This window comes from Streptomyces sp. NRRL F-4489, from assembly GCF_001509485.1.
Classification (GTDB): Bacteria; Actinomycetota; Actinomycetes; order Streptomycetales; family Streptomycetaceae; genus Streptomyces.
Window position 1 is genome coordinate 56,580 of sequence record NZ_LLZI01000254.1, and the last position, 55,885, is coordinate 112,464.

General features: G+C 74.8%; 49 protein-coding genes and 1 riboswitch (1 of these 50 running past the window's edge). Of the genes, 26 read left to right on the plus strand and 23 right to left on the minus strand.

Features of this window, described 5'->3' with window-relative positions; all coding sequences use genetic code 11:
- Positions 1 to 47 precede the first annotated feature (47 nt).
- Complete coding sequence (gene metG, locus ADL22_RS25915) at positions 48 to 1,763, minus strand: methionine--tRNA ligase (protein WP_066984590.1); 1,716 nt, start codon at positions 1,761 to 1,763, stop codon at positions 48 to 50.
- A gap of 313 nt (positions 1,764 to 2,076) precedes the next feature.
- Positions 2,077 to 3,288: a vWA domain-containing protein gene (locus ADL22_RS25920; protein WP_324615612.1), complete on the minus strand. Its 1,212-nt coding sequence runs from the start codon at positions 3,286 to 3,288 to the stop codon at positions 2,077 to 2,079.
- A gap of 1,042 nt (positions 3,289 to 4,330) precedes the next feature.
- On the opposite strand from ADL22_RS25920, the gene ADL22_RS25925 reads away from it, so the two are divergent.
- A complete protein-coding gene (locus ADL22_RS25925; RefSeq protein WP_066984593.1) occupies positions 4,331 to 5,608 on the plus strand; it encodes an alpha/beta hydrolase in 1,278 nt (425 codons plus the stop codon).
- A gap of 52 nt (positions 5,609 to 5,660) precedes the next feature.
- Here ADL22_RS25925 and ADL22_RS25930 read toward each other — a convergent pair whose 3' ends face one another.
- Positions 5,661 to 6,461, minus strand: coding sequence for a polysaccharide deacetylase family protein (locus tag ADL22_RS25930; protein ID WP_066984596.1), 801 nt, complete (start codon positions 6,459 to 6,461; stop codon positions 5,661 to 5,663).
- A 175-nt stretch (positions 6,462 to 6,636) separates the two neighbouring features.
- On the opposite strand from ADL22_RS25930, the gene ADL22_RS25935 reads away from it, so the two are divergent.
- From ADL22_RS25935 to ADL22_RS25945, 3 genes are read left to right on the plus strand one after another with little or no spacing between them, the layout of a single operon-like run.
- Entirely contained in the window at positions 6,637 to 7,368 is a 732-nt protein-coding gene (locus ADL22_RS25935) for an ABC transporter permease (RefSeq protein WP_066984599.1), read from the plus strand.
- On the plus strand, positions 7,365 to 8,039 hold the full coding sequence (locus tag ADL22_RS25940) for an ABC transporter permease (protein WP_066984602.1): 675 nt from the start codon (positions 7,365 to 7,367) through the stop codon (positions 8,037 to 8,039). Before ADL22_RS25935 ends, ADL22_RS25940 begins: the two co-directional genes overlap by 4 nt.
- Positions 8,036 to 9,022 carry an ABC transporter substrate-binding protein gene (locus ADL22_RS25945; protein ID WP_066984605.1) on the plus strand — a complete coding sequence of 329 codons (987 nt, stop codon included), beginning with the start codon at positions 8,036 to 8,038 and terminating at the stop codon, positions 9,020 to 9,022. Before ADL22_RS25940 ends, ADL22_RS25945 begins: the two co-directional genes overlap by 4 nt.
- Positions 9,023 to 9,113: 91 nt before the next feature.
- Here the strand turns inward: ADL22_RS25945 and ADL22_RS25950 are convergent, their stop codons facing one another.
- Positions 9,114 to 10,271: an ABC transporter ATP-binding protein gene (locus ADL22_RS25950; protein WP_066984608.1), complete on the minus strand. Its 1,158-nt coding sequence runs from the start codon at positions 10,269 to 10,271 to the stop codon at positions 9,114 to 9,116.
- A 189-nt stretch (positions 10,272 to 10,460) separates the two neighbouring features.
- On the opposite strand from ADL22_RS25950, the gene ADL22_RS25955 reads away from it, so the two are divergent.
- Complete coding sequence (locus ADL22_RS25955) at positions 10,461 to 11,402, plus strand: NADP-dependent oxidoreductase (protein WP_066984614.1); 942 nt, start codon at positions 10,461 to 10,463, stop codon at positions 11,400 to 11,402.
- 27 nt (positions 11,403 to 11,429) lie between these two features.
- Here ADL22_RS25955 and ADL22_RS25960 read toward each other — a convergent pair whose 3' ends face one another.
- The 3 genes from ADL22_RS25960 to ADL22_RS25970 form a co-directional block, all read right to left on the minus strand.
- Positions 11,430 to 12,440, minus strand: a complete 1,011-nt coding sequence (locus ADL22_RS25960; RefSeq protein WP_066984617.1) for a hypothetical protein — start codon at positions 12,438 to 12,440, stop codon at positions 11,430 to 11,432.
- A gap of 162 nt (positions 12,441 to 12,602) precedes the next feature.
- Positions 12,603 to 13,208 carry a hypothetical protein gene (locus ADL22_RS34975; protein ID WP_066984620.1) on the minus strand — a complete coding sequence of 202 codons (606 nt, stop codon included), beginning with the start codon at positions 13,206 to 13,208 and terminating at the stop codon, positions 12,603 to 12,605.
- Positions 13,209 to 13,318: 110 nt separating this feature from the next.
- Positions 13,319 to 14,335, minus strand: a complete 1,017-nt coding sequence (locus ADL22_RS25970) for a cation diffusion facilitator family transporter (protein ID WP_066984623.1) — start codon at positions 14,333 to 14,335, stop codon at positions 13,319 to 13,321.
- A 607-nt stretch (positions 14,336 to 14,942) separates the two neighbouring features.
- On the opposite strand from ADL22_RS25970, the gene ADL22_RS25975 reads away from it, so the two are divergent.
- From ADL22_RS25975 to ADL22_RS25985, 3 genes are all read left to right on the plus strand, one after another.
- On the plus strand, positions 14,943 to 16,205 hold the full coding sequence (locus ADL22_RS25975) for a bifunctional cobalt-precorrin-7 (C(5))-methyltransferase/cobalt-precorrin-6B (C(15))-methyltransferase (RefSeq protein WP_066984626.1): 1,263 nt from the start codon (positions 14,943 to 14,945) through the stop codon (positions 16,203 to 16,205).
- A 22-nt stretch (positions 16,206 to 16,227) separates the two neighbouring features.
- The gene (gene cobM / locus ADL22_RS25980) at positions 16,228 to 16,995 is read left to right on the plus strand and encodes a precorrin-4 C(11)-methyltransferase (RefSeq protein ID WP_066984629.1); all 768 of its coding nucleotides are present in this window, start codon (positions 16,228 to 16,230) and stop codon (positions 16,993 to 16,995) included.
- 142 nt (positions 16,996 to 17,137) lie between these two features.
- Entirely contained in the window at positions 17,138 to 17,548 is a 411-nt protein-coding gene (locus ADL22_RS25985) for a hypothetical protein (protein ID WP_234430854.1), read from the plus strand.
- Between the two features lie 50 nt (positions 17,549 to 17,598).
- On the opposite strand, the gene ADL22_RS25990 is transcribed toward ADL22_RS25985, so the two are convergent.
- Complete coding sequence (locus ADL22_RS25990) at positions 17,599 to 18,789, minus strand: cobalt-precorrin-5B (C(1))-methyltransferase (RefSeq protein ID WP_066984635.1); 1,191 nt, start codon at positions 18,787 to 18,789, stop codon at positions 17,599 to 17,601.
- A 17-nt stretch (positions 18,790 to 18,806) separates the two neighbouring features.
- Between ADL22_RS25990 and ADL22_RS25995 the strand changes: the two genes are divergently transcribed.
- On the plus strand, positions 18,807 to 19,577 hold the full coding sequence (locus ADL22_RS25995; protein ID WP_066984638.1) for a cobalt-precorrin-6A reductase: 771 nt from the start codon (positions 18,807 to 18,809) through the stop codon (positions 19,575 to 19,577).
- A 25-nt stretch (positions 19,578 to 19,602) separates the two neighbouring features.
- Here the strand turns inward: ADL22_RS25995 and ADL22_RS26000 are convergent, their stop codons facing one another.
- The 3 genes from ADL22_RS26000 to cobG are packed head-to-tail and all read right to left on the minus strand — an operon-like array spanning position 19,603 to position 23,323.
- Complete coding sequence (locus tag ADL22_RS26000) at positions 19,603 to 21,168, minus strand: precorrin-2 C(20)-methyltransferase (RefSeq protein ID WP_066984641.1); 1,566 nt, start codon at positions 21,166 to 21,168, stop codon at positions 19,603 to 19,605.
- Positions 21,165 to 21,797, minus strand: a complete 633-nt coding sequence (locus tag ADL22_RS26005) for a precorrin-8X methylmutase (protein ID WP_066984644.1) — start codon at positions 21,795 to 21,797, stop codon at positions 21,165 to 21,167. The genes ADL22_RS26000 and ADL22_RS26005 overlap by 4 nt, the downstream gene beginning before the upstream one ends.
- Complete coding sequence (cobG, locus tag ADL22_RS26010) at positions 21,794 to 23,323, minus strand: precorrin-3B synthase (protein ID WP_234430855.1); 1,530 nt, start codon at positions 23,321 to 23,323, stop codon at positions 21,794 to 21,796. The genes ADL22_RS26005 and cobG overlap by 4 nt, the downstream gene beginning before the upstream one ends.
- Before the next feature lie 154 nt (positions 23,324 to 23,477).
- A riboswitch (cobalamin riboswitch) is annotated at positions 23,478 to 23,549 on the plus strand.
- Positions 23,550 to 23,601: 52 nt separating this feature from the next.
- Here cobG and cobN point away from each other — a divergent pair.
- On the plus strand, positions 23,602 to 27,204 hold the full coding sequence (cobN, locus tag ADL22_RS26015; RefSeq protein WP_066984649.1) for a cobaltochelatase subunit CobN: 3,603 nt from the start codon (positions 23,602 to 23,604) through the stop codon (positions 27,202 to 27,204).
- A 74-nt stretch (positions 27,205 to 27,278) separates the two neighbouring features.
- On the opposite strand, the gene ADL22_RS26020 is transcribed toward cobN, so the two are convergent.
- Complete coding sequence (locus tag ADL22_RS26020) at positions 27,279 to 28,562, minus strand: MFS transporter (protein WP_079064423.1); 1,284 nt, start codon at positions 28,560 to 28,562, stop codon at positions 27,279 to 27,281.
- Between the two features lie 304 nt (positions 28,563 to 28,866).
- Here ADL22_RS26020 and ADL22_RS26025 point away from each other — a divergent pair, with 304 nt between their 5' ends.
- The gene (locus ADL22_RS26025) at positions 28,867 to 29,172 is read left to right on the plus strand and encodes a DUF1876 domain-containing protein (protein ID WP_066984652.1); all 306 of its coding nucleotides are present in this window, start codon (positions 28,867 to 28,869) and stop codon (positions 29,170 to 29,172) included.
- Positions 29,173 to 29,233: 61 nt separating this feature from the next.
- Here ADL22_RS26025 and ADL22_RS26030 read toward each other — a convergent pair whose 3' ends face one another.
- The 4 genes from ADL22_RS26030 to ADL22_RS26045 form a co-directional block, all read right to left on the minus strand.
- Entirely contained in the window at positions 29,234 to 30,568 is a 1,335-nt protein-coding gene (locus ADL22_RS26030; protein WP_066984763.1) for an LCP family protein, read from the minus strand.
- Between the two features lie 276 nt (positions 30,569 to 30,844).
- Positions 30,845 to 31,039: a hypothetical protein gene (locus ADL22_RS26035; protein WP_066984655.1), complete on the minus strand. Its 195-nt coding sequence runs from the start codon at positions 31,037 to 31,039 to the stop codon at positions 30,845 to 30,847.
- Positions 31,040 to 31,240: 201 nt separating this feature from the next.
- Positions 31,241 to 32,206 (minus strand): M56 family metallopeptidase, encoded by a 966-nt coding sequence (locus ADL22_RS26040; protein WP_066984658.1) that lies wholly within the window; start codon positions 32,204 to 32,206, stop codon positions 31,241 to 31,243.
- A 3-nt stretch (positions 32,207 to 32,209) separates the two neighbouring features.
- Complete coding sequence (locus tag ADL22_RS26045; RefSeq protein WP_066984661.1) at positions 32,210 to 32,680, minus strand: BlaI/MecI/CopY family transcriptional regulator; 471 nt, start codon at positions 32,678 to 32,680, stop codon at positions 32,210 to 32,212.
- A 231-nt stretch (positions 32,681 to 32,911) separates the two neighbouring features.
- Here ADL22_RS26045 and ADL22_RS26050 point away from each other — a divergent pair, with 231 nt between their 5' ends.
- The 4 genes from ADL22_RS26050 to ADL22_RS26065 all read left to right on the plus strand — a co-directional run bounded on the left by ADL22_RS26050 (position 32,912) and on the right by ADL22_RS26065 (position 35,387).
- A complete protein-coding gene (locus ADL22_RS26050; protein WP_066984664.1) occupies positions 32,912 to 33,487 on the plus strand; it encodes a TerD family protein in 576 nt (191 codons plus the stop codon).
- Positions 33,488 to 33,752: 265 nt separating this feature from the next.
- Positions 33,753 to 33,983: a hypothetical protein gene (locus tag ADL22_RS26055; RefSeq protein WP_234430856.1), complete on the plus strand. Its 231-nt coding sequence runs from the start codon at positions 33,753 to 33,755 to the stop codon at positions 33,981 to 33,983.
- A 73-nt stretch (positions 33,984 to 34,056) separates the two neighbouring features.
- Positions 34,057 to 34,494 (plus strand): DUF5994 family protein, encoded by a 438-nt coding sequence (locus ADL22_RS26060; RefSeq protein ID WP_066984670.1) that lies wholly within the window; start codon positions 34,057 to 34,059, stop codon positions 34,492 to 34,494.
- A gap of 341 nt (positions 34,495 to 34,835) precedes the next feature.
- On the plus strand, positions 34,836 to 35,387 hold the full coding sequence (locus ADL22_RS26065; protein WP_066984673.1) for a DUF6344 domain-containing protein: 552 nt from the start codon (positions 34,836 to 34,838) through the stop codon (positions 35,385 to 35,387).
- 203 nt (positions 35,388 to 35,590) lie between these two features.
- Here ADL22_RS26065 and ADL22_RS26070 read toward each other — a convergent pair whose 3' ends face one another.
- From ADL22_RS26070 to fabI, 3 genes are read right to left on the minus strand one after another with little or no spacing between them, the layout of a single operon-like run.
- Positions 35,591 to 37,084, minus strand: coding sequence for a class I adenylate-forming enzyme family protein (locus tag ADL22_RS26070; protein ID WP_066984678.1), 1,494 nt, complete (start codon positions 37,082 to 37,084; stop codon positions 35,591 to 35,593).
- Positions 37,081 to 37,569: a MaoC family dehydratase gene (locus ADL22_RS26075; RefSeq protein ID WP_066984680.1), complete on the minus strand. Its 489-nt coding sequence runs from the start codon at positions 37,567 to 37,569 to the stop codon at positions 37,081 to 37,083. The genes ADL22_RS26070 and ADL22_RS26075 overlap by 4 nt, the downstream gene beginning before the upstream one ends.
- Before the next feature lie 38 nt (positions 37,570 to 37,607).
- On the minus strand, positions 37,608 to 38,378 hold the full coding sequence (gene fabI / locus ADL22_RS26080) for an enoyl-ACP reductase FabI (RefSeq protein WP_066984683.1): 771 nt from the start codon (positions 38,376 to 38,378) through the stop codon (positions 37,608 to 37,610).
- A 279-nt stretch (positions 38,379 to 38,657) separates the two neighbouring features.
- On the opposite strand from fabI, the gene ADL22_RS26085 reads away from it, so the two are divergent.
- Positions 38,658 to 38,903 (plus strand): acyl carrier protein, encoded by a 246-nt coding sequence (locus ADL22_RS26085; RefSeq protein WP_066984686.1) that lies wholly within the window; start codon positions 38,658 to 38,660, stop codon positions 38,901 to 38,903.
- A 372-nt stretch (positions 38,904 to 39,275) separates the two neighbouring features.
- Complete coding sequence (locus ADL22_RS26090; protein ID WP_066984689.1) at positions 39,276 to 39,914, plus strand: 4'-phosphopantetheinyl transferase superfamily protein; 639 nt, start codon at positions 39,276 to 39,278, stop codon at positions 39,912 to 39,914.
- Between the two features lie 166 nt (positions 39,915 to 40,080).
- On the opposite strand, the gene ADL22_RS26095 is transcribed toward ADL22_RS26090, so the two are convergent.
- Positions 40,081 to 41,370, minus strand: coding sequence for a helix-turn-helix domain-containing protein (locus ADL22_RS26095; protein WP_066984692.1), 1,290 nt, complete (start codon positions 41,368 to 41,370; stop codon positions 40,081 to 40,083).
- A 353-nt stretch (positions 41,371 to 41,723) separates the two neighbouring features.
- Here ADL22_RS26095 and ADL22_RS26100 point away from each other — a divergent pair, with 353 nt between their 5' ends.
- The gene (locus tag ADL22_RS26100; protein WP_079064424.1) at positions 41,724 to 42,980 is read left to right on the plus strand and encodes an aldehyde dehydrogenase family protein; all 1,257 of its coding nucleotides are present in this window, start codon (positions 41,724 to 41,726) and stop codon (positions 42,978 to 42,980) included.
- Positions 42,977 to 44,701 (plus strand): thiamine pyrophosphate-binding protein, encoded by a 1,725-nt coding sequence (locus ADL22_RS26105; protein WP_066984695.1) that lies wholly within the window; start codon positions 42,977 to 42,979, stop codon positions 44,699 to 44,701. Before ADL22_RS26100 ends, ADL22_RS26105 begins: the two co-directional genes overlap by 4 nt.
- 179 nt (positions 44,702 to 44,880) lie before the next feature.
- Here the strand turns inward: ADL22_RS26105 and ADL22_RS26110 are convergent, their stop codons facing one another.
- Positions 44,881 to 45,714: an ABC transporter permease gene (locus tag ADL22_RS26110; protein ID WP_066984698.1), complete on the minus strand. Its 834-nt coding sequence runs from the start codon at positions 45,712 to 45,714 to the stop codon at positions 44,881 to 44,883.
- Between the two features lie 113 nt (positions 45,715 to 45,827).
- Complete coding sequence (locus tag ADL22_RS26115; protein ID WP_079064425.1) at positions 45,828 to 46,493, minus strand: DUF1707 SHOCT-like domain-containing protein; 666 nt, start codon at positions 46,491 to 46,493, stop codon at positions 45,828 to 45,830.
- 388 nt (positions 46,494 to 46,881) lie between these two features.
- On the opposite strand from ADL22_RS26115, the gene ADL22_RS26120 reads away from it, so the two are divergent.
- The gene (locus ADL22_RS26120) at positions 46,882 to 48,132 is read left to right on the plus strand and encodes a helix-turn-helix domain-containing protein (protein WP_079064426.1); all 1,251 of its coding nucleotides are present in this window, start codon (positions 46,882 to 46,884) and stop codon (positions 48,130 to 48,132) included.
- Positions 48,133 to 48,235: 103 nt separating this feature from the next.
- Here the strand turns inward: ADL22_RS26120 and ADL22_RS26125 are convergent, their stop codons facing one another.
- On the minus strand, positions 48,236 to 48,415 hold the full coding sequence (locus tag ADL22_RS26125; RefSeq protein ID WP_066984706.1) for a DUF5708 family protein: 180 nt from the start codon (positions 48,413 to 48,415) through the stop codon (positions 48,236 to 48,238).
- Between the two features lie 428 nt (positions 48,416 to 48,843).
- Between ADL22_RS26125 and ADL22_RS26130 the strand changes: the two genes are divergently transcribed.
- From ADL22_RS26130 to ADL22_RS26145, 6 genes are all read left to right on the plus strand, one after another.
- On the plus strand, positions 48,844 to 50,112 hold the full coding sequence (locus tag ADL22_RS26130; RefSeq protein WP_066984708.1) for a beta-ketoacyl-[acyl-carrier-protein] synthase family protein: 1,269 nt from the start codon (positions 48,844 to 48,846) through the stop codon (positions 50,110 to 50,112).
- Positions 50,113 to 50,178: 66 nt separating this feature from the next.
- On the plus strand, positions 50,179 to 50,916 hold the full coding sequence (locus ADL22_RS26135; protein ID WP_079064427.1) for a GNAT family N-acetyltransferase: 738 nt from the start codon (positions 50,179 to 50,181) through the stop codon (positions 50,914 to 50,916).
- Positions 50,913 to 53,597 carry a class III lanthionine synthetase LanKC gene (lanKC, locus tag ADL22_RS26140; protein ID WP_066984714.1) on the plus strand — a complete coding sequence of 895 codons (2,685 nt, stop codon included), beginning with the start codon at positions 50,913 to 50,915 and terminating at the stop codon, positions 53,595 to 53,597. The genes ADL22_RS26135 and lanKC overlap by 4 nt, the downstream gene beginning before the upstream one ends.
- A gap of 209 nt (positions 53,598 to 53,806) precedes the next feature.
- Positions 53,807 to 53,893 (plus strand): class III lanthipeptide, encoded by an 87-nt coding sequence (locus ADL22_RS35830; protein WP_234430859.1) that lies wholly within the window; start codon positions 53,807 to 53,809, stop codon positions 53,891 to 53,893.
- A 79-nt stretch (positions 53,894 to 53,972) separates the two neighbouring features.
- Positions 53,973 to 54,059 carry a class III lanthipeptide gene (locus tag ADL22_RS35835; RefSeq protein ID WP_234430859.1) on the plus strand — a complete coding sequence of 29 codons (87 nt, stop codon included), beginning with the start codon at positions 53,973 to 53,975 and terminating at the stop codon, positions 54,057 to 54,059.
- Positions 54,060 to 54,148: 89 nt separating this feature from the next.
- Positions 54,149 to 55,885, plus strand: partial view of an FAD/NAD(P)-binding protein gene (locus ADL22_RS26145; protein WP_066984716.1) — the 5' portion only. It continues 60 nt past the right edge of the window; the window shows 1,737 of its 1,797 coding nt (coding positions 1-1,737); it begins with the start codon at positions 54,149 to 54,151; its stop codon lies off the right edge, out of view.

Genomic DNA, 55,885 nt, shown 5'->3' on the forward strand with positions numbered 1-55,885 from the left:
TTCGGTCCGGGGGCGTCCTCGGTATGTCAGCGCGGCGCGCCGGGCGCTCAGTCCTCGCCGCCGCCGAACCGCTCGCGGTACGCCACCAGGTCATCCTCGGTGATCTTCGCGAAGAGCACCGGCGGCACGGTGAACGGCGTCCCGGCGGGCACCGACGCCAGCGCCTTGGCCTCCTCCTGGGTGACCCAGGCGGCGGTGTCGTTCTCCAGCGCGAACGCGCCCCGCATCGCCCGCGCCGACGCCGGGATGAACGGCTCGGAGACCACCGCGTAGAGGTGGATGAGGTTCATCGCGGTGCGCAGGGTCAGCGCCGCGCCCTCCTGGTCGGTCTTGATCTCCAGCCACGGGGCCTTCTCCTCCAGGTAGGAGTTGCCCGCGCTCCACAGGGCCCGCAGCGAGGCCGCCGCCTTGCGGAACTGGAGCGCCTCCATGTGGCCCTCGTACTCCGCGAGCAGCCGGGCGATCTCCTCGCCCAGCTTCTGCTCGGCGGCCCCGGCCTCGGCGCCGGCCGGCACCTCGTCGCCGAACCGCTTGCGCGAGAACGACAGGACGCGGTTGACGAAGTTGCCGAGGGTGTCGGCCAGGTCCTTGTTCACCGAGGAGGAGAACAGCTCCCAGGTGAAGGACGTGTCGTCCGACTCCGGGGCGTTGGCGATCAGGAAGTAGCGCCAGTAGTCGGCCGGCAGCAGCTCCAGCGCCGCGTCGGTGAAGATGCCGCGCTGCTGCGACGTGGAGAACTTCCCACCGTAGTAGTTGAGCCAGTTGAACGCCTTGAGGAAGTCGACCCTCTTCCACGGCTCGCGGGTCCCGAGCTGGGTGGCCGGGAACATCACGCTGTGGAACGGCACATTGTCCTTGGCCATGAACTGCGTGTAGCGGACGTCAGCGGCCTCGTACCACCAGGACTTCCAGTCGCGCTCCTCCGGCGCCTGGTCGGCCCACTCCTTGGTCGAGGCGATGTACTCGATCGGGGCGTCGAACCAGACGTAGAAGACCTTGCCCTCGGCGGCCAGCTCGGGCCACACATCGGCCGGCACCGGCACGCCCCAGTCCAGGTCGCGGGTGATCGCCCGGTCCTGGAGGCCCTCGGTCAGCCACTTGTGGGCGATGGACGACGCCAGGGTCGGCCACTCCTTGCTGCCGTTGCCCTCCAGCCAGCCCTCGACCTCGTGCTGGAGCTTCGACTGGAGCAGGAAGAGGTGCTTGGTCTCGCGCACCTCCAGGTCACCGCTGCCGCTGATCGCCGAGCGGGCGTCGATCAGGTCCGTCGGGTCCAGGACGCGGGTGCAGTTCTCGCACTGGTCGCCGCGCGCCTTGTCGTAGCCGCAGTGCGGGCAGGTGCCGACGATGTAGCGGTCGGGGAGGAAGCGGCCGTCGGCGTTCGAGTAGACCTGGCGGATCGCCCGCTCCTCGATGAAGCCGTTCTCGTGCAGCTTGCGCGCGAAGTGCTGGGTCAGCTCGACGTTCTCCGGGGACGAGCTGCGGCCGAAGTGGTCGAACCGCAGCCCGAAGCCGTCGTAGATCGCCTTCTGCTTGTCGTGCTGCTCACCGCAGAACGCGTCGACGGACTGCCCGGCGTCCTTCGCGGCGAGCTCGGCGGGGGTGCCGTGCTCGTCGGTCGCGCAGATGTAGAGGACATCGTGCCCGCGCTGCCGGAGGTACCGGGCGTACACATCGGCCGGGAGCATGGACCCCACCATGTTGCCCAGGTGCTTGATCCCGTTGATATACGGAAGGGCGCTGGTGATGAGGTGTCGAGCCATTGCCGGCTGCTCCCAAGTCGCTACGGTGAGTGATGATTTGCTTTACGCAACGTCAATATCGTACTGGACGGGGTCCGCGTCCCCGCTCGTGCTTTTCCGGGCCCGGAGGGGGCGGTGCGACGGCGGCCCGTCCTGCGGCGGTTTCACGTGAAACATCTCCGCCGCCTCCCCCATCATCACGCACCCGCTGCCCGCCCCTGCCGTGATGTTTCACGTGAAACCGGCCATGTTTCACGTGAAACGGTCCCGAGAACGGCCGTGGCCGGACCCGATCGGGTCCGGCCACGGCCTGGGAAGTGCGGGGGTGGACGGCTCAGCTGTCCTTGACGACCTTGGCCGCGCGGGCCTCGGCGAGCCACTCGGGGAACTCCACCATCAGCTGCTGGAAGAACTCCTCGTGCGAGAGGGCGCGCGGGTCGCGGCCAGCGTGGAAGAAGCCGGCGTTGTCGACCACGCGCTTCTCCGGGACAGTCAGGTCATCGAGCTTCCGGAGGAAGTCGAAGCCCTTGGCCTCGGGGTCGCCGAAGCCGATGAACTGCCAGAAGACGGGGAGGCCGGCCGCCTCGCAGAGCGCCCGCTCGGCTGCGGGCTTGGACGTCGGCGCGCCGTCGGTCTGGAAGATGACGAAGGCCGGGTCGGTCGAGCCGGACTTCTTGTAGTGCGCGACCACGGCCTCGATCGCCCAGTGGTAGTTGGTGCGGCCCATGTGGCCGAGGCCGGAGTGCAGCTCCTCGATGCGGCCTTCGTAGGTGGTGAGGTCCAGTTCGGCGGTGCCGTCGACGTCGGTGGAGAAGAAGACGACCGGGACGGTGGCCTTTTCATCGAGGTGCGCGGAGAGGGCGAGCGCCTGCTCGGCGAGGTGCTGGACCGTGCCGTCCTTGTAGTAGTTGCGCATCGACCCGGAGCGGTCGAGGACCAGGTAGACGGTGGCGCGCTGGGTGGTGAGCTGGTGCTTCTCCAGCGTGGCGCGCGCCGCGTCGTAGAGGGGCAGCAGGCCGGGGGCGGTCGCCGCGACGGGGTTCGGAGTGGTCGCGGCCGGGGCGGTTGCGGCGGCTTCCGGCTCGGGCGCCCCGGGCTCCGCTGCCTGGCTGGGCTCCTCCGCCTGCGGCTTCTCCGCCGCCGGCTGCTCCGGATTCTCCGGCTGTTCCGGCTTCTCCGGCTGCGCTTCCGGCTTCGGCTCGGTGGCTTCCTCGCTTGCGGTCGGTGCGGCGATGGATGCCGGGTTGTCGAACGCCTGGCTGACGAGGTCGGAGACGAGGGCGGCGTCGGTGGTGGGCTCCGTGGCGGACGGCGCGGGGGCCTCGGGGGCCTGCTTCTCCTCGGGCTCAGGCTCGGCCACGGCCTCGGCCGCGGGCTTGGCCTCGGGCTCGGTCGCAGGCTCGGCCTCGGGCTCGGGCTTCGCGACGGCCTTCGGGGCCGCCTCTTCCGCGCGCGCCTCCACCGCGGCCGCGGCGTCCACCGGAGCCTCGGCGGACGGCTCGTCCCGTACGGAAGCCTCGTCCCGCACCGGTGCCTCGGCGGGCACCGCGGGCTCCGGTGTGCGCTCAACCGGGCTGCTCTGAGCGGGAAGAGAGGCCGTCACCGGCGGGGCGGAGGCCGGCTCTGCGGGCTCGGCGGGCGCCGTACGGGCGGCTGGGACCTCGGCCTCGGAAGGTGCCGTGGCCGGGGCGGCCGCGGTCGGAGTGGATTCCTCGCGGGCTTCCGGGATCGTTGCGGATTCCGGCTTGTCGGCGCTGCTCCCCGCCGCGCCGGATCCATCGCGGGCCGCCTTGGAGCGACCGAAAGCGTTGCGCAGCAGACTCCGAATGCCCATCGGCTGACCTCTCTTGCGTGTGGTGGGTGCGGCGAATGTCCGTGAAGCGCGGACATGTCCCTGACCAGGACGGATACGTAAGGGTAGCGGCCTGCACCGGCCTGATCGTGGGAACCCGCGCCCCGCATGGTGGGCCATACGGGGGTGTTGAGCGGGGAGATGGTTTCGGCCGGTGCCTCAACGGCCCGGAAATCGGGTGCCCGGCGGGAGAAAGGGTGGCCATGATCTTCAGCGGGATTTCGCGTGATCTTCGATAAAGGCATGGATGGGGCGTTTGTATGGCGGTGCTTGACCCGTTACGTGTCACTGAAGCGGCTTATGGGACGCGGAATGTGGCGGCGGGTGAAATGGTGGGCGGCTGGCGACGCGGTGGTTGGTGCCCGGCAGTCAGTGGGTGGCAACTCGCCGTCCCGCTGCGGACGTTCACCGCAGAGGCCAAGCGGCTGATCTGCTGATGACGCGATGGAAGTGGTGAAATGGCAGGGCTTGTCGCCGAGTGTTCACCGGGACGTCGTTTCACGTGAAACATCGCCGTGGTTCCGTCGGTTGCCACGGACATCCGGCCGCGCTCCCGCACATCACGCGGGGGATACGAACAGGCAAGAGCTCGGTAAGAAGTAAGTCGCGCAGGTATCCGACGTGCGGATGTGCCCGTCTTCTCCGGTGACCATTGTCCTGAGCCGCCCGTTGTGCCTCGGGAGGCGGCCGGTGAGAAGGCAAGAACCCTTTCGAGGGTGACGGGAGATGTGGGCGCATGGGGCTGACCAGTCAGTCGCTCGAAATCACGGTGATCGTGCTGGCGGTGGTCTGTGTCGCCGCGACGGTGTGGCTCTGGCCCCGCCTGTCGCGGAACGGATGGCGCCATGTGCTGGGGAGGCTCGGCGCCATCCTGGTCACCCAGCTGTCGATCGTGTCCGCGCTCGCCCTCGCCGTGAACGCGAACTTCGAGTTCTACGGCAACTGGGACGAGCTGCTGGGCAACAACGAACAGGCCCCGGCGTCGGTGAGCCAGGGCAACGGCCAGTACGCCACGGTCGGCAACCTCAAGGGCGGCCTCGTCCAGCCCGCCGGCCCCCAGGGGCTCGACCGGGTGACCGGGCTGCCGAAGGGCCCCGCCGACAAGGTGGGCAAGGTCGAGTCCGTACGGATCATCGGCCGCCGGACGCGGGCCATCAACCCGGCCTTCGTGTATCTGCCGCCGCAGTACTTCCAGCAGCAGTTCCACCGGCAGCGGTTCCCCGTCATGGTCGTGATCAGCGGCTATCCGGGCGGGATCATGAATCTCGCGCAGCACCTCCAGATCCCGCAGAACGCGGGCCGGCTGATCGCGCAGGGCACGATGCAGCCCACCGTGCTCGTGATGGTGCGGCCGACGATCGCGCCGCCGCGGGACACCGAGTGCGTGGACGTGCCGGGCGGGCCGCAGGCCGAGACGTTCTTCACCAAGGACCTGCCGGACGCCATGAAGGCCACCTACCGGGTGGGACACGACCCCAGCGCCTGGGGCGCGTTCGGCTACTCGTCCGGCGGCACCTGCTCGCTCCAGCTGGCGATGCGCAACCCGGACGCGTACACCTCGGCGGTCTCGCTCTCCGGCGACTACGCGATCAAGGACGACCTCACCACCGGCAGCCTCTTCGGGCCGGGCCCGGCGGGCGCCCGGCGCCAGCGCGAGCACGATCTGCTGTGGCGGCTGGCGAACCTGCCCGCACCGCAGGTCTCCGCGCTGGTCGCCAGCAGCCGCCAGGGTGAGTCGGACTACGGCGACACCATGAAGTTCATCCACGCGGTGAAGCCGCCGATGCGGGTGGACTCGATCATCCTGCCCCGCGGCAGCCACCAGTTCGGGACCTGGCGGCGGGAGGTCGTACCGGCCCTGGAGTGGCAGAGCCAGCAGCTGACGTTCCCGCAGGACACCGAGCCCAACAAGCCGCAGAAGCCGGCGCCGGGGCAGTCGAAGGGCACGGACGCCCAGGCGCCCGGCGACGAGCGGTCCCACAAGAAGGTCGAGGCCGAGCGCCCGCACCAGTGAGCCGCCGGGTCGGGCGCACCCGCCGGGCGGCATGGCGCCCGGCGGGTGCGGCTCACGGCCGGTAGACCATGCCGGGTTCGGGCTTGGCGGGGGCGAGCAGCTGGGAGACGGTGACCACCGTGTAGCCGCGCTGCTTGAGCTCCTTGAGGATGCCGGGGACGGCGGGCACGGTGCCCTTGTAGATGTCGTGCAGCAGGATGATGCCGTCGCGCTTGGTCTGGTCGAGCACCCGCTTGGTGATCAGGGCGGAGTCGGTGGTCTGGTAGTCCTTGGCCGTCACGCTCCACAGGACCTGCGCCAGCCCGAGCTCCTTGCTGACCCGGGAGACCTCCCGGTCGGTCCGGCCCTGCGGCGGGCGCATCAGGGTGGGCGCCGTACCGGTGATCCGGCGGACCTCGTCCTGCACCCGGGACAGTTCGCGCTTGGCCTCGTCCGGCTCGATATCCGTCAGGATCTGGTGGGACCAGGTGTGATTGGCCAGCTCATGGCCCTCGGCGGCGATCCGCTTGACCTCGGCGGGCCGCTCGGCGATGTGGTTCTTGCCGAGCATGAAGAACGTGGCGTGGGCGTGGTTCTCCTTGAGGACGTCCAGCAGCCGGTTGGTGTTCTCGCTCGGGCCGGCGTCGAAGGTCAGCGCCACGCACTTGGCCTTGCGGCAGTCGACGGCCTCGCCGCCGGTGCCCTTCCCGCCCTTGGCGTCCGTGCTCCCGGCGCCGTCCGCGGCGGCGGCCCGGGCGTCGGCCGGTGCGGTGACGTCGTAGGTGGCGCAGCCGGTGAGGGCCAGCGCCAGGGAGGCGGCGGTCAGCAGCCCGGCGAGGGCGGAGCGGCGGGCCGCGGGTATCTGCTTCGGCATGCGGGATCTTTCCTGGGGTCGGTCACGGGGGTCCTGAGCTGCGCGCCCGAGGGACTATACATAGGACGTACACACGCGGTGTATAGCGGGGGGTGGGGGAGCGGCCGGCACCGGTGGCAGCCCGATCGGGCGCGCCCGGCGCGACACCCCGCCGCGCCCGCGGTGGACTGCTGCTGTGACCGCCCCGCCGGACGACTGCCTGGCCCGCAACGACTGGATCTGCGGCGCGTACCTCAGCACCCGCCGCCAGATCCTGCTCGACGCGGTCGCCCAGCACGTGCGGCTGACCGTGGTCTCGGTGGCGCTCGGGCTGGTGATCGCCCTCCCGCTGGCGCTGCTGGCCCGCCGCCTGCGCTGGACGGCGGGGCCGGTGCTCGGCGCGACCACCGTGCTCTACACGATCCCGTCGCTGGCGATGTTCTCGCTGCTGCTCCCGGTCTACGGACTCTCCGCCACCCTCGTCGTGGCCGGCCTCACCCTCTACTCCCTCACCCTGCTCGTCCGGAACATCCTGGCGGGACTGGACGGCGTCCCGGCCGAGGCCAAGGAGGCCGCCCGGGGCATGGGATACGGGCCGCTGCGGCAACTGCTCACCGTGGAACTGCCGCTGGCGGTGCCCGCCGCGATGGCCGGCCTGCGCATCGCCACCGTCTCCGCGGTCGCCCTGACCACGGTCGGCGCGATCGTCGGCTACGGCGGCCTGGGCAACCTCATCTACGCCGGTATGAACGGCTTCTTCAAGGCCCAGGTGCTCACCGCCTCCGTGCTCTGCGTACTGCTCGCGGTCGTCTTCGACGTGCTGCTGCTCGGTCTGGAGCGGCTGCTCACCCCCTGGCGGCGGCCGGCCCGCGGCCCCCGCCCGGCCCGTGGGAGGAGACCGCTCACCGCCTCCGGACGGCGCGGATGAGCACCCTCGCCGCGGTCTGGTCCTGGCTGACCACCACCGCCAACTGGTCCGGTGAGAACGGCGTCTGGCACCGGCTCGCCGAGCACGCCGCGCTGACCTTCGCCTGCCTGGCCCTCAGCGCGCTGATCGCGCTGCCGGTCGCCCTGACGCTCGGCCACCTGGGCCGGGGCGGAGCGCTCGCGGTCAACCTCGCCAACATCGGCCGCGCCGTACCGACCTTCGCCGTCCTCGTCCTGCTCCTGCTGACCCCGATCGGGCGGCACGGGCCGTGGCCAACCGTCATCGCGCTGGTGCTGTTCGCCGTGCCACCGCTGCTCACCAACGCCTACGTCGGCATGCGCGGGGTCGACCGGGACGTGGTGCGGGCGGCCCGCGGGATGGGGATGACCGGGCCCCAGCTGGTGTGGCGGGTGGAGGCGCCGCTGGCCCTCCCGCTGGTGCTCACCGGGGTGCGGATCGCCGCCGTCCAGCTCGTCGCCACCGCCACGCTGGCCGCGCTGGTGGGCGGCGGCGGGCTCGGGCGCATCATCACCGCCGGCTTCAACCTCGCCAGTACGCCGCAGGTGGTGGCCGGCGCGGTGGTGGTCGCGGTGTTCGCGCTGCTGATGGAGGCGCTGTTCGAGCTGGTGCAGCGGCTCGCACCGCCGCGTGCGCGCGGACGGAAGCGATGAGAGCGCCCGGCCCGGCCGCACTCCGCCGGGCCCGCCGCGTGCCCGTCGCCCTGGCCGCTCTGATCGCGCTGGCCGGTCCGGCGGCCTGCGCGGGCGGGCCGTCCCTGGAGAACCGCGGCGCCCTCACCGCCTCTCCCGGGAACAGCCACGAGCTCGCCATCGGCTCGGCCGGCTTCACCGAGAGCGAGCTGCTCGCCCAGATGTACGCGGCCCTGCTCGGCCACGCCGGATACCGCACCCACGTGCTGACCGTCGGCAACCGCGAGCTGTACGAACCCGCGCTGGAGTCCGGCCAGATCGACGTCGTCCCCGAGTACGCCGCCACCTTCGCGGACTGGCTCAACGCCAAGGAGCACGGCCCCACCGCCGCCCCGGTCGCCTCCCCCGACCTCGGCGCGACCATGGCCGCGCTGCGCCGGCTGGCCGCCCCGCGCGGACTGACGGTGCTCCCGGCGGGCCGGGCCGTCGACCAGAACGCCTTCGTGGTACGCGCCGCGTACGCCGCCGAGCACCGCCTCCGGACCCTCAGCGACCTGGGCCGCGCCAGGCTCCCGGTGCGGCTGGCGGCGGGGGACGAATGCGTGCGGCGGCCGTTCTGCGCGCCCGGGCTGCGGAAGACGTACGGCATCGACATCACCGCGGTGGACCCCAAGGGCGTCGGCACCACCCCCGCGAAGCAGGCGGTGCAGAACGGGCAGGACCAGATGGTGCTGACCACCAGCACCGACGCCACCCTCGACCAGTTCGGGCTCGTCGTCCTCGCCGACGACCGGAAACTCCAGAACGCGGACTACATCGTCCCCGTCGTCAACCGCTCCCGCGCCGGCGGGGCCCGGCCGGCGGCCGCCCTCAACCGCCTCAACGCCGTACTGACCACCGCGGACCTGGCCCACCTCGACGAACAGGTCGACAGCTGGCGTCGGCTGCCCGCCGATGTGGCGCGCCACTACCTCGTGAAGAAGGGCCTGCTGCCCCAGCACTGAGGCGCCTGAGCGCTGTGCCCCGAACGCCGTTTCACGTGAAACATCGCGCCGAGGCCGATGTTTCACGTGAAACACCGGCCGCTCCGCCGCCTCACTCGGTGGGGACCGAATCGACCTCCGGCCGCCCCCGGGACACCCCGCGTTCCTCCGGTGCGATGGTGCGGCGCAGCGCCTCGTGCAGCGCGTTCGGGGTCAGTACGCCCAGGAACCGCCGGCCGTCCAGGACCGCGACCCAGCCGGCATCGTGCTTGAGCATCTCGCTGAACGCAGCCTTGAGGGTCCCGGTCGCCGGGATCCACGCCTCCATCCGGCGGGCGTGGTCGGCCACGGTCCCGGCCGCGTCCGCCAGCCGCTCGGTGCCGACCCAGCCGTGCAGGGCGCCGTCGGCGTCCAGCACCACCGCCCAGCGCGCTCCCTCGGCCCGCAGCCGGGCTCCCGCCGCCGCGGCCGGTTCGGCGAGCCGGGCGAACGGCGGGCGCTCGAGGTCGCCGCGGTCGATCGGGGTGACCGCGAGCTGCTTCAACGCCCGATCCGCGCCGACGAATTCGGCGACGTACGGGGTGGCCGGCGCGCCGAGCACCCGCGCGGGGGTGTCGAACTGCTCGATCCGCCCGGCGCCGTAGACCGCGATCCGGTCGCCGAGCCGGATGGCCTCCTCGATGTCATGGGTGACCAGCAGGACCGTCTTGTGCAGTGTGGCCTGGAGCCGCAGGAACTCCTTCTGGAGGCGGTCCCGGACGACCGGGTCCACGGCGCCGAACGGCTCGTCCATCAGCAGCACCGGAGGGTCGGCGGCCAGGGCGCGGGCCACCCCGACGCGCTGGCGCTGGCCGCCGGAGAGCTGGTCCGGATAGCGCGGGCCGTGGACGGCCGGGTCCAGCCCGACCAGTTCCAGGAGTTCGGCGGCCCGCTCGCGGGCCCGCGCCTTCTTCCAGCCGGTCAGGAACGGCACGGTCGCGGTGTTGTCGAGGACGGTGCGGTGCGGGAAGAGGCCGGTCTGCTGGATGACGTAGCCGATCCGGCGGCGCAGGCGGACCGGGTCGACGCCCGAGACGTCCGCGCCGTCCACGAAGATCCGGCCGCTGGTGGGGTCGATCAGCCGGTTCACCATCATCATGGTCGTCGTCTTGCCGCAGCCGGACGGCCCGACGAGGGTGACCAGTTCGCCCTCGCGGACCTCGAAGGAGAGGTCGTCGACAGCGGTCGTTCCGTCCGGGTAGCGCTTGGTCACCGACTCGAACCGGATCATGGCGCCATTGAATCCCGCGGGCCCGCCCCGGTCCCGCCGATGCGGGCAATCGAGTGGGGAAACGGAACGGGGACGGGGGCCGTACGAGTTGCTTCCGGGGCACCGCCTCCCGTCCTGCCGCGTCCGGCCCCGCCGGCGTGCTTACGATCCCCCAGGCCGCCTCCTCGGAAGGGTGGAAGGGAACGCCACATGAGAGCCGTAGCAGTCAACGCCTTCGGTGAGGAACCGCAGCTCATGGAGTTGCCGGAGCCTGAGCCGGGGCCCGGTGAGGTCCTGGTGCGGCTGGCCGCCGCCGGCCTCAACCCCGTCGACTGGAAGCTCGCCGACGGCCTGTTCGGGGATGCCGTGAAGGCGTCCTTCCCCCTGGTCATGGGCTCGGACGGGGCGGGCGAGGTGGTGGCGGTCGGCAGCGGCGTACGGCGGTTCACCGCGGGGGACCCGGTGTTCGGCCAGTTCCAGCGGCCGGAGCGGGGCGGCGGCTCGTACGCGGAGTTCGCGGTGGCCGAGGAGGCCGCGCTCGCCCCGGCGGCCCGCAGCGTCACCTACGCGACGTCCGCCGCCGTGCCGACGGCCGGGATGACCGCCTACAACCTGGTGGAGGAGGCCCGGATCAGCGAGGGGCGGCGGGTGCTGATCACCGGAGCGACCGGCGGCGTCGGCACGTTCCTCACCCAGCTCGCGGCCGGCCGCGGCGCCGAGGTGATCGCCACCGCCCGCCCGGCCAAGGCGGAGCTGATGCGCACCCTGGGCGCCGCGGCGACCGTCGACCACACCGCGGGCCCGGTCGCCGAGCAGGTCCTCGCGGCCCACCCGGACGGGGTGGACGTGCTGATCGACATGACCAGTGACGCGGAGGGGTTCATCGAGCTGTCCCGGACCGTGCGGGACGGCGGGGTGGCCGTCTCGCTGATCGGTTCCGCCGACGCCGATGTGCTGACCGAGCAGAATCTGCGCGGCTTCAACTTCGTCAACCGGCCCTCCCCGCAGCTGCTGGAGATCCTCGCCGGATACCTCGACGCGGGGCGGCTCACGGTCCTCGTCGGCCGGGAGGTCTCCCTGGAGGAGGCGCCCGAGGCGCTGGGGGCGAGCCGGACGGGGCGGGCGCAGGGCAAGACGGTCGTGGCGATCTGACCGCGCGTCACCGCCGGGCCCCGGCCGCTACGGGGGCACTCCCGGCCCGGGCAGTGGTCCCGGCCGGTGTCCCGCCGCCGGGCGCCGGAGGCGGGCGGCCCGCGGGCCCGCCGCGGCGACCACGATGACCAGCGCCGCCGCGCCGGCCGCGCCCCACACGGTGGTCCGCAGCGGCGCCGTCAGCGCGTCCGTGTAGGCGTCGGCGGCGGACCGGGAGACCGCGGCGGGCAGCGCGTCCAGGACCCGGGCGCGGAGCAGCGCCAGCGCGGTGGACAGCAGAGCGCAGGCCAGCGCGCAACCGGCCGCCGCGCCGATCAGCGCCCGCCGCCGGCGCCGCACCAGCAGCAGACCGGCCGCCAGGCAGAGCGCGGCGGTCGGCGGCAGCAGCAGCGCGCCGGTGCGCACCGCCTGGAAGCCGGCCCGGAATCCGGGGACGTCGGGGGAGCGCAGCAGCACGATCGTGGCGCCGGCCGGCGGTACCCGCCGGGCGATGTCGATGCCCAGGCCGTTCCCGGACAGCTGGTGCCGGACGCGGGCGACGACCGGGGTGAGGTCGAGGGTGACCGGGGCGCTGCCGGTGGCGGTCAGCGCGCCGTCCAGACTCCGGTGGGCGGTGCGGTGCACGGCCGCCCAGACCGCGGGGAAGCCCCGCCCGGTCACGACCTCGCGGACCTGTTTGCCGACGAACTCGCGGATGCCGCGGGTGAACTTCCGCCGCAGCGCGGGCCGTTCGGCGCGCGGGACGGCCTTGAGCAGCCCGTCGAGCCGGATGTGGGGCATCACGCCGTTGGTGACATCGGCGACGATCGCGTCCTGGACGGCGCGGTTCCCGGCGAGCGGCGCGACCGCGGCCACATAGCGGTCGGTGTCGGAGAGTTCGGCGCGGGCCCAGACGGCGGCCAGGCTCAGCGGCAGCAGCAGCGCCCCGAGTACCAGCAGCACCCCGCCGGCCAGTGCGCGGGCGCGGCACGGCCGGGCCGGCGGGCCGGGCGCCGCCCTCCCCCGGCCGCCGGCGCGTGCGGGTGCGCTCGCTGGCATCGCGGTGGTCCGGTCCTTCCTGATACGGCGAAGTACGGCCATCTCCAGGCAAGTCCGTACGGTGACCGGCCGCGAGCGGGGCCGGTGCCAACGGGTGACCGTACGGATGAGCGACCGCACGGGTGGTCGCGGGTCGGACCGGAGGCCCCCACGGCGCGCCGTTCAGTCGGCCCGCCGGGCGCGTCCGCGCCGGACAGCCCGGACCACTCCGGGGCCGAACAGCGCGCAGGCCGCGGCGGCCACCGCCCATCCCGTGCGGCCGCCCGCCTCCTCCGGCTCGGCGCCCGGCGCCGGGAGGTCGTCCAGATCCCCCGAGCAGGCCAGGGGCGCCGCGGACCGGCCGGCGTGGACGCAGACCGTGGTGGCGGCCCGCAGGGTGCCCGCGGCCGCGCCGGTGCCCGCGTCCCGGCGGGTGCCGAGCACCGCGCTCGCGGAGAAGTCCCGGACGCCATGGGCGGGCAGGTCGGCGTGCCAGACGGCCCGCCAGCCGCCCGCGCCGTCCTGTTCGGCGGTGCCGCCGGTGGCGGTCGCGGAGGCGGTGGTGGCGGGCAGCTCCTGCTCGATCCGCGCGCCGGGCAGATCGGCGGTGCCAAGGTTCCGGACGGTGACGCGGTAGTCGAGCCGCATACCGGGCTCGGCGCGGTCGACGCCGTCGGTCACCGCCACCGACACCGCCGGGGCCGGCGGGGTCCGCGGGGCGGGCGCGGCGGCGTGCGGTGCGGGGAGCACGGCGGCGCACAGCACCGCGAGCGCGGCGGCGGTTCTCATGCCGACATCCTCATGCGGCCATCGGAGCACCGCGGCCGTGCGGCGGGGCGGCTCGCGGCCGGAGACGGAGCGGGGTTCACCCGAGTGCGGCCACCCGGTCGGCGGGCGGGTCAGTGCCGGTGCGGCCCCGGCCGGTGCACGGGCCCGTGCGAGTCGTCGCAGTGGCTGCCGGACGGCTGCCCGCTCTCGGGCCCCGGGCCCAGCGTCAGCAGCTCGTCCTCGTCCTGTTCGCCGAGGTGATCGACCTGGAGGGTGGCGTGGGTGATGCCGTACTCGGTGCTCAGCAGGGCGTGCAGGGTGCGGCGGACCTTGTGGCAGTCGCCACCCGGCGCGACGAGGATGTGCGCGGACAGCGCCGGCTGCCCGGAGGTGATCTGCCAGATGTGCAGGTCGTGCACCTCCACGACCTGCTCGGTGGCGACGAGGTGGTCGCCGAGCGCGTCCGGGTCGATGCCGGCCGGGGCGGCCTCCATGAAGATCCGGCCGGACTCCCGGACGAGTCCGGTACCGGCCTTCAGCATCAGGGCGACGACGATCAGCGAGGCGATGGCGTCGGCCCGCTGGAAGCCGGTGACCAGCACCACCAGGCCGGAGATCGCGGTGGCGATGAAGCCGAACAGGTCGGTGAGGATGTGCTGGTAGGCGCCTTCGACGTTCAGGCTGGAGCGGTTGGCCTTGGACAGGAGCCAGGTGCAGATCAGATTGACCACCACACCGGAGAGCGCGGTGACCACGACCAGGCCGCCGGTGACCGCGGGCGGGGAGATCAGCCGCTGCACCGCTTCGTAGGCCAGCCAGACCGAGAGGACCAGCAGGGTGATGCCGTTGGCCTGCGCGGAGAGGATCTCGGCGCGCTTGAGCCCGTACGTGTAGCCGCCCCGCGCGGGCCGGGCCGCCAGCCGCATCGCGACCAGCGCCAGCACGATCGAGACCGCGTCGGTGAGCATATGGGCGGCGTCCGAGATCAGCGCCAGCGACTGCGCGAGGAAGCCGATAACGACCTCGACGGCCATGTAGGCGACCAGCAGGAAGAGCGCGGCCCGCAGCCAGCGCCGGTCGGCGTCCGGGGAGACGGCGTGGGTGTGGCTGTGCGCATGGCTGTGACCGCTGTGGGCGTGCTCTGTCATGGGCGCGCTCCTTCCCTCGCTCCACCTTGCTCCTCGCTGCGAAGCAAAGCGCACTTCGGCAAAAGATCCAAAGGCTGCACCGGTGACCGTTGTCATTACCGTCGAACGGCGTATCGTGCCTGGTCAGAGCGGTGGGGCGGGAAGCGCGCCGAAAGGGGGCGGCGGGCCGGACGGCTGACCCTCCGTGGTTTCACGTGAAACATCCGGCTGTGTTTCACGTGAAACAGCGGGCGTCGTTTCACGTGAAACATGGCGCCGTCTCGCGTGAGACAGGCCCCCGGCGACGTTTCACGTGAAACGTCGCCCGGGCGCCCGGGCGGCGAGCGAGCGGCCGCAAAAAAAGGGACAGCGCGCGGATCCCCCTCGCGCGCTGTCCGGCCCGGAACCGCGCGGTATACCTCCGCACGGCGTTCCGTCCCTGTGTCAGTCATAGCAAGTAATTGCGACCTCTGCGCAAGAGGCGCAGGGGTGGGTGCGGGGGCGCACCGGGGGCACGGTGGTCCTCCCCGGAGGCGGGGGCCGCCCGGCCGGTCAGTAGAGTTCGGCACCCGTCCCCCGACCGTTCCGGACCCGCGTTCCGGCCCCATCGCGCCCGAGGTGCCCCGCAGTGACTGACCCGCTCCCGCTGACCGTCGTAGGTATCGGGGCCGACGGCTGGGACGGGCTGGTGCCGGCCGCGCGGCGGGAGCTGGCGGCGGCCGAGGTGCTGATCGGCGGGGCGCGGCAGCTGGCGCTGCTGCCGGCGGAGTGCGCGGGGGAGCGGGTGGCGTGGCCGTCGCCGCTGCGGCCGGCGGTCGCCGGGCTGCTCACCGCGCATGCCGGGCGGCGGGTCTGCGTCCTGGCCAGCGGCGACCCGATGTTCTACGGGATCGGGCGGACGCTGACCGAGGTGATGGCCGAGGACGCCGCGGTGCGGCGGCCGCTGCGGGTGGTGCCGCACCCGTCGTCGGTGGCGTACGCCTGCGCCCGGCTGGGCTGGGCGGTGGAGGACACCGAGGTCGTCACGCTCGTCGGGCGGCCCGCGGAGAACCTGCTGCGGGCGCTGTACGACGGGCGGCGGGTCCTGGTGCTGTCGGCCGGGGCCGGGACGCCCGGGGAGGTCGCGGCGCTGCTGCGGGACCGCGGCTTCGGACCGTCCCGGATGCGGGTGCTGGAGCAGCTCGGCGGCGCGGACGAGCACCTGGCGGAGGGCACCGCGACCGGCTGGGACCGGCCCGCCGGTGATCCGCTCAACGTGATCGCGCTGGACTGCGTGCGGGAGCCGGACGCGCTCCGCCTGCCGGTCGTGCCGGGCCTCCCCGACGACGCCTACGAGCACGACGGGCAGCTGACCAAGCGTCATGTCCGGGCCGCCACCCTGGCCGCGCTGGCCCCCGCGCCCGGCGAACTCCTCTGGGACGTGGGCGGCGGCTCCGGCTCCATCGCCGTCGAGTGGCTGCGCGCGCACCGCAGCTGCCGGGCCGTCAGCGTGGAACGGGACGCGGCACGGGCGGCGCGGATCGGCCGCAACGCGCGGGCCCTCGGCGTACCGGCGCTCCGCGTGGTCCACGGGCCCGCGCCCGCCGCGCTGGACGGACTGCCCGTGCCGGACGCGGTGTTCATCGGCGGCGGCCTGACCGCGCCGGGGCTGCTGGACGCCTGCTGGGACGCGCTGCCCCCGGGCGGCCGCATCGTGGCGAATACCGTGACGCTGGAGTCCGAGGCGCTGCTCACCGAGTGGTACCGGCGCCACGGCGGCGAACTGGTGCGGCTGGCGGTCGCGCACGCGGTGCCGGTCGGCGGCTTCACCGGCTGGCGGCAGGCGATGCCGGTCACCCAGTGGTCGGCGGTGAAGCCCGGCGCGCCGGACCGTTCGCAGGACCCCTCGTAACCCTCCCAGGAGACCGACAACCATGACCGTCCACTTCATCGGCGCCGGCCCCGGCGCGGCCGACCTGATCACCCTGCGCGGCGCCCGCACCCTCGCCGCCTGCGGGGTGTGCCTCTACGCGGGCAGCCTGGTGCCGCGCGAACTGCTCGCCGAATGCCCGCCCGGCGCCCGGCTGGTCGACACCGCGCAGCTGGACCTGGACGCCATCACCGCGGAGATGGTCCGCGCCCACGAGGAGGGCCACGACGTCGCCCGGCTGCACAGCGGCGACCCGTCCGTCTTCAGCGCGGTGGCCGAGCAGATGCGCCGGCTGGACGCGGCGGGGGTGCCGTACGAGGTCGTGCCCGGCGTGCCGGCGTTCGCCGCGGCGGCGGCCGCGCTCAAGCGCGAACTGACGGTGCCCACGGTCGGCCAGACCGTCATCCTCACCCGCGTCGCCCAGCGCGCCACGCCCATGCCCGAGGGCGAGGACCTGGCCACTCTGGGGCGCAGCGGCGCGCTGCTGGTGCTGCACCTGGCGGCGATGTACGTCGACCGGATCGTGGACGAACTCCTGCCGCACTACGGCGCGGACTGCCCGGCCGCCGTGGTGGCGATGGCCTCCCGCCCCGACGAACTGGTCCTGCGCGGCACACTCGGCGACATCGCCGGCCAGGTGAAGGCCGCCGGCGTGGTCCGGACCGCGGTGATCATGGTCGGCCGGACGCTGGGGGCCGAGCAGTTCCGCGACAGCCACCTCTACTCGCCGGAGCGGGAGCGGCCGCACGCGCCGTGCGCCGAGGGGTCCTGAGGACGCGTCAGTATCGGGGCGCGGCGGGCCTGTACGGCTGAATCGTATGACCGCATCGGGGTGAAAGTCCGTTTTCCGGCTGCCGGACGCCGGTAAGGAAGCTGCGACACCCAGGGGGGTCGACGCAAAGGAGCACGCCACGATGCGTACCAGAATGGCCGCCGGGGCGGTCGTCGCCGCCGCCCTGCTGACCCTCACCGGCAGCACCGTCGCCGCCGCCAACGGCAAGGACGTCCCGCGCCGGACGAAGGACAGCCCCATCCAGATGGCGGCCTGCGCCCTCAGCACCGCGCTGGGCGCGCTCACCGGCGGGGACGCCAACTGCGTGCGGGACCGGATGGCGACCGCCCGCGAGGACGCCTCCCGCCAGCACCGCGGCGAGCACCGCAGGACCGGTCAGGCGCACCGCGACGACCTCGGGCGCGACCAGCGGATGGACCGCGGCGACTCGCTCGGGCGCGCGGACGACATGAGCCGGGGTGACGGGCTCAACCGCACCGACGGCATGGGCCGGGACGACATGGGCCGCGGGGAGACCCTGCCGCGGATGTGATCAGGCCCCCTGGCGGGGCGCCGGACCTGGGCGGCCGGCCGGGACGTGTTTCACGTGAAACCGTCCGGGGCCGGGTGCGTCCGGGCTCCCGGCCCCCGCGGCTCCGCCCGCCCCACCACCAGCCCCGCCCGGTCGATGCAGACCACGTCGACCGCGACCGGCGCGCCCCGCAGCACCGCCAGGGCCTCGTCACGGGCCGTCGCGGCCACCAGATCGCCGAGCGGAACGCCGGCCGCCGCGCACAACTGGAGTGCGGCCAGGCCGGTGTTGGCCCCGGCCACCGCCTCCGCCAGCGCCTCGTCCGCCCCGCCCTGCCGGGCCAGCCCGGCCAGGAAGCCCTTGTCCACCTGCGAGCGCGCCGAGTGCAGGTCGAGGTGGCCGGCCGCCAGCTTGGAGAGCTTGGCGAAGCCGCCGCAGATCGTCAGCCGGTCGACGGGATGGCGGCGGATGTACTTCAGTACCGCCCCCGCGAAGTCGCCCATGTCCAGCAGCGCGTCCTCCGGCAGCCGGTGCAGCGCGACCACCGCCTTCTCGGACGTCGAACCGGTGCACCCGGCCACATGGCGGCGGCCGGCCGCCCGCGCCACGTCCACCCCGCGCCGGATCGAGTCGATCCACGCCGAGCAGGAGTACGGCACCACGATTCCGGTCGTGCCGAGGATGGACAGCCCGCCGAGGATGCCCAGACGCGGGTTCCAGGTGCTGCGGGCCAGCTCCTCGCCGTGGTCGACCGAGATCTCCACCGCCACGTCCGCGGCCGCGCCGGGGCCGCCGTGCGCCTCCGCGACCGCGGTCAGGTGCTCCCGCATCATCTGCCGCGGTACGGGGTTGATGGCCGGTTCGCCGACGTCCAGCGGCAGGCCGGGGCGGGTGACCGTGCCCACGCCGGGCCCCGCGCGGAACACCACCCCGCTGCCGGCCGGCAGCGCCCGGACGGTGGCCCGCACCAGCGCCCCGTGCGTGACGTCGGGGTCGTCGCCGGCGTCCTTGACGACCCCGGCCATGGCGGTGGCCGGGCCCGCGCCGGTGGCCAGCTCCTCCACCGCGAGCGCGAAGGACGGCGTCTGGCCCTTGGGCAGCGTGATCGTCACCGGGTCCGGGAACTCCCCGCTCAGCAGCGCGGTGTACGCGGCCGTGCTCGCCGCCGTGGCGCAGGCACCGGTCGTCCAGCCGGGCCGCAGCCCGGTGCGGGCGAGCTGCGCGCTGCGGCCTCCCGTACCCTTCGGTTGCGTTTCACCCACGGAGGTACCCGCCGCTCATGCCGTCCTCGTCCGTCCCCGGTCCCGTCCGCCATGTGCTGATCCTCGGCGGCACCACGGAGGCCCGCCGGCTGGCCGCGACGCTCGCGGCGGAGCCGGGGCTGCGGGTGACCAGTTCCCTCGCGGGCCGGGTGGCGGCGCCGCGGCTGCCCGCCGGGGAGGTCCGCATCGGCGGGTTCGGCGGCCCCGAGGGCCTGGCCCGCTGGCTGCGCGCGCACGCCGTGGACGTGCTCATCGACGCCACCCATCCTTTCGCCGGCACGATCAGTTTCTCCGCGGCCCGGGCCGCGGCCACCGCCCATGTTCCCCTGCTGGCCCTGCGGCGCCCCGGCTGGGTCGCCGGTCCGGGCGATGTCTGGCACCCGGTCGCCTCCCTCGCGGAGGCCGCCGCCGCGCTGCCCGGCCTCGGCGGCCGGGTCTTCCTCACCACCGGGCGGATGGGCCTCGCGCACTTCGCCCACCTCACGGACCTGTGGTTCCTGGTCCGTTCCGTGGACGCGCCCGAGCCGCCGCACCCGCCCCGGATGACGACCGTGCTGGACCGCGGCCCGTTCACCCTCGACGGGGAACGGGAACTGCTGCGCGCGCACCGCATCGACGTCCTCGTGACGAAGGACAGCGGTGCCGCGGCGACCGCCCCCAAGCTGACCGCCGCGCGGGAAGCCGGGGTGCCGGTGGTGGTCGTCCAGCGGCCGCCGGTCCCCGAGGGCGTACCGGTGGCCGCTGGTCCGGCGGAGGCGGCCGACTGGGTGCGGTCGCTCCTCGGCTGACGCCGCCGCCGGCCGTGGGTGCCGCTCAGCGCTCCGGGTACCGCCGCGGCGTCCAGACCGCCTCGGTGCCGTCGTCCCGGCGCACCCGCCGGGTCTGCGACGAGCCGACGAGCAGGATCGTGCGCATATCGACCGCCGCCGGGTCGAGGTCGGTGAGCGGGACGGTCCGCAGCGACTCCCCGGGGCCGCCGATGTCCCGGGCGAGGATCACCGGGGTGTCCGGCGCGCGGTGCTCCAGCAGGACGTCGCGGGCCTTGGCCACCTGCCAGGTGCGGCTGCGGGAACCGGGGTTGTAGAGCGCCAGCGCCAGGTCCGCGGAGGCGGCGGCGCGGAGCCGTTCGGCGATCACCTCCCACGGCTTGAGCCGGTCGGAGAGCGAGATCACCGCGTAGTCGTGGCCCAGCGGCGCGCCGGCGCGGGCCGCCGCGGCGTTGGCCGCCGTGACACCGGGCAGGACGCGCACCGGGACGGAGCGGTAAGCCTCCTGCGCCGCCACTTCGAGGACCGCCGTCGCCATGGCGAAGATGCCGGGGTCACCGCCGGAGACCACCGCCACCCGGTGGCCGCGGCGGGCCAGGTCCAGGGCGAATTCGGCGCGTTCGGACTCGACCTTGTTGTCCGAGGCGTGCCGGCGCTGACCCGGGCGCACCGGGACGCGGTCCAGATACGTGGCGTAGCCGACGAGGTCGTCGGCGGCGGCCAGGGCCCCGCGGGACTCCGGGGTCAGCCAGCACGGACCGGCCGGACCGGTGCCCACCACGACCACCTCGCCGCGGTCCGGGGCCGGCTCCGGCTCCTGGCCGCCGGCGGCGATACGGCTCGGTACCACCGCGACGGAGAAGTACGGAACGGTGTCGGAATCGACGTCGGACAGCGCGCCGGTGCGCTCACCGGCCATGGTGGCGCGCTCGACGTAGCGGGCCTCCGGCAGCCGGCCGGAGCGCTCCAGGGCGCGGCGCACGGTGGGGAAGGTGCGGCCCAGCTTCATCACGACCGCGGAGTCCGTGGCGCTGAGACGGGCCGTCAGCTCCTCCTCCGGGAGGGTGCCGGGCAGGACGGTCAGGACCTCGTCGGCCTCGGCGAGCGGGGTGCCCAGCCGCGCGGCGGCGGCGCTGATCGAGGTGACGCCGGGGATGACCTCGGTCGGGTAGCGGTGCGCCAGCCGCTTGTGCATGTGCTGGTACGAGCCGTAGAAGAGCGGATCGCCCTCGGAGATCACCGCGACCGTGCGGCCGGCGTCGAGGTGCGCGGCGAGCCGCTCGGCGGCCGCCTCGTAGAACTCGTCCAGGGCGCCGCGGTAGCCGCCGGGGTGGTCGGTCGACTCGGTGGTGACCGGGTAGACCAGGGCTTCCTCGATGTGGTCCGGGCGGATGTGGCGCGCGGCGATGGAGCGCGCGATGGAGCGTCCGTGCCGGGCGCTGTGGTACGCCACCACATCGGCCTCGGCGATGACCTCCACCGCCCGGACGGTCATCAGGGACGGGTCGCCGGGGCCGAGGCCGACGCCGTAGAGGCGGCCGGTGGCCTGCCGGGACGGGGCCGACGGCTGCTCCGGCGCGCCGCTGCTGGCCTGCTGCTCGCTCACGCTCACTCTTCCTCGCTCGCCAGGGCGTTGATCGCGGCCGCGGCCATGGCACTGCCGCCGCGCCGCCCGCGCACCACGATGTGTTCCAGCTTCGACGGGTGGCCGATCAGCGCGTCCTTGGACTCGGCCGCGCCTATGAAGCCGACCGGGATGCCGAGGACGGCGGCCGGGCGCGGCGCCCCCTCCTCGATCATCTCCAGGAACCGGAACAGGGCGGTGGGGGCGTTGCCGAACGCGACCACGGCCCCCTCCATGCGGTCCCGCCACAGTTCGAGGGCGGCGGCGCTGCGGGTGGTGCCCATCCGGGCGGCCAGCTCCGGGACGGACGGGTCGCCGAGGGTGCAGAGCACCTCGTTGTCCGCGGGCAGCCGCTTGCGGGTCACACCGCTGGCCACCATCGTCGCGTCGCAGAGGATCGGCGCCCCGGCGCGCAGGGCCGCCCGGGCACTGGCCACCACGCCCGGGGTGAATGCCAGATCGCGGACCAGGTCGACCATGCCGCAGGCGTGGATCATCCGGACCGCGACCCGGCTGACGTCGGCGGGGAGTCCGGCGAGATCCGCCTCGGCGCGGATGGTGGCGAAGGACTGGCGGTAGATGGCCGCCCCGTCCTTTTCGTAGTCGAACGCGGTCACTGGGGCCTCGGGGTGGTGGGTTGAGGGGTGGAAAGGGAACCGGGCGCCGCCGGGGACGCCGATGTTTCACGTGAAACGGTGCTCGGTGTTTCACGTGGAACGGTGCCTGGGCCCGGTGTTTCACGGGAAACCACGGCGGGGCCCGATGTTTCACGTGAAACCGAGTCCGGCCGGGCTGTTTCACGTGAAACAGCGGGCCCGATCGGAGCCCCGGGTCGGACGACCGTGGTCCGGTAGCCGTCCGGTGTGGCGAGGACGTCGATCCAGGCGCCGTGCGGATGGCCGCAGCGGCGGGCGCAGCCGGACCAGTGGACGGGCAGTCCGGCGGGGACGGCGGTGCCGCCCGCCGGAACGGCGCTGCCCCCGTCGAGGGCGGCCGCCGCGTCGCCGCGCACATCCGTCAGGGACTTGGCGCAGCCGGGCAGTCCGGTGCAGGCGGTGACCCGGCGCCAGACGGACTCCGGATCGGTGATCAGTCCGGCGGCGGCCAGCTCGCGCGTCCGGCCCGCCGCCGCCTCGGCCGTCAGACCGGGGACGCAGATACCGCGCCAGGGAGTGAGGCGCAGCGCGCCGCGGCCATCGGCGGCGGCCGCGGTCAGCAGCCGCCACTGGGCCGCGGACAGCCGGCCGAGCGGTGCCAGGACCACCAGCGCGTGGCGGCCGTCCGGGCCCTCGACGGTGCCGGGCGCCGCGGCGTCGGCGAACCGGGCGGCCGGCGGCGGGCCGGGCACCTCCGCGTACTCCGCGGCGATGCCCGCCGCGCGCAGGGCGTTCCGGACCTGCTCGGCGGTCAGCGGCGCTTCGGCGGGGAGTTCCCGGACCCGCCAGGCGCCGCTGCCGCCGGCCGCGGCGACGGCGAGGAAGGTCTCGGCGGCGGTCAGCGCCGCCCGCGGGACGTCGTCCGCCGCGATCCGCAGCGCCGCCGGGTCGTCGCCGACCCGCAGCAGCGCCCCGTGCCCGGACGCCGCCCCCGGCGCGTACCCGGCCTCCGGCGGAGCCGTCCGGCCGGATTCTGCGAGCAAGGTCACATCGCCGCCGAGGCCCGCCACATCGCCCCGCCCGTCGTCCAGGACGAACAGGAAGCGGCCCGAGAGCGCCGCCGCCGGTTCGCTCGCGCACAGCAGCGCGTCCAGGCTCCGGGCCCACAACCGCACGTCGGAGGGGGTGTTGGTGTCCAGGCCCGCGAGCGGGGAAGCCAGGATGTTGCGGATCCGCTCATGGCGCGCGGACGGCAGCAGCCCGGCCTCGGTGAGCAGACCGGCGAGCTGCCCGCCGCAGTCGGCCGGCAGTCCGCGGAGTTCGACGTTGCCGCGGGAGGTGAGGGAGAGGTGGCCGTCGCCGAGCCGCTCCGCGGCGTCCGCCAGCGCGGCGGCCTGATCGGCCGTCAAGTCACCGGCGGGCAGCCGGACTCGGGCGAGGCCGCCGTCCGCGGCGGAGTGCAGCCGCAGCGCTCCGGGGCAGGCGTCGCCGCGGTCCCGGACGGGCGGCGCGGCCAGGTCGGGGCGGGGCGAGGGGGAGGGCGGCATGGCGGCGAGCATACCTACGCCGGCCGGGCCCGGAACCGGCGCGAGGGGTCGCGGAGCGCAGGCCACCGGGCCCGCTGCCGCGGCCCGGCCGCAGCCCTTACTATGCAGGTCGGTGGGTCGGCTGGCCCGCCGGACGCCAGCGACGGCGCCAAGGGAGGAAGCCCGGTGGGAATCCGGCGCGGTCCCGCCACTGTGAACCCGGCCCCGGCCGGTGAGCCAGGAACTCCCGCCGTCCCTACGACCACCCGGGGCGTGGACACCCCGAGGAAGGCTGCGCCGTGATTCTGCTGCTGTCGACCTCCGACACCGACCTGCTCAGCGCCCGCGCGGCCACGGGACCCGTGCCGTACCGGCTCGCCAACCCCTCCCGCCTCGATGTGGCCGACCTTCCCGGGCTGCTGGAGGGCACCGACCTCGTCGTGGTCCGCCTGCTCGGCGGCATCCGGGCCTGGGAGGACGGCCTGGACGTCCTGCTGGCCGCGGACCAGCACCGTCCGGTCGTGGTCCTCACCGGCGAACAGGCGCCCGACGCCCAGCTCATGGAGGCGTCCACGGTCCCGGTCGGCATCGCGGCCGAGGCGCACGCCTACCTCGCGCACGGCGGCCCGGAGAACCTCTCCCAGCTCGCCCGCTTCCTCAGCGACACCGTCCTGCTCACCGGGCACGGCTTCGAGCCGCCCGCGGCCGCCCCGTCCTGGGGCCCGCTGGAGCGCCCGGCGCGCGGGACCGACGGCCCGGTGGTGGCCGTGCTCTACTACCGCGCCCACCACATGAGCGGCAACACCGCCTTCGTGGAGGCGCTGTGCGAGCGGATCGAGGACGCCGGCGGCCGCCCGCTGCCGCTCTACGTCGCCTCGCTGCGGGCCCCCGAACCGGAGCTGATCGAGGAGCTGCGCGCGGCCGACGCCATCGTCACCACCGTCCTGGCCGCCGGCGGCACCAAGCCCGCCGAGGCGTCCGCGGGCGGCGACGACGAGTCCTGGGACGCCGGCGCGCTGGCCGCGCTGGACGTGCCGATCCTCCAGGCGCTGTGCCTGACCGGGTCGCGGGCCGCCTGGGAGGAGAACGACGAGGGCCTCTCGCCGCTGGACGCCGCCTCGCAGATCGCGGTGCCGGAGTTCGACGGGCGGCTGATCACCGTGCCGTTCTCGTTCAAGGAGGTCGACGAGGACGGGCTGCCGGTCTACGTCGCCGACCCCGAGCGGGCCGCCCGGGTCGCCGGGATCGCCGTCCGGCACGCCCGGCTGCGCCATATCCCGGCCGCCCGGAAGCGGTTGGCGCTGGTGCTGTCCGCGTACCCGACCAAGCACTCCCGGATCGGCAACGCGGTCGGCCTGGACACCCCCGCGAGCGCCGTGGCGCTGCTGCGCCGCCTGCGCGAGGAGGGCTACGACTTCGGCACCGAGCCGGTGCCGGGCCTCGAGTCCGGCGACGGCGACGAGCTGATCTACGCCCTCATCGAGGCCGGCGGCCACGACCAGGAGTGGCTGACCGAGGAGCAGCTGGCCCGCAACCCGGTCCGCATCCCGGCCGCAGACTACCGCCGCTGGTACGCCACCCTGCCGCAGGAACTCCGCGACGCCGTCGAGGAGCACTGGGGCCCGCCGCCCGGCGAGATGTTCGTCGACCGCAGCCGCAACCCCGAGGGCGACATCGTGCTGGCCGCGCTGCGCCGCGGCAATCTGCTGATCCTCATCCAGCCGCCGCGCGGCTTCGGCGAGAACCCGATCGCGATCTACCACGACCCGGACCTGCCGCCCTCGCACCACTACCTGGCGGCCTACCGCTGGATCGCCGCGCCCGCCGCCGACGGCGGCTTCGGCGCCGACGCCATGGTCCACCTCGGCAAGCACGGCAACCTCGAGTGGCTGCCCGGCAAGAACGCCGGCCTGTCCGCTGCCTGCGGCCCGGACGCCGCGCTCGGCGACCTCCCGCTCATCTACCCGTTCCTGGTCAACGACCCGGGCGAGGGCACCCAGGCCAAGCGCCGGGTGCACGCCACGCTCGTCGACCACCTCGTCCCGCCGATGGCCCGCGCCGACTCCTACGGCGACATCGCGCGCCTGGAGCAGCTGCTGGACGAGTACGCCGCGATCTCCGCGATGGACCCGGCCAAGCTGCCGGCCATCCGCGCGCAGATCTGGACCCTGATCCAGGCCGCCAAGCTCGACCACGACCTGGGTCTGGAGGAACGCCCCGACGACGAGGGCTTCGACGACTTCCTGCTGCACGTCGACGGCTGGCTGTGCGAGGTCAAGGACGCCCAGATCCGCGACGGCCTGCACGTGCTGGGCGCCGCCCCGGCCGGCGAGGCCCGGGTCAACCTCGTCCTGGCGATCCTGCGCGCCCGGCAGATCTGGGGCGGCACCGCCGCGCTGCCCGGTCTGCGGGAGGCGCTCGGCCTGGACGAGTCGGCCGCCACCCGCACCGCCGCCGACGACGCCGAGGCCACCGCCCGCGGCCTCGTCCAGGCGATGGAGGACGCCGACTGGGACCCGGCCGCGGTGGACCGGGTCGCCGAGGGCCACCCGGAGGCGGTCGCCGCCGTCCTCGACTTCGCCGCCCGCCAGGTCGTCCCCCGGCTGTCCGCCACCACCGCCGAGATCGACCACGCGGTGCACGCGCTGAACGGCGGATTCGTGCCGGCCGGCCCGTCCGGCTCGCCGCTGCGCGGCCTGGTCAACGTCCTGCCGACCGGCCGCAACTTCTACTCCGTCGACCCCAAGGCCGTCCCCTCGCGGCTCGCCTGGGAGACCGGGCAGGCGCTCGCCGACTCGCTGCTGACCCGCTACCGCGACGACAACGGCGACTGGCCGGAGTCGGTGGGCCTGTCGCTGTGGGGCACCAGCGCGATGCGCACCTCCGGCGACGACGTGGCGGAGGCGCTGGCGCTGCTGGGCGTCCGGCCCGTGTGGGACGACGCCTCGCGCCGGGTCTCCGGCCTGGAGGCCATCCCGCTCGACGAGCTGGGCCGCCCCCGCATCGACGTCACCCTGCGCATCAGCGGCTTCTTCCGCGACGCGTTCCCGCACGTCATCGGGTTGCTCGATGACGCGGTCCGGCTCGCCGCGGGGCTGGACGAGCCCGCCGACCGCAACTACGTCCGGGCCCACGCCCAGGCGGACCTCGCCGCGCACGGGGACGAACGCCGGGCCACCACCCGGATCTTCGGGTCCCGCCCCGGTACGTACGGCGCGGGCCTGCTCCAGCTCATCGACTCCCGCGACTGGCGCACCGACGCCGATCTGGCCGAGGTCTACACCGTCTGGGGCGGCTACGCCTACGGGCGGGGCCTGGAGGGCCGCCCGGCCCGCGAGGAGATGGAGACCGCCTACAAGCGCATCGCGGTGGCCGCCAAGAACACCGACACCCGCGAGCACGACATCGCCGACTCGGACGACTACTTCCAGTACCACGGCGGCATGGTCGCCACCGTCAAGGCGCTCAAGGGCAAGGCCCCCGAGGCGTACATCGGCGACTCCACGCGGCCGGAGACGGTGCGCACCCGGACGCTGGTGGAGGAGACCTCGCGGGTCTTCCGGGCCCGGGTCGTCAACCCCCGCTGGATCGAGGCGATGCGCCGCCACGGCTACAAGGGCGCCTTCGAACTCGCCGCCACTGTGGACTACTTGTTCGGCTACGACGCCACGACCGGTGTGGTCGCCGACTGGATGTACGACAAGCTCGCCCAGACCTATGTCCTCGACCCGGAGAACCGCGCGTTCCTCCAGGAGGCCAACCCCTGGGCCCTGCACGGCATCGCCGAGCGCCTTCTCGAGGCGGAGTCGCGCGGGATGTGGGAGAAGCCGGACGCGGAGACGCTGGCGGCGCTGCGGGACGCCTTCCTGGAGACCGAGGGCGAGCTGGAGGGCGAGGACTGAGCCCGCCCGGGGCGCGCCGAGAGCGGCGTTTCACGTGGAACATCGCGGTGCCTCACGTACCGCGCGGCGATGTTTCACGTGAAACCACGCAATGTTTCACATGAAACGCCGCCCGACTGCGGTGCCCCCCAACGCCGCGCCCAATGACGCCACTTGGCGAAGTGCAGCCAGGCCAGCAGCACCACGAGCACGGCGGTCGCCCCGCCCAGCGTCAGCGCCATCGACGGTGACGTATGGTCCACCACCAGCCCGCCGGCCAGCGCGCCGAGCGCGAGCGTGGCCTGGAACGACGCGGTGAACAGCACCGACGCCGCCTCCGGCGTGCCGGGCGCCGCCGTGGCGAACCAGGTCTGCGAGGCCACCGGCACCGCGCCGTACGCCGCGCCCCAGACCGCCAGCAGCACCAGCGCGCCGGCCGGTCCCCGGCCGAGGACCGGCAGCAGCAGGGTCGCCAGCGCCAGCAGTCCGGCCGCGGTGCCGAAGACGGTGCGCGGCCGCCGCGCCACCACGGCCCCGCCGGCGAAGTTCCCGACGACCCCGGCGGTGCCGTAGACCAGCAGGAACACCGTCACCGTCGCGGCGGACGGGAGACGCGTCGTGCGTTCCAGGAACGGAGTCACATAGGTGTAGGCGCTGAAGTGCGCCAGGACGATCAGGAACGTCATCGCCAGCGCGAAGCGGGTGTGTGTGCCGCGCAGCAGGCTCCGCAGCAGCGCCGGACCGGTCGGGCGGACCGGTGGCAGCGGCGGCATCACCAGCGCGGTCAGCACCAGCACCGCGACCGCCAAGGCGCCGACCGCGGCACAGGCCGTCCGCCAGCCGGCCAGATCGCCGAGGTACGTTCCGGCGGGCACCCCGAGCACCGAGCCGAGCGGCACTGCCGAGAAGATCACCGCGGTGGCCCGGGCGGCCGACCTCGCTGGCACCAGCCGTTCCGCGATCCCCGCCCCGATCGACCAGAAACCGCCGATCACCACGCCGATCAGGACCCGGGCGAGGAGCACCAGCCAGTACGCCGGGGCGGCCGCGGTGAGGAAGGCCGCCAGCGCCAGCAGGGCGATGAGGACGCAGAGCATCAGCCGCCGGTCGATCCGGGCGGTGGCCACCGTCACCGCCGGTGCGGCGCAGGCGGCGAGGAGGCCCGGGAGCGTCATCATCAGCCCCGCGGTGCCGTCCGAGATCCCGAAGTCGGCCCCGATCCGGGTGAGCAGCCCGATCGGCAGGATCTCGGCGGTGACGATGGTGAAGATGCCCAGCGTCACCGCGAGCACGGCGAGCCGGCCCTTGAGCGGCGTGCGGCCCGGCGGCGGGAGGGGGCGGGTGGCGGCGGTGGTCGGCGGACTGCCGGTGGTGGTCATGCGCTCAGTCCAGCAGCCGGACCCGGCCGGTTCCGGCGGCTTTCCGACGTTGTGGTGACGCCCGCGGACGCGCGGGAAGTCCCTCTGGGATCGGTTCAGTTCGGGGCGCCGGACCGCTGCCGCCGCCGTGTGGTGCGGACCCGAGCCGGGGAACGGCGGCCGCTCGGCCCGAGCCCGTGGCGGCCGATCGTACGGATCGCGCGGCGTGCCCGGCCGTGGCGCTTTCCCCGGGCCCGGGCGGCTGCGGGCTTCCGGGTGCGGGGCCCGGGTGCCGGTGCCAGCCTGGGTGGTGGGGACTGTTCCCATGCGGTACGAGGAGGCTGCGGTGACCGGCACGGGTGAGGGTACGAAGACATGGAACGCCGAGGTCAGCATCGTCGAGTCCGGTAGCGAGGTGCGGGCGGAGGCCCGGCTGACCGGCAAGGAGGGCGGGCAGATCGTCGGCCAGGGAACCGCCAGATGCAATCCGGCGGACGAGAACGTCCCCGCGATCGGGGACGAGCTGTCGGTGGCGCGGGCGCTGTCGGATCTGAGCCATCAGCTGCTGAGCCGCGCCGCGCACGACATCGAGGTGCACACCGCGCGTCCCGTCGAGCGGCTGCACGCCTGACCCGACGGCCGCGGGGCGCACCGGCGGACAGGTCGCCGTCCGCCCGTGCGCCCCGCGCGCGTCAGTAGTCGTCCGGCGCGAAGTCCCGCCCGACGGTCAGCGTCACCACGCCCGGCGCGGCCTGCGCGGACTCCTCGGCCTTGGTGCCCGCGAGCCGGCCGGAGAGCACCTCGGCCTGGGTCTTGAGGGCGGACGGATAGGTGATGACGGACGTGTCGGTGGGCCGGCCGTTGTCGGTGGCGACGACGGTGAAGCCGAGCTGGCGCAGCTTCTGCGCGGCGACCCCGGCGAGGCCGGTGGTGTCGGTGCCGTTGAGCACCCGCACCCGGACCGAGTGCGCGGTGAGGGGGTTCTTGGCGGCCTCCGCGTACTTCGCCTTCGCCGCGGCGCCGACCTCCCGGTCGTGCGCGAGATCGCTGAACAGCTCGCCGGCCTGCGGGTACATCCAGACCACGTTCGCCTTGTCGCTGGGCACGTCGGCCTCCCGCCCGTACGTCGGCACGGTCAGGAAGGTCAGGCGGTCCGAGGGGATGTCCTTGACCGTGGCGGCGAGGTCGTACAGCGGCTTGACGCCGGCCAGGTCCTTGTCGGTGGTGAGCGACTTGGTGGCGGAGTCCAGGAAGCCGTAGAGGTCGGTCGGGCTGGTGAGCTTGGACTGGGCCTTGGCCGCGAGCGCCTTCATGAACTCCTGCTGGCGGCCGATCCGGCCGAGGTCGGATCCGTCGCCGACGCTGTAGCGGGTGCGGACGTAGCCGAGCGCCTTCTCGTCGGTGATGTTCTGGCAGCCGGCGTCCATGTCGAGGTGGGCCTTCTTGTCGTGGATGGCCTGCTTGGGGCAGACCTCGATGCCGCCCAGCGCGTTGACCATGCCCTTGAAGCCCTGGAAGTCGAGCGAGACGAAGTGGTCGATGCGCAGCCCGGTGTTCTTCTCGACGGTCTTGATGCTGCACGCGGCCGCCTTGGTGGCGTCGCCGCCGAGGCCCCCGATGGTGTACGCCTCGTTGATCTTGAAGTGGTGCGGGGCGGATTTCCCGCCGTCGCCCTTGTCGCACGCCGGGATCCGCACCCAGGAGTCGCGCGGGAAGGACACCGCGGTGGCCCATTTGTGGTCGGCGGAGATGTGCAGCAGCATCAGCGTGTCCGACTGCATGGTGGTCAGGCCGCTGCCGTACTTCCCGCCGGTGCCCGCCCGGCTGTCGGAGCCGACGACCAGGATGTTCTTCGAGCCGGGGCTGAGGTTCACCGGCCGGTCCGCGCCGAGCGAGCCGTTCACGTCCGCGCCGTGGATGTTGCCGTTCAGGTGCTGGTACACCCACACCCCGGTCCCGGCCGTGCCGAGCAGCAGGACGCCGACCACGCCGCCGGTCCAGGCGACGACCTTGCCGCGCCGGGTCATCCGGGTCTTCCCGGCCTTGCGGGAGCGCGCCGCGCCGGCCCGCCGCCGCCCGGCCCGCCCGCCGTCCGCCGCCGGGGCCCCGTCGTCCACCGCCGTGCCGCGCGCGCCGCCGTTGCCGCCCCGCCGGGCCGCCTGCCTGTGCGTCTGCCTGTCATGCACGCCGATGGCCCTTCTGGTCCTTCTCGATCTGGTCTTGCGGAGTGGAGGTGTGCGCGGATACGGGAGCGGGCCCGGCGCAGGCGGCCGGGTCCGGGGGCGGCAGCGGGCCGCGGCGGGTCAGATGCCCTCGGTGGGCAGCAGTCGTACGGAGTCCGGGTCGTAGCGGCGCCACCGCGGGCGGCTGCCGCCGGGGACGGTCCGCAGCAGGCACCACCGGGCGCCCGCGCCGTCCGTCCACCAGGCGCAGATCCGGCCCAATTCCCAGGCGCCGTCGGGATATTGGACCTCGACCGGCTGATAGACCCATCGCACCTCCGCCTCTGGAGGCGGGCTGTCCCAGGTCAGGGGTCCGCACCTCGTCGCCATCTCCCCCTCCGGCAGCGCCCGTTGCGCATGTCAGGCGCAACCCTACCGGCAACTTTTACAGCGCTGTAGAAGTCCGTTGGTGTGCTACGGATCACAGTCGAGGTGTCCGCCGCGTGGCGCGCTGGAGAGTCCGGGATCAGTGTGCACTCACCACGGCGTCGCCGCCTTCAGAACGAGGAACAGAGCTACCGCCGCGTTCAGGGAGGAGAGCGCGGAGGCCGCGGTGCCCGCCGCCGCGACCAGCGCCGCCAGTCCCGCCGGGGTCAGCGCCGGCGGCCAGGTGCGCGCCGAGGGCACCGGCCCGAGCAGCGCGGCCACCCGCCGCGGTACCGGCCCCGGTTCGGGCGACGCGAACTGCGCCGGCAGCGGATCCGGCACCGGCCGCGCGATCAGCGCCGCCTTCCCCACCGCCCGCGCGGTCAGCCGCCGGTCGCCGACCGCCCGCGCCGCCTCCTCGTCCGCCCACCGCTCGGCGCTGAACGCGACCGCGGAACGCAGCGGCAGCAGCAGCGGGTTGGCGCATCCGGCCAGCCGGACGGCGAGCAGGTAGCGGTGGTGGCGGCAGCGCAGATGGGCGCGCTCGTGCGCGAAGAGGGCACGCCGCTCGTCCGCGTCGAGGCTGCGCAGCATGCCCCGGGAGACCGCGATCCGGCCGGGGCGGGCCGGGCGCCCCGGCCGGGCCGGAGTGCCGGGCACCGCGTAGGCGTAGGGGTGGTCGTCCGGCAGCACCGCGGGGTCGGCGCCGGCCGGCAGGACGTCCAGCGCGCGGTGGGCCCGCGCCCGGATCCGGTGGTTCCGGCGCAGCGCGGCGCCGCACACGGTGAGCGCCCCGGCCAGCGCGAAGATCGCCGCCACCCCGGCCACCTCGGCGTACGGCACCGCGGCCCGCACCTCCGGGTCGGACCAGCCGTCCGGCAGCGGATTGCCGGGCAGTTGGGCGGTGCCGACGACCACCAGCAGCCCCAGGCAGAGCGTGCTGCACAGGCCGAGGACCACCGCGAGCAGGGTCAGCAGCCGGGTGGTGACCCGGGGGTGGAGGTGCTGTTCGGCGAGCCGGGCGATCGGCAGCGCGGTCAGCGGCAGGACCAGCGGCAGGAAGACGAAAACGCCCACCGGTCACCCTCCGCGCGCTTCGTCCGCCGGGCCCGCGCCGCCCGCGCCGGGCCCGGGGCCGGCCCGGCCGCCGTCCCCCGCGCGGTCCAGGAGGCTGCGCAGCACCTCCTCGTCATGGGCCGAGAGCGCCGAGACGAAGCTGGTCAGCACGGCGTCCCGGTCCGGTTCGCCGTCCAGGACGCGGCGCATCCGCAGCGCGGCGAGCCCGGCCTCGTCGGCCGCCGGCGTCCAGGCGTAGGCCCGGCCGGACCGCTCGCGGGTGACCGCCCCCTTGGCGTGCAGCCGGGACAGGATCGTCATCACCGTGGTGTACGCCAGGTCGCCGTCGAGCCGCTGCTGGACCCAGGCGGCGGTGGCCGGGCCGGGCGCCTGGTGCAGGGCGGCCAGCACCTGGGCCTCCAGCTGGCCCTGCCCGCGCCGCGCGCGCTCCCGCCCGGCGCCGCCGAGGGCCTTTCCGAAGGGTGTTCCGCCCATGCCGCCGCCTCCCGTCGTACCGGGCGTCCCGAGGGCGGGACGCCGGGGCATTTTACGGCCGCGCCCGCCGCGCCACCGGGTCCGCGCGGACCCGCCGCACCCGGGGGCGGCGCTCTCCGGCCGCTTACTTCTACACTCCTGTAGTTTTTCGGCCGGGGCCGGGACCACCGCGCGGAACGCGCCACGGCGCCCGGCCGCCACCCCGCACACCGGCACAACTGGAGGGAAGCCATGGGAGTCTCGCTGGCCAAGGGCGGCAACGTCTCGCTGTCGAAGGAGGCGCCGGGCCTGACCGCGGTCTCGGTCGGCCTCGGCTGGGACGTGCGGACCACCACCGGCGCCGACTACGACCTCGACGCCAGCGCGCTGCTCTGCACCGACAGCGGCAAGGTCGCCTCCGACCTGCACTTCGTCTTCTACAACAACCTCACCAGCCCGGACGGTTCGGTGCGGCACACCGGCGACAACCTGACCGGTGAGGGCGAGGGCGACGACGAGACCATCGAGATCGCGCTGAGCGCCGTCCCGGCCGATATCACCAGGATCGTCTTCCCGGTCTCGATCCACGAGGCGGCGAGCCGCGGCCAGAACTTCGGCCAGGTGCGGAACGCCTACATCCGCGTGGTCAACCAGGACGGCGGCGCCGAGCTCGCCCGCTACGACCTGACCGAGGACGCCTCCACCGAGACCGCGATGGTCTTCGGCGAGCTGTACCGGCACCAAGGGGAGTGGAAGTTCCGCGCCGTGGGCCAGGGGTACGCCTCCGGACTGGCGGGCATCGCGGCGGACTACGGCGTCAACGTCTGACGCGTCCGGCCCGGCGGGGCGGCGGGGCGGGCATGCGCCGGGCGGGCCCTGGGCATGCTGTCGGCATACGCATGGTCATGCGGAAGCAAAATCTACAGCGCCGTAGAAGGTGTGCGGATGCCGCCCCCCGTCGTCATGACCCGCTTTGGCGCGATATGCCGCCGATGCGCGGAGTACGGTGGAGAAACCACCGGAAAGCGAAGCATTGTCGAGCGTGCCCGGTATGCCCCGGCTGCGGGGGCCCGGGAGTATGCGGGTGAGCGCCATGCAGACCTTCTTGAGCGTCCTCGTCCTGTTGGCCCTGATCGCGATGGGCGTCCTCTTCCTCCTGCGGGTCAACGCCCAGACGTCCGGCCGCCCCGCCGCGCACCGGTACGCGCACTGGAAGGAGTCGTTCCAGCACCGGCTCCACCACCGGCACGGCCAGGACACCGGCCCGCGTACGCGCACCGGCGGCCCGCCGCCGTCCTCCCGGGAGCCGCGCGGCGGCCGGTGACCCCGCCCGCCGCCCCCGCCCCGCCGGCGAACGCGGCCGCCGCGCTCGCCGCTCGTCGCGTCAGGAGCGCCGTATGACCACTGCCGAGGGCCGCTCCCCGCACCGCCCGCAACACCACGCGCCGCCGCCGGTCGCCCGGCTGGCCATCGCCCCGCACGGCCCGGTGACCCGGCGGATCGACGGGATCTGGTGGCCGCACTCCACCGATCTGGCCGCCGAACTCCCCGAACTCCTCGCCGCGTTGCCCTCCGACTGGCCGCGGATCACCCACGCCACGGTGAACGGCACCGGCTGGCCCGCGCTGCCCGGCCACATCCTCGCCGCCGGCCATGTCGTCCGGCTCCGCCGCACCGCCAACCGCCCCGGACCGGACACCCTCTGCCTGGTCTCGGCCGGCCACGGCCGCTGGGACCTGCTGCTCCTGCCGCCGGCGACGCCGGAGGCCACCGCCGTCCGGACGCTGGCGGAGATGGCGCGGACGGGGCGGCCGGCCGGGCTGACACCGGCCTGACGGCGGTACGGGCCCCTGGTCCGGGCGTACGCGTACGGGTCCCTGTTCCGGGCGTACGCGTCGGTCACCTGCATAACGCCGGGCGCTCCTTCGCGCATCCGCCGGGAGCGCTCCGGCGGTCCCGCGATGCCGCGCGGCGCCCGTTCCCCTGCCCCTCCGGTCCGCTCCCGCCTGCGCTTTCGCGGGGGCGGTTGCTGCGGACGGGTGGTGTTCATCGGAAGAACGCCGATCCGGGGGCGTCGGTCCGTGAATCCTCCCATTGCGTACTCATCATAAGAAAACGCAACAGAAGGAACGCGTGGGTCCCCGCACCTGGGGGCCCCGACCGAAAGCGAGGGACCATGGCTGCGACCAAGGTCATGAAGTTCTGGGCGGCCTGCCTGGCCGTACTGGGGAAGCTGCTGGCGTCACTGGGGGTCTCCGCCGCCGCCTCCGCGGCCCGCCGGGAGGCCGCCCGCCACGAGCACACGCCGGGCGGCACCGCGCCGGCCACTGCGCCGGGCGGGGCACGGCGCGCGGCTGTGCGCGACGCCGAACCGGATCATCGCCATCCGGACCCGTCCGCCACGGCTGCCACCGCACCTGCGGCAGCGGCCAGGGCCACGGCCACGGCCGCTGAGCCGGAGCGGCCGTTCGTCCCCGCCGCGCGTACCGCGCCCGGCTCCGGCCAGGCCGGAGCGGTCCGCCGCCGCTTCCCGCTGCCGACGCTGCCGCCGACCATCAAGCAGCGGATCCACGCCGAGGCCCATGGCGCCTCCCCCACCTCCCGCCGCCGCCGTGCCGCCGGTGCCCAGCCGCTGTGCGCCGCCCCGTGCGGCACCGCTTCGGGCGCCGGCGCCGCACCGGCCGTTCCCGCGGCCCGCCGCGCCCACACGGCCGCCCGTGCGGTGTGAAGCGGATCCGAGCGCAGCGGCGAACGACGAGACGTGCGAGAAGTGCGGCGACGAAGCGCGCGGCGACGCGAACCGCGGCACTACCCGAAGCAGCAGCAACAGCGGCAGAGGCAGTAGCAACAGAATCAGCAGGACCCACAGACTTTGATCGCGGGCGCCGCGGACCGATGTTTCACGTGAAACAGCGGACGGCGGACGGGCGTTCAGCCTCCGGAGCCGGGTGACGGTGCCGGTGCCAGGCCCAGCTGGGCGCGGAGTGCGCGGGTGTCGGGCTTTCCGTTCGGGGTGAGCGGGAAGCGGTCGACGACATGGACCGCGTTGGGCTGTTCGTACTCCGCCAGGTGCGGGGCGAGCCGCCGGCGCCAGGTGAGCGGGGCCTCGCCCTCGGGGTCCGCGACGACGAAGTGCAGTGCACTGCCCCGGCGTTGGTCGGGGACGGCCAGCACCTTGACCGGACGGCCGCAGGCTTCGGCCCGGCGCTCCAGGCTCTCGGGGTAGAGCGTGAAGCCCAGCCGGTGCACGGCCTGATTGCGGCCCACCACCCGTACGATGCCGTCCGCGCCGACGCTGCCGAGGTCGGCGGTCGGATACCAGGCGTCCGGGTCGGCCGGTGCGAGCGAGCCGTCCTCCTGGAGGTAGCCGGCCATCAGACCGGGGGAGCGCACCTCGATGGCGCCGAGTTCGCCGGGGTCGGCGACCGTGCCGTCGGGACGGGTCACGCGCAGCCGTACGCCGGGCAGCGGACGCCCGCAGCCGTGCGGTACGTCGGGCGTGGCCAGCGCGACATTGCCGAGTTCGGTCAGGCCGTAGCCGTCCAGCAGCGGGCGGCCCAGCGCCGCGCGGAACGACTCGGCCAGCGGGGCCGGCAGCGGGGCGCCGCCCACGCCCCAGATGCGGACGCCGGCGAGCGCGCGGCGCGCCTCGGGGCGGCGGCGCAGCACGCCCAGGAGTGAGTGGTACGTGGACGGGGCGGCGTCGACGGCGGTGGCGCCGTGCGCCGCGGCCTGTCCGACCGCCGTGTCCAGCCGCTGGTACGGGGTGACCAGCAGGGTGCACCGGGTCAGCCACCAGAGCAGGATGACGGAGAGCCCGTACTGGTGGGAGAAGGGCAGCAGGGGGGCCATCACGTCGTCGGCGCGGAAGCCCATGGCCTCGATGGTGCGCAGCGAGTTGTCGAGCACCGCCGCGCCGGGCTTCACCACGCCCTTGGGGCGGCCGGTGGTGCCGGACGACCACAGCACGAGGGCGTCGCCGCGGCGGAACCAGGCGGCGAGGTCCACGGGGTCCGCGGGCGGCGGCGGGGCGTCGGGGGTGCGGAGCGGGTAGGTGATGACGCGGCCGGCGGGGAGGCCGGGGAGGGCCGCGGCGGGGTCGGCGGTGATCTGCCAGCGGACGGCGGCCTGGCGGGCGGCCGCGGCGGTGTCCGGCGGCGGGACCCGGTGGTCGAGCGGGACGAGGGAGGTGTCCAGGTGCATCAGGGCCAGCAGCGTCACGACGTAGGCGGTGCTGTTGTCGCCCTGGACCAGGACCCGGTCGCCGGCGCGGACGCCGAGGTCCCGCAGCGCCTGGGCGGCGGCCCGGACGCGGCGGTCGAGCGCGGGTCCGGCCAGGCGGGCGGCGGGGTCCGCGGGGGCGCCGGCGCCGTCGACCAGGCGGGCCGCGGCGACCGGCGGGGCGGGCGCGATGGTGTCGGTCATGGTTGCTCCGATCCCGTGGGGTCGAGGGGCCGCCGGTCCGGGCCCGCCGTCGCGACGGGGCCCAGCAGCGACGAGGTGGTGGTGGCCACCCAGGTGCCGCCGGGGGTGTGGAAGGCGCACTCCAGGGTGAGCTGCGGGCGGCCGGCGCGGTCGGTGTGGTCCGCGACCCGGGCCGTGGCCCGCAGGGTCTCCCCGGCGTGCACCGGGCGGGCCAGGCGCACCGACTGGGCGCGGTGGACGGCGCCCTCGGAGGTGAACCCGGGCCAGTCGGCGAGGAGTTGGTCCTCGGCCGGGGCGGCCAGGACGGCGAGGTAGGTGGGCGGCGCGATGACGTCGGGGTGGCCGAGCGCCCGCGCGGCGGCCGGGTCGGTGTGCGCGGGGTGCGGGGTGCCGCCGAGCGCCCGGACGAAGCGGGCGATCCGGTCGCGGTCGACGGTGCACGTACGGGTGACGGCGGGCGACCCGCCCCCCGGCGACCCGCCCACTGGCCGGACGCCGCCCCCCGGCTGCTCCCCCACCGTGCTCAGTCGCCGATCATGTGGTGGCCGCCGTCCGCGTGCACGATCTCGCCGGTGGTGGCGGGCAGCCAGTCGGAGAGCAGCGCCAGGCAGGTCCGGGCGACCGGTTCGGCGTCGCGCGGGTCCCAGCCGAGCGGGGCGCGGGCGGACCAGCCCTTCTCGAAGGACGGGCCGTCGCCGCCGATGCCGCTCGCGGCCAGGGTGCGCAGCGGGCCGGCGGCGACGAGGTTGGCGCGGATGCCCTGGCCGCCGAGGTCGCGCGCCAGATAGCGCGAGCACGCCTCCAGGCCCGCCTTGGCCACGCCCATCCAGTCGTAGCCGGGCCAGGCGCGGGAGGCGTCGAAGTCCACACCGACCACGGACGAGCCGGGGCCCAGCAGCGGCCGGCAGGCCCGGGCCAGCGCCACCAGGGAGTACGCCGAGGTGTGCAGCGCGCCGGCGACCTCCGGCCAGGGGGCGGTCAGGAAACCGCCGTCGAGGCAGCCGGCCGGGGCGTGCGCGATGGAGTGCAGCACCCCGTCGAGGCCGTCGAGGTGGGCGCCGACCCGGTCGGCGAGGGTGGCGAGCTGCTCCTCGTCGGTCACGTCCAGCTCCACCACGGGTGGTTCGGCGGGCAGCCGGCGGGCGAGCCGGGCCACCAGGGACGGCCGGCCGTAGGCGGTCAGCACGATCCGGGCGCCCTCCTGCTGGGCGAGCCGCGCCACGGCATAGGCGATCGAGCTCTCCGTGATCACACCGGTGATCAGCAGTCGCTTTCCGTCCAGCAGACCACTCATCGGTCCTCCGTCTGACTCATCCTGACTCCCCGCCGACCGCGGAGTCACCGAACGCACCGCAACGCGCCGGCCGCGGTGAACGCTCCGAACGCACCCGGAAACGCGGGCGCGTGAATCCCTGGCGCCCGGATTTCCCGGCCACAGCAGGGGGCTGATCGGCCGTCATCTCGGCCGTTGACAACGTATCCGGGCTCCAGTTGACTACAAGAGTCAAGTTGAGTCAAACAGTTGACCGGTCCTCGTGACCGTGCCGGACCCCACCGGAGAAAGGCGACCGCCATGACCAGAGAAGAGATCACCGCCCAGCTCGCCGCCGTGCTGAACGAGGTGGCCGGGGTCCCGGCCGACGAGGTGACCGAGGAGAAGTCCCTGGTCGAGGAGCTCGACGTGGACTCCCTGGCGATGGCCGAGGTCATCGTCGTCGCCGAGGAGCGGTTCGGGATCGAGCTGCCGGAGGACGAACTGACCGGCGTCCACACGGTGTCGGACCTGGTGACCCAGGTGGAGAAGCGGCTGGCGTCCTGAGCCGGGCGGCCGCCCGCCGGCGCTCCGGGCGGCGGCCCGGGAAACCGCCCGGAGCGCGCACTCTCCGGGCCGGGGAATGCTGTCATCGCAGTCAGTAAACCGAAGTTGATTTTGAGTCGTCTCTTGTTGACTCGGTCAGGGGCCGGGGCTACCTTGATGATCGCCGGAGAGTGATCGATAAACGACTCAGCGTTCTGCTTTCCCGGGCGTGACCACCCCGGAGAAAGGAGCCCTGGTGCGAGGGGACCTATGCGGGGGGACGGCCTTTTCCATGGCACGGATACGGGCGGCGATACGGAACCGGCCGGCAACTCCCGCGGAAGTGGCGGCAGTTCCGCGCCGGACGGGCCCGCGGCATTAGCCGACGGCCGTTTGCACGTCTTTTCGCCGGCCGCCGCGGATTTCCACCGCCCGGCCGCTTTAACGGATTTCCTGGCCCGGCTGCTGCACTGCGCGGCAGACGGCATTTCCCTGGCCCGCGACGGCTTCGGGCGCCCGGTGGCGGCCCGGCCGCCCGCCGACACCGGCTGGCCCCCGGGCGCCCGCCTCTGCCTGGCGGCCGGCGACGACCCCGACCGCCCGTTACTGGCCCTGGCCCGCGACGTCCCCGTGGCGCTCAGCGTCCACACCGTGCCCCGCGGCCCGGTCGGCGAACTCCTGCTGCCCTTCACCCCGTTGGAGCGCGCGTGCCTGCGGCGCGCCCCGGCGGACGGCCGGGCCCGCCGGCTGGCCCGGCTGTGGACCCGCAAGGAGGCGGCGCTCCGGCTCGCCGGGCGGTGCGGTCTGGCCGCCGCCGCCGAGGTCGACGCGCTGAGCGGCGCGGGGCCGGAGGCCGGCGCCGCGACGGTCCGCCTGCCGGACGCCGTGGCGGCGGCCGGCGGCTGCGGCCCGGTCGCCTACGTACGGGACCTGCCGGCCGGACCGGACCGGGTGGCCTGCGCCGCGAGCTCCGCCCCGCTCCCCGGGATCCGGCTCTGGGACGCGCACGCAGCGGAAGGGCCGGTGCTCTGACCCGCCGCCCCGATGGCGCGACCCGTGCCCCCAAGAGGCGCGACCCCGCGGCCCCATGGGCGAGGCCCGTGCCGCCGAGCGACCCGTAGCCCCGAGGGCGCAAGCCCCCGCGCCCCGTAGGCCACACCGCGCGCCTCGGCCCCCAGGAAGCCCCGGCCGCAAGCCCCTACGGCATGACCACCGCATGCGGATCCGGCTCCCCGGTGCCCCGCGCGCCGGCGCTCAGTTCGCGCCAGGTCTCCAGCGCCAGCCGGAAGGCGCCCGCCGCCTCGTACCCGGCCGCGGCGGCCTGGAAGGACTCCTCGGCGGCCGCCGCCCGGCCCGCGGCGCGCAGCGCGCGCGCCCGGTGGAGCAGCGCGCGGGCGCGGTCCAGGGGGGACAGCTCGGGGGCGTCCGGGTCGATGGCGGCGGAATGGTCCGCCGCCGCCGCGGTGTCGCCGCGGCCCAGCGCCCCGGCGGTCTCCAGGACGGCCAGCCAGCTCCGGGCGGACGGGGTGTCGACCAGTGCCGCGGCCTGCCGGGAGCGCTCCAGGAGGGCGTCCGCGCCGGCCGCCGGCCCGGCGGCGAGCGCCAGCAGCGTCCGGGCCCGGGCCAGCCGGAGCCGCAGCCGTACGCCGTCCGTGGCGGCGCTCAGCCCGTCCGCCTCGGCCAGCAGCTCCAGCGCGCCGCCGGCGTCCCCGGCCAGATACCGCGCGCCGGCCTCCGCCCACAGGGCACCGGCCCGCAGCTCGCCCGGGGGCAGCGGCGCGAGCTCCGTACGCAGCCGGGCGGCGAGCTCGCCGGCGCGGTCCCACTCGCCGCTGTCCACGGAGGCGGACACCAGCGCCACCTGGGCCTGCGCCCGCTCCGGGCGGCCCGGCTCCAGCTCGGCGGCGGCCCGGACGGCGTCCTCGGCGGCCCGGACCGCGTCGGCGAGCCGGCCGGCCCCGCGCAGCAGCTGGGCCAGCTCGATGGCGACCCGGGCGTGCAGCACGGGCGCGGAGCGGGTCAGCGGGTCGTCGAGCAGCCCGCGCAGCGCCGCCTCGTGGCGGGCCGGGTCGCCGAGCCGGCCGAGGACGGCGGCCAGCTCCCAGCGGGCCTCCCAGCGGATCTCCTCCTGCCCGTCCGCGTCGGCTCGCGCGAGGACGGCCTCCAGCTGCTGCCGGGCGCCGGCCCAGTCGCCGGCCTGCCGGCTGGCCCGGGCGGCCACCAACTGGCCGACCAGGGCGAGGCGTTGGGCCAGCCCCCCGGACGGCCCGCCGGCCGGCTGGTCGCCGGCGCAGAGCGCCTCGACGGTGGTGCCCAGCCGCTCGGCGAGGGACCGGGCGATCCGGGCGCCGGGCACCCGGCGGCCGTTCTCGACCAGCGAGACGTAGCTGGGGGAGAGGTCGTCGCCGGCGAGGTCCCCCTGGGACAGGCCCTGGGCGCGCCGGATCTCCCGCACTCGCTTCCCGAAGGCAGGCTGCTCAATCGTCAAGAAAATCGCTCGCAGTGGGGTCGGGGGGACGGACGGTGACGGGACGCGGGCGGCCGGCGGGAGGGACCGGCGCCGCGGTGCCGGTGAGTCTACTCACCGGCACCTTCCCGCGCGGCGGCCTGTGGACAGCCGGGCGGTGCCCCGGTCCGGCCCGCCCCGATCGCCCCGCTGTCATTTTTTGTCACAGTCGGGCGCGGCCGGACGTACCGCCCCACGCGGGAAAGCCGGTAGTGGCCGTACGTGGAGCGACCCGCCCTGTCATGCCCCGCAGTCGCGCGTAATGACTCTACTTGACAATAAATGACAATTAGCTGACGCTGACCCTCCATGGACTACGCCCCGAGGAGGGACATATGAGCTCCGCTCCCGCATGGCCGACCGTGGCCGCCGAGCCGGAGGAGAGCGGCACCGAGGGCCGCAGCGAGCACCGGCGCGCGGCGGCGTTACGCCGGGTCCGGGACTACCTTGCGCAGGACGGCGGAGCGGTCCACGAGCTGCTGTGCGAGATCTCCACCCACCGCGCCGCGCGCTACGAGATCGACGCCACCGTCGCCACCCTCGACGGGGCGCTGGACGAGGTGGCCGCCCACCGGCCGGGGCAGGTGCCCCGGCTCGCCGCGTTCATGCCGTCCAACGTGATCCTCTACTCCTACGCCCTCTACCTCCTCGTCCCCGCGCTCTATACGGACGAGCTGGTCTTCCGGCCCTCCAGCCGGGTCAAGGACCAGATGGTGCGGCTGCACGCGCTGCTCGCCGAGCGGCACCGGCTGCCGGTCACCCTCAGCGGCGCCAGCCAGCGCGAGTTCCTCCGCGAGCAGGTGCTCCCCGCCGACGTGGTGGTCTTCACCGGCGCCTACCGCAACGCCGAGCAGATCCGCGCCCAGCTCTCCCCGGGGCAGCTGCTGCTCTTCTACGGCTCCGGGGTCAACCCGTTCGTCGTCGCCCCCGGGGCCGACGTGGCGCGGGCCGCCCGGGACGCGATCACCATCCGGACCCTGAACACCGGCCAGGACTGCCTGGGGCCGGACCTCTTCGCGGTCCACCACACCCTGCTCGACCCGTTCCTGGACGCGCTGGTCAGCGAGCTGAAGGGGCTGCGGTACGGCCCGTACACCGACCCCGACGCCGACTTCGGGCCGATCTTCTACGACGGCGCCCTGGAGGAGGCCGCGCAGTTCCTGGCCCGCAACCGGGCGGGCATCGTGCACGGCGGCCACGTGGACTTCCGCGCCCGGCGGCTGGACCCCACCGTCGTGGTCGGCGAGGAGATCACCCCGCGCACCCACGTCCCGGAGTTCTTCGCGCCGATCTTCAACGTCGCCCCCTGGCGCGACGAGGAGTCCCTGGCCGCCACCCTGACCACCGGCATGTTCACCGAACGCGCCCTGGGCTCCAGCGTTTACGGCCAGGCCCCGGCGCTGGTCGAGGCGCTGCGCCGGCGCACCACCGTCACCCTGGACACCACCTTGCTCTCCATCGACGACGGCAACGCGCCGTTCGGCGGCTACGGCCGGATGGCCAACTACATCTCCGACGGCCACGAGGTGCGCGCCGAACCGGTCCTGGTCTCCCGGGCCGTCGCCGCGTACCGCACCGGGGCCGCCCGGTGACCGGCCACACCTACCCCACGGCCTGGGCCGCGGTCGCCGGCTTCGTGCGCCACCTGGGCGCCCGGGCGGTGTTCGGGCTGCCGGGCGACGACATGGCGCTGCTGGGTGAACTGGAGAGCGCCGACACCCCCGTCGTCCTCTGCCGCGACCAGCGCAACGCGGTCTTCATGGCGACCGGTTACGCGCTGGCCGCCGGGGCGCCCGGGGTGTGCGTCATCGGCAAGGGTCCGGCGCTCACCAACGCCCTGACCGGCGTCCTGGAGGCCCGTTCGGCCGCCGCCCCGCTGCTGCTGATCGCCGACGGCACCCGGCTGGACCGGCTGGGCACCGGCGCGTTCCAGGAGCTGGACCAGCTGACCGCGATCCGCCCGTACGTGAAGTGGGCGGCCCGCGCCGACACCCCGGAGCGGCTGCCCGCCCTCCTGGAGAAGGCCGCCGCCCTCGCCGTCAACGGGACGCCGGGGCCGGTCTATGTCGAACTGGCCGAGCAGCTCGCGGACTCCCCGGTCTCCCGTACCGCGCCCTGGCGGCCCGTCGTTCCGCAGCGCCCGGGGCCCGACCCGGACGCGCTGGCCGCCACCGCCCGCACCCTGGCCGCGGCCCGCCGGCCGCTGCTGCTGGTCGGCGGCGGCGCCCGGCACCGCAACACCGGCCGGCGGATCGAGCGCCTGGCCGAACGGCTCGGCGCGGGCGTCTTCAGCACCGCCTCGGGCCGCGGCGCGGTCGCCGAGGACCACCCGCTCTACTGCGGCGTCAGCGGCCTGTACGCGGCGCCGCCGGTGGACGCGCTGTGGGCGGAGGCGGACCTCGTCGTCGCGGTCGGCAGCCGGCTGGAGGAGACCGCGACCTTCGGCTGGCCGGACGGCCCCGGTGGCCGACTCCCGGTCGTTCAGGCCGTCCTGGGCGAGGACGGGCTCACCATGGAGCGGCCCGGTGCGTACGTCCTCGGGGACGCCGGGCGGATCGTGGACGGCTGGCACGAGCTGCTGGCCGGCCACCGCCCGGACCCGGCCTGGCCGGACCGGGTCCGCGAGGTGCGGACCGCGCTGGAGAAGCGGGCCGCCGAACGGGCCGGGCAGGCCGAGCGCGCGGCCCCGGCCGGCACCGTCCCGGTGGCCGCCGTGCTGGCCGCCCTGGACCGCGCGGTCCCCGCCAACCGGGTGCTCGTCCAGGAGAACGGCCTCCAGGACATGTGGTCGTACTACTTCCCCCACTGGACGCTCGGCGCGGACGGCGGGTCCGTGGTGCCCAGCGAGCAGACCCCGCTGGGCTTCGGCGCGGCCGCCGCGGCCGGGGTCCGGCTGGCCGCGGCGGACGGGCGCCCGGTGGTGGCGCTGGCCGGCGACGGCGCGTTCCACCTCTTCCGCTCGGAGCTGCCCTCCCTGGCCGACGCGGGCGTCGCGGTGCTGTACATCGTGCTGGACAACGGCGGGTACGGGTGGCTGCAGAGCAACCTGGACCGGGTGTCCGGCAGCGGGTCGCGGTTCGCCTTCACCGCCGAGCGCCCCACCGGGAGCGCGGGTCCGGCGGCCGCCTACGGGCTGGGCCACCGGCGGGTCACCAGGAGGGGCGAGCTGGACGCGGCGCTGGCGGCAGCCTGGCGGGAGGTCGCGGCCGGTACCACCTCGGTGGTGGAGGTGGCGGTCTCGCTCGCCGACACCCCGCCCGGTATGGCCGGTTCGGCCGGCGACTTCCCGGAGCGGGAGGGCGCCGGCGGCTGACGGCGCGGCAGAAAACGGCGGACGGGCGGGCGCTCTCGAAAGCGCCCGCCCGTCCGGCGTTGCGTGCCCCGGCCCGTCCGGCCACGGGGGAGCCGGAGCGGTGCCGGGGCACGGCTTCTTCGTACGGAGGGGGCCACGCCGGGGGCGTGCGGGGGTGGCGCCCCCTCCGTACGGGCGGGTCAGGTCTTGGCGGCGAACTTGGCCAGCGCGATCGGGGCGGTCACCGCGGTGAGCGCGGCCGACCACACCAGCGTCCAGAGCACCGGGCCGGCCACCGGGCCCTCGCCCAGGGCGAGTCCGCGCGCGGCGTCGGCCATATGGGTCAGCGGGTTGAGCCGCGTCACCGTCTGGAGCCAGTCCGGCATGGTGGCCGGCGGGACGAAGACCGACGAGGCGAACTGCAGCGGCGTCAGCACCAGGACGGACAGCCCCTGGATGGCCTGGGTGGTGCGCAGGGTGAGCCCCAGCAGCATGAAGATCCAGATCAGCGAGGTGCCGAAGACGGTGGTCAGGCCGATCGCGGCGAGCAGCCCGGCCCAGTGCCCGGCGACGTCGAAGCCGAGCAGCGCGGCCACCGCCAGCAGCACCGCGAGGGCCACCAGCATCCGGGCGGTCTCCACCACGACCTTGGCGATCAGCACCGAGGAGCGGGCCACCGGCATCGCGCGGAAACGATCCATCAACCCGGTGCGGAAGTCGGCGTTGACGCCCGTCCCGACGGCCATCGCGATGGTCATCCCGAGGATCACCATCAGGCCCGGCACCAGGAACGCGGTGTACCGGGCGCGCGAACCGCCGCCGATCGCCCCGCCGAAGACGAAGACGAACAGCACCGTCAGCACCACCGGCATCAGCAGCGCGTCGGTCATCGACTCCGGGTTCTGCCGGATGTGGAGGAGGCTGCGGCGGGACAGCGCGCCGATGTGCCGCAGATGGGACCGCAGCGGTATCCGGGGCTCGTCACCGGGCGGGGCCGGCGGCGCGGGGCGCGGCAGCACCGGGGGCGGCGTCATGGGCTTCTCCTCTTCTCGGCCGGGGCGCGGCCGCGGACGGGGGCCGCGGCGCACCGGCGCGCGGCCGGGCCCGCGGGGCCGCGGGCCGGCGCCGCCGGGTCAGGGCCGCGGGGTCAGGGCCGGCTGCCGCGGCGCTCGTCGAGCCACTTCTGCCAGTAGGTGCGGCGGTCGCTGCTGGGGTGCGCGACGACGATGTCGCCGAGGACCGCGGAGCCGGTGATGCGGATGGCGGGGGCGGTGGCGTCCGGGCCGGAGTGCGCCCGGGTCAGATCGCGCAGATCCCCGAAGACCTTGCCGCAGTGCATCTCGACCCGTACCCCTTCGGGGAGCAGAAGATGCACATCGCCCACGATCGCGCGGGCGTTGATCGTCACACCGCCGGACGGCGGGGCCGGCGAGGCGCACAGGTCCAGGGTGAGGTCGCCGAAGACGGCGGTGGCCTCGATGCCCTTCGCCAGATCCGGGCTGCTCGCCGTGAGGTCGCCGAAGACCGCCTTGAAGGCCCGCTGCCCGGTGGCGGCGCCGGCCGGCGGCGGGGCCGCCGCGTCCGGGAGGTCGGCGGCGATCGAGGCCAGCTCCTCGCGGGTGCGCGCCAGATAGGCGGCCTCGTACCGCTCGGCCAGCTCCTCCAGGGTGAGCCGGCCCTCCGCGGCGGCCTCCCGCAGGCGTTCGATCATGTCCTCGCGCTCGGCGTCCGAGGCGAGCACCGAGCCGGGCTTCCGGGCCGCCGGATCGGACGTCAATTCCTTGTGGAGATCGGGGCCTTGGGGCTGCGTCATGGGAGGTGCCTCCGCTGGTCGGGCGGTAGTGGTGCGGGGCGTACGTCGGCCGGCCGCGGATCCCATCCGACCACGTCAGGCGGGGTGCGGGCATCGGCGTGCGGTACTACATCGAAAGGTGCAGCCGGCGGCCGGACGCGGCGCGCGCAGGCATACCGGCCGTCCGGTTCCCGAGCGTTCGGTGCCGTCTTCTTCGCGGACCGGTTCGTTAATGCTCCGGGCACCAACGAAATGGTCGCGTTGCCGCCGTGTGAAGGCGGGTGAAGAATACGGAATCCGTATCGACTTCTTGTTGACTGCTTGGTAAAGTGCGCAGCACTCATTGTGACTCGGCGATTTGTGCATCCGCCCGGAGTCCTCGACCGTTCGAATCCGGAGGGTTTGTCGAATGCCTGAGCCGGCGGACACCGGAAGGCGAATCAAAGAGCTCCGGGTCAGCGCGGGATTGACCCAGCACGAACTCGCCGGGGCCGAGATGTCCGCCAGCTACATCTCCCTTGTCGAACGGGGCAAGCGGATTCCCAGCGGCCGGGCCCTCAAGATCCTGGCGGAACGCCTCGGGGTCGGCGTGACGGAAATATCGGACGGTACCGAGCCGGCGGAATCCCCCGGCCGGGTCCGCCGGCTGGACCTCGTCGGCCGATTGGTCGCGGCCCGCCGGCAATGGGAGGGCGGCGACGCCGAAGGCGCGCTGCGGGAATTCCGCGCGCTGGCCGGCGGCGAGCCGTCCGGCCCCCCGGACGACGTGAATACCGAGGCCCAGCTCGCCATTGCGGAAATACTGGGCTCCCTGGGCCGCGCCGACGAGGGCGCCGAGGTGCTGCTGCGGATGCTGGACGGGCTGGCCCCGGCCGCGTACGCCGAGGCCCGGCTGCGCGCCCTGATCGCGCTGGCCGATCTGCTGGAGTCCGCGGGCCGGGTCCAGGACGGGCTGCGCCACGCGCTCACCGGCTCCCTGGAGGCGGCCGCCGCCCGCGCCCCCGGGAGCGCCTTCCACTCCGTGCTCGTCCTGGACGTGCTGACCCGCTGCGCCTACTGGAGCGGCTGCGCCCACTGGGCCCCCGAGCCCGCCGAGGCCGGGCGCCCGGCGGACGGGGTGCTGCCCGGCCCGCGGGCCGGTATCGCGCTGCACCGGGCGCTGGACCTGTGGGACCGCGGGGAGGCCGACCGGGCGGCCGCGCTGCTGGCCGAGACGGCGCGCCGGGTCACCCCGGCGGCCGGCTTCCGGCTCTGGGAGACCGTCAACGGGCGCCATGCGCTGGTGCTGCTCGCCCGGGGCGAACGGGCCGCCGCGCGCAGCATCGTGGAGCGCGGCCTGGTCGTCGCCTCGGTGGCCCAGGAGGCGGACTTCCCGCTCTGGCTGACCACCGCCGAGGCGGTCTGCGCGGAGGCGGCGGGCGACCGCGAACGGGTGGCCGCGCTCGGCGCGCAGGTGGCCGCGCTGCCGGACACCGGGCGGTGCCATGAGAAAGCCGCCGCGCTGTCGGAGATCGCGGCGGCCTGTGCGCGGCTGGGGGACCGGGAAAGGGCGGCCGGGCACTTCCGGTATTCCGCGGACCTGTTCCGGCGGGCCCAGGCGTACCGGCACGCCGACCGGGCCCGGGAACGCCTCACCGGCCTCCTCGAAAAGCGGGACTGACCCCCGCCGGGGATGCCGCAACGCCGCGGCGGCGGTCCGGCCCGAAAGGCGGCCGGTGCCGCACATGCCCGTACATATGCCGCTCGGGTGCGGTAATTGCGAGCTATTTATTGGCTTTCTTGCCCAGGCCCAGGAGGGCGAACAGCGCCTCCGCGCCGCCGACGATCGCCAGGATGAGCCCGGCCTTGTGGAGCGAGACCACCGGTGTCTCGACTTCCTTCGTGGTGAGCCACAGGATCACGCCGACGATCGCCAGGAAAATGCCGACGGCAATACCCTTCATGAGTTCCCTCGTCCCTTGTCGCTGGTGCGGAGCTGGTTGACCGCACCAGGGTCCCCTCCGCGCCCGGCCCGCCGGATCATCCGCAGGTAGGCACTTTGCCCGGCGGCGCCTGTCACTTTCTATGTACGCGCCGCCCTCCCGGGGTGTGGCCGCCGGCCCCCGGGACGCCGGCGTACGGGCGCGGACGAGCGCCCCGCCGCCCCGCCACCCGGCCTCACTCTCGCCTTCGTCAGTCAATTTTCATGACTCGTCAAGTCACGTCAGGAACGGTGTTTCCGCTGGTCGGGGCCGCCGCCGACCCCACTGACCAGTCCCGTTCGCGGATATGACTCCGACTCATCCGTTGACAAGCCAGTGACTCGGCTGTCATCTTTCTGGTCATGCGGTCGCCCCGAGCGTGACAAGGGGCAGGACATCAGGAGGGATTCATGGAGTTACGTGCAGCGGAGCGGCGGCGGGTCGTCGTCACCGGCTGCGGCGTGGTCTCCCCGCTGGGGAACACCACCGCCGGCTTCTGGACCGCCCTCCTGGCCGGCCGCAGCGGCGTCGCCCCGGTCACCCGGTTCGACGCGAGCGGCCTCCCGGTCCGGATCGCCGGCGACGTGACCGGTTTCGACCCGGTCGCCGCCGGGGTCCTCACCCCCCAGGAGGCCCGCCGCACCGACCGCTTCACCCAGTACGCCGCGGTCGCCGCCGCCCAGGCGCTGGCCGCCGCCGGACTGGAGCCGCCGGCCGGTATCGACCCGCACCGCTTCGCCGCGGTCATCGGCTCCGGCTACGGCGCCGCCCCCGCGATCCAGCAGCAGTACGACATCCTCAAGGAGCAGGGCCCGCGCCGGGTCTCCCCGTACCACTCGGTGCTCACCGCGATCGACCACCCGGCGAGCCTGCTCTCCATCAAGTACGGCATCTCCGGCCCCAGTTGCGCGGTCTCCGCGGCCTGCGCCACCGGCGCGGTGGCCATCGGTGAGGCGGCCGAGCTGATCCGCCACGGCCGCGCCGATATCGCGCTGGCCGGCGGCACGGACGACTCGCTGACCGCCGTCGACCTGGCCGGCACCGCCAACGCCAAGGCGCTCTCCCGCCGCAACGACGACCCCGAGGGCGCCAGCCGCCCCTTCGACCGTGACCGGGACGGCTTCGTGATGGCGGTCGGCGCCACCGTCCTGACCCTGGAGGAGGCCGGGCACGCCGAACGGCGCGGCGCGACCGTGCTCGCCGAGGTGGCCGGCTACGCCGCGACCACCGACGCGCACCACGCCACCGCCCCCGATCCCACCGGCGCCGGCGCCGTCCGCGCCATGCGGGCCGCGCTCGCCGACGCCGGGCGCCGCCCCGACGAGGTCGGCCAGATCAGCGCCCACGGCACCGGCACCGTCCTCAACGACCGCATCGAGGCCGCCGCGCTGCGCGAGGTGCTCGGCCCCGACACCCTGCGCCGCACCCCGGTCACCGCGGTCAAGAGCATGACCGGGCACATGCTGGGCGCCTCCGGGGCCGCCGAGGCCGCCGCCGCGGTGCTCTCGCTCCGGGACCGTGTGATCCCGCCGGTCCGCAACTGCGACCACCCCGCCGAGCCCGACCTCGACGTGGTCACCAAGGGCCCGCGCGACTGGGACGGCGAGGTGGTGCTCAGCAACTCGTTCGGCTTCGGCGGCCACAACGCCGTCCTCGTCCTCACCCGCTACCGCCCGTGACCCGCCCCGCGCCCCCGGGCGCCCCGTCCGCCGACCCACGCGACCACTGAAGGAGGGAGACGCACCATGCAGGGACGACTGGTGACCTTGGAATGGCCCGGCGACGACGACTGGGCCGCGATCGCCTCCTGGCTGCGGCCCGGTTCGCCGGCGGCCGTGCTCAGCGGGGACTGGGAGCTGCTGGGCGCCGCCGAGATCGAGCAGGCCAACCGTTCCGGGCGGGTCCACCACATGGTGATCCGCACCAAGGACGGGGACCGGATCGGCACCGTCAGCTACCAGCGGGCCGGCCGGATCGGCGGCTACACCGTCGGCGGCGCGATCGGCTCCCCCGAGCTGTGGCGGCGCGGCTACGGCGCGGAGGCCGTGGTGCTGCTGGTCGACTACCTCTTCCACCAGCTCGACGCCCACCGTGTGCAGGTCACCACCGCCGGCTACAACAAGGGCATCATCCGCCTGATGACCAAGACGCCCTTCGTGCTGGAGGGCATCCTCCGGGACCACTGCTACCTCGACGGCCAGTACCACGACGCGATCGTGTGGGGACTGCTCCGGGACGAGCACTACGCCTCCCTCAAGCCCAGCGAGGACAACCGCGTCCTGGCCGTCGGGCTGGACGACTTCCTCTCCGCCGAGGACAAGGCCCAGGCCCGCCAGGTGCTCACCGCGCACCTGGCCGCGGACGGCCGCACCGCCCTCGACGGCTACCGGGACACCACCGGGCCGGCGACCGCCGCCGAACCGGCCGGCACCACCGGCCCGCGCCCCGCCCTGGCCGGTGCGACCGAGCGGGGTGCGGCATGAGAGACGGCGCCGAGAGCTTCGCCCTGGCCGACCGGACCTTCTTCGACTGGCCCGGCAACTGGGACCTGGAGGCCACCCGCTTCCCCGCCCCGCCGCTGCCCGCCGGCTGGACCCGCGAGGACAACGACTCCTGGACGGTCTGCCGCCCGCCCGAGGACCGCCTGCCCGACCAGGGCTGGAAGATCCACGTCAGCGCGGCCCCCGAGGACACCGAGCGCACCCTCGCCGACGTCGCCGGCTACTGCGTCCGCAACGGCCTGGCCTTCAAGTACCTCAAGAGCGCCAACGTGCAGCGCGCCCTGAGCCGCAAGTACGCCCAGCGCTCCTCGGCCGGCAAGCTGCTGACCGTCTACCCCGCGGACGAGGCCGAACTGGCCCGCGCCCTGGAGGGGTTGGACGCCCTCGTCGGCGGCCGCCCCGGCCCGTACGTCCTGACCGACCTGCGCTTCCGCGAGGGCCCGCTGTACGTCCGCTACGGCGGCTTCCGCACCCGCTGGACCGAGGACACCGACGGCGACCTGGTCACCGCCCTGCGGCGGCCGGACGGCAGCCCCGAACCGGACCGCCGCACCCCGGTCTTCCACACCCCCGACTGGGTCGCCGTCCCCGACATCCTCAAGGACTCGCTCGCCGCCCGCCAGGCCGTCGACGACTTCCCGTACCGCATCACCGGCGCGCTGCACTTCTCGCACGGCGGCGGCGTCTACCGCGCCGAACCGGCCGCCCCGCACGCCCTGGGGGCCGGCGAGCGGACCGTCGTCCTCAAGGAGGGCCGCCCGTACTCCGGCACCGACGGCGTCGGACGGGACGCGGTCGCCCGGCTCGCCCACGAGCACACGATCCTGACCCGGCTGGCCGGACTGCCCGGCATCCCGCGCACCTTCGGCACCTTCGAGGTCCGCGGCCACCTCTTCCTCGTCCTGGAGGAAGTGGAGGGGCAGGACTTCCAGTCCTGGCTGGCCGGGATCTACCCGCTGACCGTGCCGGAGCCCGACGAGGCCGCCGTCACCGCCTTCCGGGACCGCGCGCTGGCCCTGTTCGCCCGCATCGAGGAGCTGATCGCCTCGGTCCACGGCCGCGGTATCCGCATCGGCGACCTGCACCCGGGCAACTTCATCATCCAGCCCGGCGACATCCCGGTCCTGCTGGACTTCGAGGTCGCCGACGACCTGGACCGGGCCACCCCCAGCAGCCTCGGCGCCCCGGGCTTCCACCGGGCCGGCGCCACCGGCGCGGACGGCGACCACTACGCGCTCGCCGCGACCGCCCTGTGGATGTTCCTGCCGCTGGCCGCGCTCAACGGGCTGGCCCCCGACAAGGCGTCCACCCTGCTGGAGGTCGCGGCCCGCCGCTTCGGCCTCCCCGGGCACCTGGTGTCCCGGCTGGCCCCCCAGCTGGCGCCCAACGACGAGACCACCTCGCCGCTGCGCAGCCCCCAAGGGCCGTTCCCGCCCACCGACGCGCTCGCCTCGATCGGCCGCGGACTGCGCGAGAGCGCCACCCCGCACCGTACCGACCGCCTCTACCCCGGCGACTTCCGCCAGTTCGCCGAGGGCGGCGCGGGCTTCGCCCACGGTGCCGCCGGCGTCCTGTGGGCCCGCCGCACCGCCCTGGGGGAGCACGACGAGCAGGGCGCGGCCTGGCTGCGCGCCGCCGCCGAGCAGGTCCCCGCCGAACGCACCGGCTTCTACGACGGCCTGCACGGCATCGCCTACGTCCTGCGGGAGCTGGGCGATGAGGAAGCGGCCCTGCGCGTCCTGGAACGCGCCGCCGGCGGCCTGGCCGTACGCCGCTGCCCCAGCCTCTACCGCGGTCTGTCCGGCGCCGGCCTGACCCTCCTGGACTTCGCCGCCGCGCTCGGCAGCGACACCCTGCGGCAGCGGGCCCTCGGCCTCGCCGACCGGGTCACCGAGCGGCTCGCCGCGGCCGTCACCGAACCCGTCGAACGCACCCGCCGGCGCGGCTCCACGCACGCCGGGGGCCTGATGTTCGGCTGGTCGGGACCGGCTCTGTTCCTCCTGCGCGCCCACCAGGCCACCGGCGATCCGGGCCTGCTGGACGAGGCGGTCCGGGCCGTCCACCGCGATCTCGACCGCTGCTCCCCGGGGCCGCAGGACACGCTCCAGGTGGACGAGGGCTTCCGGCTCCTGCCCTACCTGGACAACGGCAGCGCGGGCATCGCCCTGGTCGCCGCCGAACTCCTCCGCCACCGCGACGACGCGCGGCTCCGCGAGGCGCTGCCGGCGCTGCTGCGGGCCTGCTCCGCCGACTTCACCATCGAGGCGGGCCTGTGGGGCGGCCGGGCCGGACTGATCGGCACCCTGGCCCTCCTGCGCGACCACGTGCCGCTGCCCGCGCAGGCCGCCGAGCGGCAGCTGCGCCGCCATCTGGCCAATCTGCGGCACCACGCCATGACGCTGAACGGCGCCCTCGTCTTCCCCTGCGACGGCCGGGCCCGGATCTCCATGGACGTGGCCACCGGAGGCGCCGGCGTACTGCTGGCGCTGTCCACCGCCGAACGGGGCACCCCGCTGCTGCCGTTCCTCACCGACTCGCGTTCCGCCGCTGCCGTCGACCCGGCCGCCCCGGAGCGCGCCCGCGGTGCCCTGCGCACCGCGACCCCCGCCGTCCCTTCCGGGATCGCGGGCCCCGCGGAAACCGGAAGGGAGGTGTCGAAATGACCATCATGGACCTTCAGGGCCTGGAGGTGCCGGGCGAGCGTGACGCCCAGGCGCTCGGCTCCACCGTCAGCACCGGCTGCTGAATGTGACGGCGGCGGGCCGCGTGCCCCCAGGGCCCGGCCCGCCGGCCCAGGTGCCCCGCAACGGCACCTGACACAACGGCGCTGCTGTCCACCGCTCCTGCTCACCCCCCGAGGGAGGTGTCTTACATGACCATCATGGACCTTCAGGGCCTGGAGGTGCCGGGCGAGCGTGACGCCCAGGCGCTCGGCTCCACCGTCAGCACCGGCTGCTGACGCCCCCTCCGGTGTCCGGGAACACCGGAGCTGTCAACCGTACACAGTACCAACGGACTTCGGAAGGGAGGTGTCGGTTATGACCATCATGGATCTCCAGGGTCTGGAGGTGCCGGGCGAGCGTGACGCCCAGGCCCTCGGCTCCACGGTCAGCACGGGCTGCTGACGCCGAGCCCGGTGGCCCCGCACCGCTGTGCGGGCCACCGGGCCTTCGCTTTTTCGCACCGGATCCGCGGACGGGGAGGACGGACGACGATGGGCAACGCCCCGCGGCACACCGGGGACGGCGGCGCGCCGCTGGCCCTCTGCGTCATCGGCTGCGGCCCGCGCGGCGCCTCGGTCACCGAGCGGATCCTCGCCAACGTCCCCGCCCTGTACGGCGACCGTCCGCTGGACCTGCACCTGGTCGACCCGTACCCGCACGGCGCCGGCCGCACCTGGCGCCCCGACCAGCCCGGCCTGCTGTGGATGAACTCCGCCGCCGGGCAGGTCACCCTGTACCCCGACGCGACCGTGGAGTGCGCCGGTCCGCCGCGCCCCGGCCCCACCACCGCGCAGTGGCTCGGCGGCCCGCTGCACGACGGGGCCTACGCCGCCCGCCGCGACCAGGGCCGCTATCTGCTGCGGTTCCTCGCCGAGGTGACCGCCGCCCGGCCCGCGTCGGTGCGGCTGCGCCTGCACCGGGCGCGCGCCGTGGACCTGCTGCGCACCGGGGACGGCCGGCAGCGCGTGATCCTCGACGGCGGGCTGCCGCCGGTCACCGCCGACCGGGTGCTGCTCGCCCAGGGCCACCCGGACCTGCTCCCCGAGCCCGCGCCGCCCGGCCTGACCCGGATCGGGCCCGGCCCGGCCGACCCCGGGGCGCTGGACCGCATACCGGACGGCGCGCCGGTCCTCGTCCGCGGTCTCGGCCTGGTCTTCATCGACTGCCTGGCGCTGCTGACCGAGGGCCGCGGCGGCCGCTTCGCCCCCGCGCCCGGCGGCGCGCTGCGCTATCTGCCGTCGGGCCGGGAGCCGCGGCTGTACGCCGGTTCGCGGCGCGGTGTGCCGCTGCCACCGAAGCCGGCGCTCGACCCGGCCGCGGCGGAGGCGGACGGTCCGGACGAGCCGCTGCGGTTCGCCACCGCGGCCGCCTGCCGGGCCGCGCTGGCCCGCCCCGGCGCGGACTTCGGCCGCGACGTCTGGCCGCTGGTCCTGGCCGAACTGGGCTGGTGGTACTACCGCGCCCTGTTCACCGCCGCCCCCGGCCGCGCCCGTACGGGCTGGCCGGATTTCGCCGCCCAGTACGCCCTGCTGGCCACCGACCCCGAACGGCTGGCCAAACTGGCCGCCGCCGCGGTCCCGGACCCCGCCGACCGCCTGGACCTCGCCCGGCTCGCCGACCCGCTGGCCGGGGCGGTGTTCACCGGCCCCGGGGACCTCCAGGCCCGGCTGCGCGCCCACCTGGCCGCGACCCTGCGCCGCCGCACCGGGCCGGCCGCCGCCCCCGAACGCGCCCTGGTGGACGCGCTGCGCCGCACCGGCGAGGTCGTCGAGGACCTGTGGCGGGCCGGGGACCTCGCGGGCGCGGCGGCCGGGGACGCGCTGCGCCGGTTCTCCCTGGGGACGTACCTCAGCTCCGGGCCGCCGCCGCTGCGCGCCGCCCAGCTGCTGGCGCTGGCCGAGGCCGGTGTGGTGACGTTCGTCGGCCCGGACATGCGGGTGACGGCCGGGCCCGCCGCCTTCCGGGCGGTCAGCCCCGCCGTGCCCGGCGCCGTCCACGAGGCGGCCGTACTGCTCGACGCCCGGCTGGCGGCCGGTCCGCCCGCCCGGCTGGCCGACCCGCTGCTGCGCGCCCTGTGGGAACGCGGCGAACTCTCCCCCGAACCGGGCGACGACGGCACCGCCGGGCCCCGGGTCAGCGGCCCGGAGCTGCACCCGGTGGGCGCGGACGGCACCGTCCACCGGGACCGGATCGTGGTGGGCCCGGCGCAGTTCCCGCGCCCGTACGCC

Bases quoted from the DNA above. Each gene is read 5' to 3' on its own strand.
- metG (WP_066984590.1), bottom strand. From the start codon at position 1,763: ATGGCTCGACACCTCATCACCAGCGCCCTTCCGTATATCAACGGGATC.
- ADL22_RS25925 (WP_066984593.1), top strand. From the start codon at position 4,331: ATGGGGCTGACCAGTCAGTCGCTCGAAATCACGGTGATCGTGCTGGCG.
- ADL22_RS25930 (WP_066984596.1), bottom strand. From the start codon at position 6,461: ATGCCGAAGCAGATACCCGCGGCCCGCCGCTCCGCCCTCGCCGGGCTG.
- ADL22_RS25940 (WP_066984602.1), top strand. From the start codon at position 7,365: ATGAGCACCCTCGCCGCGGTCTGGTCCTGGCTGACCACCACCGCCAAC.
- ADL22_RS25945 (WP_066984605.1), top strand. From the start codon at position 8,036: ATGAGAGCGCCCGGCCCGGCCGCACTCCGCCGGGCCCGCCGCGTGCCC.
- ADL22_RS25950 (WP_066984608.1), bottom strand. From the start codon at position 10,271: ATGATCCGGTTCGAGTCGGTGACCAAGCGCTACCCGGACGGAACGACC.
- ADL22_RS25955 (WP_066984614.1), top strand. From the start codon at position 10,461: ATGAGAGCCGTAGCAGTCAACGCCTTCGGTGAGGAACCGCAGCTCATG.
- ADL22_RS25960 (WP_066984617.1), bottom strand. From the start codon at position 12,440: ATGCCAGCGAGCGCACCCGCACGCGCCGGCGGCCGGGGGAGGGCGGCG.
- ADL22_RS34975 (WP_066984620.1), bottom strand. From the start codon at position 13,208: ATGAGAACCGCCGCCGCGCTCGCGGTGCTGTGCGCCGCCGTGCTCCCC.
- ADL22_RS25970 (WP_066984623.1), bottom strand. From the start codon at position 14,335: ATGACAGAGCACGCCCACAGCGGTCACAGCCATGCGCACAGCCACACC.
- cobM (WP_066984629.1), top strand. From the start codon at position 16,228: ATGACCGTCCACTTCATCGGCGCCGGCCCCGGCGCGGCCGACCTGATC.
- ADL22_RS25985 (WP_234430854.1), top strand. From the start codon at position 17,138: ATGCGTACCAGAATGGCCGCCGGGGCGGTCGTCGCCGCCGCCCTGCTG.
- ADL22_RS25995 (WP_066984638.1), top strand. From the start codon at position 18,807: ATGCCGTCCTCGTCCGTCCCCGGTCCCGTCCGCCATGTGCTGATCCTC.
- cobG (WP_234430855.1), bottom strand. From the start codon at position 23,323: ATGCCGCCCTCCCCCTCGCCCCGCCCCGACCTGGCCGCGCCGCCCGTC.
- ADL22_RS26020 (WP_079064423.1), bottom strand. From the start codon at position 28,562: ATGACCACCACCGGCAGTCCGCCGACCACCGCCGCCACCCGCCCCCTC.
- ADL22_RS26025 (WP_066984652.1), top strand. From the start codon at position 28,867: ATGCGGTACGAGGAGGCTGCGGTGACCGGCACGGGTGAGGGTACGAAG.
- ADL22_RS26030 (WP_066984763.1), bottom strand. From the start codon at position 30,568: ATGACCCGGCGCGGCAAGGTCGTCGCCTGGACCGGCGGCGTGGTCGGC.
- ADL22_RS26045 (WP_066984661.1), bottom strand. From the start codon at position 32,680: ATGGGCGGAACACCCTTCGGAAAGGCCCTCGGCGGCGCCGGGCGGGAG.
- ADL22_RS26050 (WP_066984664.1), top strand. From the start codon at position 32,912: ATGGGAGTCTCGCTGGCCAAGGGCGGCAACGTCTCGCTGTCGAAGGAG.
- ADL22_RS26055 (WP_234430856.1), top strand. From the start codon at position 33,753: ATGCAGACCTTCTTGAGCGTCCTCGTCCTGTTGGCCCTGATCGCGATG.
- ADL22_RS26060 (WP_066984670.1), top strand. From the start codon at position 34,057: ATGACCACTGCCGAGGGCCGCTCCCCGCACCGCCCGCAACACCACGCG.
- ADL22_RS26065 (WP_066984673.1), top strand. From the start codon at position 34,836: ATGGCTGCGACCAAGGTCATGAAGTTCTGGGCGGCCTGCCTGGCCGTA.
- ADL22_RS26070 (WP_066984678.1), bottom strand. From the start codon at position 37,084: ATGACCGACACCATCGCGCCCGCCCCGCCGGTCGCCGCGGCCCGCCTG.
- fabI (WP_066984683.1), bottom strand. From the start codon at position 38,378: ATGAGTGGTCTGCTGGACGGAAAGCGACTGCTGATCACCGGTGTGATC.
- ADL22_RS26085 (WP_066984686.1), top strand. From the start codon at position 38,658: ATGACCAGAGAAGAGATCACCGCCCAGCTCGCCGCCGTGCTGAACGAG.
- ADL22_RS26100 (WP_079064424.1), top strand. From the start codon at position 41,724: ATGAGCTCCGCTCCCGCATGGCCGACCGTGGCCGCCGAGCCGGAGGAG.
- ADL22_RS26110 (WP_066984698.1), bottom strand. From the start codon at position 45,714: ATGACGCCGCCCCCGGTGCTGCCGCGCCCCGCGCCGCCGGCCCCGCCC.
- ADL22_RS26115 (WP_079064425.1), bottom strand. From the start codon at position 46,493: ATGACGCAGCCCCAAGGCCCCGATCTCCACAAGGAATTGACGTCCGAT.
- ADL22_RS26120 (WP_079064426.1), top strand. From the start codon at position 46,882: ATGCCTGAGCCGGCGGACACCGGAAGGCGAATCAAAGAGCTCCGGGTC.
- ADL22_RS26125 (WP_066984706.1), bottom strand. From the start codon at position 48,415: ATGAAGGGTATTGCCGTCGGCATTTTCCTGGCGATCGTCGGCGTGATC.
- ADL22_RS26130 (WP_066984708.1), top strand. From the start codon at position 48,844: ATGGAGTTACGTGCAGCGGAGCGGCGGCGGGTCGTCGTCACCGGCTGC.
- ADL22_RS26135 (WP_079064427.1), top strand. From the start codon at position 50,179: ATGCAGGGACGACTGGTGACCTTGGAATGGCCCGGCGACGACGACTGG.
- lanKC (WP_066984714.1), top strand. From the start codon at position 50,913: ATGAGAGACGGCGCCGAGAGCTTCGCCCTGGCCGACCGGACCTTCTTC.
- ADL22_RS35830 (WP_234430859.1), top strand. From the start codon at position 53,807: ATGACCATCATGGACCTTCAGGGCCTGGAGGTGCCGGGCGAGCGTGAC.
- ADL22_RS35835 (WP_234430859.1), top strand. From the start codon at position 53,973: ATGACCATCATGGATCTCCAGGGTCTGGAGGTGCCGGGCGAGCGTGAC.